At 50.5% G+C, this 56,629-nt stretch carries 60 protein-coding genes and 1 other RNA gene (2 of these 61 only partly in view); 16 read left to right on the top strand and 45 right to left on the bottom strand.

Annotated features, from left to right (window positions below; translation table 11 throughout):
* Window positions 1-1,261, bottom strand: the 5' portion of a protein-coding gene (locus tag A7K91_RS06335) for an ABC transporter substrate-binding protein (protein WP_068680817.1). The gene continues 44 nt to the left of window position 1, outside the view; the window shows 1,261 of its 1,305 coding nt (coding positions 1-1,261); its start codon is at window positions 1,259-1,261; its stop codon lies beyond the left edge, outside the window.
* A 199-nt stretch (window positions 1,262-1,460) separates the two neighbouring features.
* On the opposite strand from A7K91_RS06335, the gene A7K91_RS06330 reads away from it, so the two are divergent.
* The gene (locus tag A7K91_RS06330) at window positions 1,461-1,877 is read left to right on the top strand and encodes a M67 family metallopeptidase (RefSeq protein ID WP_068680816.1); all 417 of its coding nucleotides are present in this window, start codon (window positions 1,461-1,463) and stop codon (window positions 1,875-1,877) included.
* Here the strand turns inward: A7K91_RS06330 and A7K91_RS06325 are convergent.
* The 3 genes from A7K91_RS06325 to A7K91_RS06315 are packed head-to-tail and all read right to left on the bottom strand — an operon-like array spanning window position 1,863 to window position 5,091.
* Entirely contained in the window at window positions 1,863-2,597 is a 735-nt protein-coding gene (locus A7K91_RS06325) for a 3'-5' exonuclease (protein WP_068680814.1), read from the bottom strand. The two genes, A7K91_RS06330 and A7K91_RS06325, sit on opposite strands and share 15 nt — an antisense overlap.
* Before the next feature lie 20 nt (window positions 2,598-2,617).
* A complete protein-coding gene (locus A7K91_RS06320) occupies window positions 2,618-3,685 on the bottom strand; it encodes a DUF294 nucleotidyltransferase-like domain-containing protein (RefSeq protein ID WP_068680812.1) in 1,068 nt (355 codons plus the stop codon).
* A 41-nt stretch (window positions 3,686-3,726) separates the two neighbouring features.
* Window positions 3,727-5,091: an ammonium transporter gene (locus A7K91_RS06315; RefSeq protein WP_068680810.1), complete on the bottom strand. Its 1,365-nt coding sequence runs from the start codon at window positions 5,089-5,091 to the stop codon at window positions 3,727-3,729.
* A gap of 743 nt (window positions 5,092-5,834) precedes the next feature.
* On the opposite strand from A7K91_RS06315, the gene A7K91_RS06310 reads away from it, so the two are divergent.
* Together A7K91_RS06310 and A7K91_RS06305 are read left to right on the top strand one after the other, a co-directional pair.
* Window positions 5,835-6,275, top strand: a complete 441-nt coding sequence (locus A7K91_RS06310) for a MerR family transcriptional regulator (protein ID WP_068680808.1) — start codon at window positions 5,835-5,837, stop codon at window positions 6,273-6,275.
* Between the two features lie 36 nt (window positions 6,276-6,311).
* Window positions 6,312-6,980, top strand: coding sequence for a zinc metallopeptidase (locus tag A7K91_RS06305; RefSeq protein WP_068680806.1), 669 nt, complete (start codon window positions 6,312-6,314; stop codon window positions 6,978-6,980).
* 127 nt (window positions 6,981-7,107) lie between these two features.
* Here A7K91_RS06305 and gltC read toward each other — a convergent pair whose 3' ends face one another.
* Together gltC and A7K91_RS06295 are read right to left on the bottom strand one after the other, a co-directional pair.
* The gene (gene gltC / locus A7K91_RS06300) at window positions 7,108-8,007 is read right to left on the bottom strand and encodes a glutamate biosynthesis transcriptional regulator GltC (RefSeq protein ID WP_068680804.1); all 900 of its coding nucleotides are present in this window, start codon (window positions 8,005-8,007) and stop codon (window positions 7,108-7,110) included.
* Between the two features lie 43 nt (window positions 8,008-8,050).
* Entirely contained in the window at window positions 8,051-8,680 is a 630-nt protein-coding gene (locus A7K91_RS06295) for a rhomboid family intramembrane serine protease (protein WP_068680802.1), read from the bottom strand.
* 111 nt (window positions 8,681-8,791) lie between these two features.
* Between A7K91_RS06295 and tpx the strand changes: the two genes are divergently transcribed.
* Window positions 8,792-9,310, top strand: a complete 519-nt coding sequence (gene tpx, locus A7K91_RS06290; RefSeq protein ID WP_068680800.1) for a thiol peroxidase — start codon at window positions 8,792-8,794, stop codon at window positions 9,308-9,310.
* 88 nt (window positions 9,311-9,398) lie between these two features.
* Here the strand turns inward: tpx and A7K91_RS06285 are convergent, their stop codons facing one another.
* From A7K91_RS06285 to A7K91_RS06275, 3 genes are all read right to left on the bottom strand, one after another.
* Complete coding sequence (locus A7K91_RS06285; RefSeq protein WP_068680798.1) at window positions 9,399-9,788, bottom strand: DUF1499 domain-containing protein; 390 nt, start codon at window positions 9,786-9,788, stop codon at window positions 9,399-9,401.
* A gap of 112 nt (window positions 9,789-9,900) precedes the next feature.
* Window positions 9,901-10,083: non-coding RNA, 6S RNA (ssrS, locus tag A7K91_RS06280), on the bottom strand.
* Window positions 10,084-10,131: 48 nt separating this feature from the next.
* Window positions 10,132-10,932: a YesL family protein gene (locus A7K91_RS06275; RefSeq protein ID WP_068680796.1), complete on the bottom strand. Its 801-nt coding sequence runs from the start codon at window positions 10,930-10,932 to the stop codon at window positions 10,132-10,134.
* A 208-nt stretch (window positions 10,933-11,140) separates the two neighbouring features.
* On the opposite strand from A7K91_RS06275, the gene A7K91_RS25960 reads away from it, so the two are divergent.
* Complete coding sequence (locus A7K91_RS25960) at window positions 11,141-11,257, top strand: sporulation protein YjcZ (protein WP_082967273.1); 117 nt, start codon at window positions 11,141-11,143, stop codon at window positions 11,255-11,257.
* 123 nt (window positions 11,258-11,380) lie between these two features.
* On the opposite strand, the gene cshA is transcribed toward A7K91_RS25960, so the two are convergent.
* Entirely contained in the window at window positions 11,381-12,982 is a 1,602-nt protein-coding gene (gene cshA / locus A7K91_RS06270) for a degradosome RNA helicase CshA (protein WP_068680794.1), read from the bottom strand.
* 208 nt (window positions 12,983-13,190) lie between these two features.
* Between cshA and A7K91_RS06265 the strand changes: the two genes are divergently transcribed.
* The 3 genes from A7K91_RS06265 to A7K91_RS06255 all read left to right on the top strand — a co-directional run bounded on the left by A7K91_RS06265 (window position 13,191) and on the right by A7K91_RS06255 (window position 15,666).
* A complete protein-coding gene (locus A7K91_RS06265) occupies window positions 13,191-13,991 on the top strand; it encodes a YitT family protein (RefSeq protein ID WP_068680841.1) in 801 nt (266 codons plus the stop codon).
* Between the two features lie 174 nt (window positions 13,992-14,165).
* Complete coding sequence (locus A7K91_RS06260; RefSeq protein ID WP_068680840.1) at window positions 14,166-14,354, top strand: hypothetical protein; 189 nt, start codon at window positions 14,166-14,168, stop codon at window positions 14,352-14,354.
* Window positions 14,355-14,463: 109 nt separating this feature from the next.
* Window positions 14,464-15,666: a putative glycoside hydrolase gene (locus A7K91_RS06255; RefSeq protein ID WP_068680792.1), complete on the top strand. Its 1,203-nt coding sequence runs from the start codon at window positions 14,464-14,466 to the stop codon at window positions 15,664-15,666.
* Window positions 15,667-15,911: 245 nt separating this feature from the next.
* Here the strand turns inward: A7K91_RS06255 and pfkA are convergent, their stop codons facing one another.
* Window positions 15,912-16,880 carry a 6-phosphofructokinase gene (pfkA, locus tag A7K91_RS06245; RefSeq protein ID WP_068680788.1) on the bottom strand — a complete coding sequence of 323 codons (969 nt, stop codon included), beginning with the start codon at window positions 16,878-16,880 and terminating at the stop codon, window positions 15,912-15,914.
* Between the two features lie 27 nt (window positions 16,881-16,907).
* A complete protein-coding gene (locus A7K91_RS06240; RefSeq protein ID WP_068680839.1) occupies window positions 16,908-17,936 on the bottom strand; it encodes a tetraprenyl-beta-curcumene synthase family protein in 1,029 nt (342 codons plus the stop codon).
* Window positions 17,937-18,176: 240 nt separating this feature from the next.
* Between A7K91_RS06240 and A7K91_RS06235 the strand changes: the two genes are divergently transcribed.
* From A7K91_RS06235 to A7K91_RS06215, 5 genes are all read left to right on the top strand, one after another.
* Window positions 18,177-19,367, top strand: a complete 1,191-nt coding sequence (locus A7K91_RS06235; protein WP_068680786.1) for an MFS transporter — start codon at window positions 18,177-18,179, stop codon at window positions 19,365-19,367.
* A 200-nt stretch (window positions 19,368-19,567) separates the two neighbouring features.
* A complete protein-coding gene (locus tag A7K91_RS06230; protein ID WP_068680784.1) occupies window positions 19,568-19,801 on the top strand; it encodes a hypothetical protein in 234 nt (77 codons plus the stop codon).
* Between the two features lie 7 nt (window positions 19,802-19,808).
* Entirely contained in the window at window positions 19,809-19,991 is a 183-nt protein-coding gene (locus A7K91_RS06225; protein ID WP_068680782.1) for a hypothetical protein, read from the top strand.
* A 290-nt stretch (window positions 19,992-20,281) separates the two neighbouring features.
* Complete coding sequence (pepF, locus tag A7K91_RS06220; protein WP_068680838.1) at window positions 20,282-22,072, top strand: oligoendopeptidase F; 1,791 nt, start codon at window positions 20,282-20,284, stop codon at window positions 22,070-22,072.
* 224 nt (window positions 22,073-22,296) lie between these two features.
* Window positions 22,297-23,271 (top strand): S-layer homology domain-containing protein, encoded by a 975-nt coding sequence (locus A7K91_RS06215; protein WP_169833381.1) that lies wholly within the window; start codon window positions 22,297-22,299, stop codon window positions 23,269-23,271.
* Between the two features lie 364 nt (window positions 23,272-23,635).
* On the opposite strand, the gene A7K91_RS06210 is transcribed toward A7K91_RS06215, so the two are convergent.
* The 7 genes from A7K91_RS06210 to A7K91_RS06175 form a co-directional block, all read right to left on the bottom strand.
* Window positions 23,636-24,511 (bottom strand): DUF92 domain-containing protein, encoded by an 876-nt coding sequence (locus tag A7K91_RS06210; RefSeq protein WP_068680778.1) that lies wholly within the window; start codon window positions 24,509-24,511, stop codon window positions 23,636-23,638.
* 40 nt (window positions 24,512-24,551) lie between these two features.
* Complete coding sequence (locus A7K91_RS06205) at window positions 24,552-25,322, bottom strand: glycerophosphodiester phosphodiesterase (RefSeq protein ID WP_068680776.1); 771 nt, start codon at window positions 25,320-25,322, stop codon at window positions 24,552-24,554.
* A 3-nt stretch (window positions 25,323-25,325) separates the two neighbouring features.
* The gene (locus A7K91_RS06200) at window positions 25,326-26,774 is read right to left on the bottom strand and encodes a CapA family protein (protein WP_068680774.1); all 1,449 of its coding nucleotides are present in this window, start codon (window positions 26,772-26,774) and stop codon (window positions 25,326-25,328) included.
* Between the two features lie 486 nt (window positions 26,775-27,260).
* Window positions 27,261-28,697 (bottom strand): protoporphyrinogen oxidase, encoded by a 1,437-nt coding sequence (gene hemG, locus A7K91_RS06190; protein ID WP_068680837.1) that lies wholly within the window; start codon window positions 28,695-28,697, stop codon window positions 27,261-27,263.
* A 5-nt stretch (window positions 28,698-28,702) separates the two neighbouring features.
* Window positions 28,703-29,653: a ferrochelatase gene (gene hemH / locus A7K91_RS06185; RefSeq protein WP_068680771.1), complete on the bottom strand. Its 951-nt coding sequence runs from the start codon at window positions 29,651-29,653 to the stop codon at window positions 28,703-28,705.
* A complete protein-coding gene (gene hemE / locus A7K91_RS06180) occupies window positions 29,646-30,716 on the bottom strand; it encodes a uroporphyrinogen decarboxylase (RefSeq protein WP_068680769.1) in 1,071 nt (356 codons plus the stop codon). Before hemE ends, hemH begins: the two co-directional genes overlap by 8 nt.
* 219 nt (window positions 30,717-30,935) lie before the next feature.
* Window positions 30,936-31,595, bottom strand: a complete 660-nt coding sequence (locus A7K91_RS06175; RefSeq protein ID WP_068680767.1) for an O-methyltransferase — start codon at window positions 31,593-31,595, stop codon at window positions 30,936-30,938.
* A gap of 157 nt (window positions 31,596-31,752) precedes the next feature.
* On the opposite strand from A7K91_RS06175, the gene A7K91_RS06170 reads away from it, so the two are divergent.
* Window positions 31,753-32,907, top strand: coding sequence for a THUMP domain-containing class I SAM-dependent RNA methyltransferase (locus A7K91_RS06170; RefSeq protein WP_068680765.1), 1,155 nt, complete (start codon window positions 31,753-31,755; stop codon window positions 32,905-32,907).
* Window positions 32,894-34,939 carry an LTA synthase family protein gene (locus A7K91_RS06165; RefSeq protein WP_068680763.1) on the top strand — a complete coding sequence of 682 codons (2,046 nt, stop codon included), beginning with the start codon at window positions 32,894-32,896 and terminating at the stop codon, window positions 34,937-34,939. The genes A7K91_RS06170 and A7K91_RS06165 overlap by 14 nt, the downstream gene beginning before the upstream one ends.
* Here the strand turns inward: A7K91_RS06165 and A7K91_RS06160 are convergent.
* The 14 genes from A7K91_RS06160 to A7K91_RS06095 all read right to left on the bottom strand — a co-directional run bounded on the left by A7K91_RS06160 (window position 34,920) and on the right by A7K91_RS06095 (window position 44,569).
* Window positions 34,920-36,068, bottom strand: a complete 1,149-nt coding sequence (locus A7K91_RS06160) for a GNAT family N-acetyltransferase (protein WP_068680761.1) — start codon at window positions 36,066-36,068, stop codon at window positions 34,920-34,922. The two genes, A7K91_RS06165 and A7K91_RS06160, sit on opposite strands and share 20 nt — an antisense overlap.
* A 41-nt stretch (window positions 36,069-36,109) precedes the next feature.
* Window positions 36,110-37,489, bottom strand: coding sequence for a PDZ domain-containing protein (locus A7K91_RS06155; protein WP_068680759.1), 1,380 nt, complete (start codon window positions 37,487-37,489; stop codon window positions 36,110-36,112).
* A gap of 103 nt (window positions 37,490-37,592) precedes the next feature.
* Complete coding sequence (locus A7K91_RS06150; protein WP_156739363.1) at window positions 37,593-37,895, bottom strand: hypothetical protein; 303 nt, start codon at window positions 37,893-37,895, stop codon at window positions 37,593-37,595.
* Window positions 37,855-38,469: a DUF3990 domain-containing protein gene (locus A7K91_RS06145; protein ID WP_068680755.1), complete on the bottom strand. Its 615-nt coding sequence runs from the start codon at window positions 38,467-38,469 to the stop codon at window positions 37,855-37,857. The genes A7K91_RS06150 and A7K91_RS06145 overlap by 41 nt, the downstream gene beginning before the upstream one ends.
* Window positions 38,470-38,574: 105 nt before the next feature.
* Window positions 38,575-38,802, bottom strand: coding sequence for a YuzB family protein (locus A7K91_RS06140; protein WP_068680753.1), 228 nt, complete (start codon window positions 38,800-38,802; stop codon window positions 38,575-38,577).
* Between the two features lie 43 nt (window positions 38,803-38,845).
* Window positions 38,846-39,148, bottom strand: coding sequence for a heme biosynthesis protein HemY (locus A7K91_RS06135; RefSeq protein WP_068680751.1), 303 nt, complete (start codon window positions 39,146-39,148; stop codon window positions 38,846-38,848).
* Between the two features lie 48 nt (window positions 39,149-39,196).
* A complete protein-coding gene (locus A7K91_RS06130; protein WP_068680749.1) occupies window positions 39,197-39,430 on the bottom strand; it encodes a hypothetical protein in 234 nt (77 codons plus the stop codon).
* A 187-nt stretch (window positions 39,431-39,617) separates the two neighbouring features.
* On the bottom strand, window positions 39,618-40,505 hold the full coding sequence (locus A7K91_RS06125) for a M14 family metallopeptidase (RefSeq protein WP_068680747.1): 888 nt from the start codon (window positions 40,503-40,505) through the stop codon (window positions 39,618-39,620).
* Between the two features lie 156 nt (window positions 40,506-40,661).
* Window positions 40,662-41,477 (bottom strand): glutamate racemase, encoded by an 816-nt coding sequence (gene racE, locus A7K91_RS06120; protein WP_169833380.1) that lies wholly within the window; start codon window positions 41,475-41,477, stop codon window positions 40,662-40,664.
* A gap of 244 nt (window positions 41,478-41,721) precedes the next feature.
* Entirely contained in the window at window positions 41,722-42,237 is a 516-nt protein-coding gene (locus A7K91_RS06115) for a YtxH domain-containing protein (RefSeq protein ID WP_342671731.1), read from the bottom strand.
* An 87-nt stretch (window positions 42,238-42,324) separates the two neighbouring features.
* Window positions 42,325-42,747, bottom strand: coding sequence for a DUF948 domain-containing protein (locus A7K91_RS06110; RefSeq protein WP_068680741.1), 423 nt, complete (start codon window positions 42,745-42,747; stop codon window positions 42,325-42,327).
* A gap of 213 nt (window positions 42,748-42,960) precedes the next feature.
* Entirely contained in the window at window positions 42,961-43,650 is a 690-nt protein-coding gene (locus tag A7K91_RS06105) for a helix-turn-helix transcriptional regulator (RefSeq protein WP_245697281.1), read from the bottom strand.
* 60 nt (window positions 43,651-43,710) lie between these two features.
* The gene (locus A7K91_RS06100) at window positions 43,711-44,133 is read right to left on the bottom strand and encodes a DUF86 domain-containing protein (RefSeq protein WP_068680739.1); all 423 of its coding nucleotides are present in this window, start codon (window positions 44,131-44,133) and stop codon (window positions 43,711-43,713) included.
* Between the two features lie 148 nt (window positions 44,134-44,281).
* Window positions 44,282-44,569: a Dabb family protein gene (locus A7K91_RS06095; protein WP_068680737.1), complete on the bottom strand. Its 288-nt coding sequence runs from the start codon at window positions 44,567-44,569 to the stop codon at window positions 44,282-44,284.
* 189 nt (window positions 44,570-44,758) lie between these two features.
* Between A7K91_RS06095 and A7K91_RS06090 the strand changes: the two genes are divergently transcribed.
* Window positions 44,759-45,022, top strand: a complete 264-nt coding sequence (locus A7K91_RS06090) for a hypothetical protein (protein ID WP_068680735.1) — start codon at window positions 44,759-44,761, stop codon at window positions 45,020-45,022.
* A gap of 55 nt (window positions 45,023-45,077) precedes the next feature.
* Here A7K91_RS06090 and A7K91_RS06085 read toward each other — a convergent pair whose 3' ends face one another.
* From A7K91_RS06085 to A7K91_RS06030, 12 genes are all read right to left on the bottom strand, one after another.
* Window positions 45,078-45,467, bottom strand: coding sequence for a cupredoxin domain-containing protein (locus A7K91_RS06085; RefSeq protein ID WP_068680733.1), 390 nt, complete (start codon window positions 45,465-45,467; stop codon window positions 45,078-45,080).
* Between the two features lie 150 nt (window positions 45,468-45,617).
* Window positions 45,618-46,070: a YhjD family protein gene (locus A7K91_RS06080; RefSeq protein ID WP_156739361.1), complete on the bottom strand. Its 453-nt coding sequence runs from the start codon at window positions 46,068-46,070 to the stop codon at window positions 45,618-45,620.
* A gap of 77 nt (window positions 46,071-46,147) precedes the next feature.
* Window positions 46,148-46,537: a phage holin family protein gene (locus A7K91_RS06075; RefSeq protein ID WP_068680731.1), complete on the bottom strand. Its 390-nt coding sequence runs from the start codon at window positions 46,535-46,537 to the stop codon at window positions 46,148-46,150.
* Between the two features lie 193 nt (window positions 46,538-46,730).
* Entirely contained in the window at window positions 46,731-48,101 is a 1,371-nt protein-coding gene (locus tag A7K91_RS06070; protein ID WP_068680729.1) for a hypothetical protein, read from the bottom strand.
* Window positions 48,102-48,195: 94 nt separating this feature from the next.
* Window positions 48,196-48,768 carry an SLOG family protein gene (locus A7K91_RS06065; protein WP_068680727.1) on the bottom strand — a complete coding sequence of 191 codons (573 nt, stop codon included), beginning with the start codon at window positions 48,766-48,768 and terminating at the stop codon, window positions 48,196-48,198.
* A gap of 96 nt (window positions 48,769-48,864) precedes the next feature.
* The gene (locus tag A7K91_RS06060; protein WP_245697279.1) at window positions 48,865-50,361 is read right to left on the bottom strand and encodes a phytoene desaturase family protein; all 1,497 of its coding nucleotides are present in this window, start codon (window positions 50,359-50,361) and stop codon (window positions 48,865-48,867) included.
* Entirely contained in the window at window positions 50,358-51,551 is a 1,194-nt protein-coding gene (locus A7K91_RS06055) for a glycosyltransferase family 2 protein (RefSeq protein ID WP_068680725.1), read from the bottom strand. Before A7K91_RS06055 ends, A7K91_RS06060 begins: the two co-directional genes overlap by 4 nt.
* Window positions 51,536-52,288, bottom strand: coding sequence for a lysophospholipid acyltransferase family protein (locus tag A7K91_RS06050; RefSeq protein WP_068680723.1), 753 nt, complete (start codon window positions 52,286-52,288; stop codon window positions 51,536-51,538). Before A7K91_RS06050 ends, A7K91_RS06055 begins: the two co-directional genes overlap by 16 nt.
* A complete protein-coding gene (locus A7K91_RS06045; protein ID WP_068680721.1) occupies window positions 52,257-52,976 on the bottom strand; it encodes a carotenoid biosynthesis protein in 720 nt (239 codons plus the stop codon). The genes A7K91_RS06050 and A7K91_RS06045 overlap by 32 nt, the downstream gene beginning before the upstream one ends.
* Window positions 52,977-52,978: 2 nt before the next feature.
* On the bottom strand, window positions 52,979-53,848 hold the full coding sequence (locus tag A7K91_RS06040) for a phytoene/squalene synthase family protein (RefSeq protein WP_068680719.1): 870 nt from the start codon (window positions 53,846-53,848) through the stop codon (window positions 52,979-52,981).
* Window positions 53,845-55,314: a phytoene desaturase family protein gene (locus tag A7K91_RS06035; protein ID WP_082967267.1), complete on the bottom strand. Its 1,470-nt coding sequence runs from the start codon at window positions 55,312-55,314 to the stop codon at window positions 53,845-53,847. Before A7K91_RS06035 ends, A7K91_RS06040 begins: the two co-directional genes overlap by 4 nt.
* A 33-nt stretch (window positions 55,315-55,347) precedes the next feature.
* Window positions 55,348-56,629, bottom strand: the 3' portion of a protein-coding gene (locus tag A7K91_RS06030; protein ID WP_156739359.1) for a phytoene desaturase family protein. It continues 230 nt past the right edge of the window; only the last 1,282 of its 1,512 coding nucleotides appear in the window; the start codon falls outside the window, past its right edge; the stop codon is at window positions 55,348-55,350.

The raw sequence follows: 56,629 nt of genomic DNA, 5'->3' as shown, positions 1-56,629 counted from the left end.
CCGCTTCGTTTGCCGTCAATTCTCCTTTTTTGAATTGGGCTTCAAGCTTTGTGAAGACCGTCCCCACTCTGCCCGACACTAACGGCGCTGGAGGATCAATGGGGCTCGAACGCTGCTCCACCTTTTCCATATAAACGTATTGCTCTTTTTCTGCTTCCTCCAAAATAGACATCAAATGCTCGCGCACACCAGCAACGGCCGGCACTCCTCTTTCTCCGCGCAGGTCTTCATTAGCGCTTTCATCATTCAGGAAAAAGTCAATAAACAAGGCTGCATTTTCCTGTTTTTCTGAATAGGAGGAGATGGAGAAAAACATGGACGGCTTCACAAAGTTGCCTTCCTTGCCGCCTGTATAAGATGGAAAAGGCAGAAGCTTAAATGGTTTCCCGGCTATATTGGAATAGCCAACAACGTTGTTGCTTGTGATGGAGTGAATTGCTGCAAGATCCTTAACGATCAGCTGTTCCTTGTCGCCCTTGAGGCTGCTTGTCAGCCAATCCGGCGCCATAAGCCCTTCCTGGATAAATTGATTTTGCATAGTCAGAAAATCAACCAGCAATTGGTCATCGCTATACCCTAGACCGGTACCTTCGGGGTTATACATGGAAGCGCCGCGCTGGCGCAAATAATAGCTGAAATCAAACGATGTGGAGCCGATAGGATAAAAATCCGGGTTTCCAGCCGCTTCCTTAAGCTTCCTGCCAATGGAAAGCAGGTCTTCATAGGTATACCCTTCTCCCGGCGCTTCAATATTGTATTTGGCGAACAACGCCGGGTTATATAAGTAGCTTGGCGCATTAACACCTGTAACAATGCCATAAAGCTTGCCGTCGACTGTACCGGACTGGATAGATGAAGCATCCATATCATCCAGCTTGATTCTATCCTCCCGAACCAGCTCGTCCAGCGGCAGCAGGAGTTTACGTTTAACAAATTCATCAATATATTTGTAATCCATTTGGATCACATCTGCCATATCCTGATCCGCTGTTTTCATGGCGATCTTGATCCAGTAAGCGGAATTGGAAGCATCCTCCCACTCTACTTTAATGTGGGGATATTTTTCTTCAAATTTTGCAATTGCTTTTAACGTTCGCTCCTGTCTTCCTTCATTCCCCCACCAAAATACTTTCAATACTTCCTTTCCATCCTCTGTTTCTTCTGTTGTCTCATTGCTTTCGCTGTTGCTGCTGCATGCTGCTGCCCATATGGACACAAGCATCAATACAGCAAGCACCCCCAAAACACGCTTCAATTTCATTCCTGTCACCTCATGCTGTTTTTAGTCTCGTTTTCCTGTATCTCTAAATACATATACTTTATCGGGAAAAAGAACCAAATATTTGATATGTATTTGCATACTTGTATGGATTTTATTAAGAGGAAGGATTAAAATACGATGGAGAGCCGCCGTGTGGATGTTATTTTCTCACCGACTTTCGAGAGGAGGAGCAATTATAATGACGGAGAGCCAAATATATGAATCCGCTTACAAAAAACTGATAACACTTTGTTCTGAAGCACATCCGCAAGAGGCTTGCGGTATTTTAGGCGCTTCCGAAGGATCATCAATAATAGATACGGTTATTCCGATAGCTAACGCATCACCGAAACCAGAGGACTCCTTTTATTTTGATCCCGAGGAATGGACGGCAGCTTTTTTTCGCATGCAAAAAAACCGGCAACGAATTGCCGGCTTGTATCATTCCCATCCCGCCTCCCAAGGCATTCCTTCCTACCGGGACCGTAAAGGCTTCCTTCCATCACCAGGTCTATCCTATTGGATCGTTGCGGAAGACGACTCCGGAATGGTGAGTGCCACCCCCTACCGCTTCCTGGATGGCCGCTTTGAGAAGCTGAGCTTAGTGCTTGCTTAAATAGGCGTACAAATCGCCTAGCGTTACAATGTTTTTGTTATAAATGGCTTGCAGATAATGGCACCACAGGTTGGCCGTCATAATGGAGTCCTCAAGCGCGTGATGTCTGACGGTAATCGGTATGCAGCAGCGCTGGAGTACATCGTCAAGACCATATCGCTCTTGGCCGGGGTCCAGCCACTTGGCAATCATCATCGTATCCAGCACGCGATGATTCAGGCTGACCTTGGACGTTCGCCATAATGCGGCATTCAAAAACTGCTTGTCATGTCCGGAAGCATGTGCAATAAGCAGCCTCCTGCCCACAAACGCCATGAAGTCGTGCAGCACCGACATCAAATCCGGCGCATCGTTCACCATTTCATTGGTAATGCCGGTCAAATCAATGATCGCTTTTGGAACCGGTCGTTTGGGGTTAACAAGGCTATAAAAGCTTTCCTCCGGAACCGGTACGCCGCCTCTAACGACGATTGCGCCAAAGGAGATAATTTCATCGCCATTATTGGGATTAAACCCGGTTGTCTCCAGGTCAAAAACGACACACTCCAATTCCTTAAGCGGCGTGTCCAAAAGCGATTGCTTGCGCTGCTCCCGGTTTGCATTACGTATAAAAGCCATTTGCTGTGCATTTTGCGATCCCAGCATCGAAGCAATGGCAGGAGTTACCCCTCCCATCTTGTAAAGGCTCCACATGCGGCCTACGCCTTTTTGCTCCTTCAAACCGTCCCACCGCCTTACCGCTACATAAGCCTGCCCATCGTTTGCTTATAGACGGCCTTTTGCAGTCTTTTGCCCTGCTTCAGGCTTTTTTTAAGCTCATCTGCCATTTCCTTGGTCAGCTTGCTGCTATGAATTTTTCCATTTCCTGCATACAACTGATCCTCATTTTGTTCCGTTGTCAGCAATCTCAGATGCAAAATACAGATAAATGCCTGCTCATATGCATCGCCGTCTTCCCGTGAAAGCTTTCCTGACTCAACAAGCATCTTTATTCTCTCCAGCGTTGAGGTCGAAGCAATATTGGACTGGATGGCAAGCAACCGTATGGAATTGACCATTGGAATATAAGCTCCGTATTTGATATCCAGGCTGCCGGCGTCTTCACCGTATCTTTCTTTTAACAGCTGGCCGAATACGTTAACTAATACTTTATGCCGCATTGTATTTTCTATCATTCTTTTTAGAATGACGGGATGATTCAACATATCGGAAAAAAACATGCTTTTTAAGCTGTCAGCCAGCCCCGTATCCCCATACACGCAGCGCCCGTCCGCGATAATGAGCAAATATCTGACCGCTTCCCATTCCGGCTCCCGGAACCATCTCCCCAGCCGTTCTCTCCACTCCTGAAGAGACTGGCACCAGTCCGGGTTTTCACTCAGCACGTTCCCTTCGCAGGGCGGATAACCAGCCGCCACAAGATTGCCGACAATATGCTTGCTCAACTCCAAAAAATAAAGCTTGGTTTCTTCCTCGCGCCCCGGCAAGTCTCTATAAATCAATCCGCTATCCTGATCGCTGGATAATGTTTGCTCCCTCCGACCGCCGCTGCCGAACAATAGATAAGAGTATGGCACGGGGGGAGGACCTTTCCCCATCCGTGCCATTTCTTCCTCTGCGAGCATGATAGCCCTGATGATCAGGGCATCATGCGTCTCATTCAATTGTTCGTTAAATTCTTCGACAGGCTGAGTCGGGAGAAGGGCATACATCTCTTCGTGAAGCTGATCTCGCAACCACCGCAGCCGTTCTACGTTGTCAGCAGAGCTGATCTGTTGTAAGCGGTGCGGCCGCATCGGATCAATCATGCGCCGCTCTCTCCCCTCGGTCAGCACTTATACCGGCTGGATTAGCCTTGTACGCTTTGACCTGGTTTTTTCAATTGCTCAGGATAACCATATACCCCGTGCTCGCTCAGGTCAAGACCTACAATTTCTTGCTCCTCTGTAACGCGGAAGCCCATTATTTTCTTCATAGCGCCCAATACGATGAAGGAAGCTACCAATACGAAAGCGCCAGCTACAACAACTGATTGAATTTGTACCCACAGCTGTGCAAAGCTGCCTGTATCGATCAGACCGCCTTGGCCTACGCCAACCTTATCGGCCAGCTCCTGAGTAGCGAAGATGCCATTAGCCAGCGTCCCCCAGATACCTGCCATGCCATGAACGGAAAGGGCATAAATCGGATCATCAACCTTCAGTTTTTCGAACATTTTAACACTGTAGAACACCAGAACGCCTGCAAGCAGACCAATAACAACAGCAGCCCATGGCTCAACGAATGCGCAGGATGCCGTAATCGCAACCAGACCGGCAAGCGTGCCGTTCAGCATATGTGTAATGTCGGATTTTCCAGTAACAGCCCAGGAGATCAGAAGTGCAGCCACACCGCCAGCGCCAGCCGCCAGCATGGTTGTAAAGGCAACATAAGTGAAGAAGCCGTCGCCAATCGCAACTGTGGAACCAGCGTTAAAGCCGAACCAACCTACCCACAGAATCAACACGGATAGCGCCGTAAAGACCTGGTTGTGACCCAAAATTTCATTAGCGGAACCGTCTTTATTGAACTTGCCGATACGAGGCTTCAGAAGCACCGTGGCTACAAATGCCGCAACCGCGCCAGACAAGTGAACCACCGTTGATCCGGCAAAGTCTTGCGCGCCGTGATCGGCCAGCCAGCCGCCGCCCCAAATCCAGTGCGCAACGATAGGATAAATGAGACCTACATAGAACAAGGTAAATACAACATACGATGCGAGCTTTGCCCGTTCAGCAAATCCGCCCCAAGCGATTGTCAGGGAGATTGCTGCAAATGCCAGCTGGAACAGGAAGAATACGCCGCTAGGGTAAGAATCTCCCTCAGCCGCAGCCGTTGGAGCGTTGTAGAAGAAATCTCCCCAGCCGATAAACTTGCTCAAGGCGCTTTCGCCGCCAAAAGCGATGCCGTAACCAAAAGCCCAATAAATCAGTGCCGCAAGTCCTACTGTAAAGATCGTTTTGCCGGCAACGTGACCAGCGTTTTTCATTCGAGTGGAGCCTGCTTCAAGAAGAATAAATCCGCCCTGCATCAAAAGTACCAGAATAAATGCCAGCATAACCCACAACGAGTTAAGTCCCATGTCCAATGTTGCGCCAGATGGGTCAGCCGCGAACGCGACCACAGGGAACAGGATTGTCATCAATCCCAATGCGAGAAAAGTCTTCTTAATCAATACGACCACTCCTTTAATGTTATGTTTATTAACATGTGACGAAAGACTTAATGTCATTATAGTCAGTGGAGATCAATTTGACAATACGTTTTTTGCCTTTTTACGAAAAAAATCTAACGTTCGGCATAAAACATGACACGAACGTTAGGATTTGACTCCTTTTTGATTAATTACTGCATCAATCTTGATTATTTTCATCGCATTTCCATCCATTCCCTGAAACGGAAGTTTCGGCTGAAAGCCATATTCGCCGCCGGCCATGACGCCAGTCATGTCCCGTAATGGGAAGCGGACTTTTTGAACGACCCCTACAATGAAGGTTCAAAAAGTTCGCTTTCCAGTACCAAGAAGATGGCTTGAAGCTAGAAATCGAGAACCGGAGCGTAGTTAAGGCTACGTGAGGATCGGAGATTTCGGCTGAATGCCATATTCGCCGCCGGCCATGACGCCAGTCATGTCCCGTAATGGGAAGCGGACTTTTTGAACGACCCCTACAATGAAGGTTCAAAAAGTTCGCTTTCCAGTACCAAGAAGATGGCTTGAAGCTAGAAACTGAGTAGCGGAGCTTAGTGGAAGCTAAGTGAGCAACGGAAGTTTCGGCTGAATGCCATATTCGCCGCCGGCCATGACGCCAGTCATGACCCGTAATGGGAGGCGGACTTTTTGAACTACCTCTTACAAAAGTAATACGTTTGACTGTATGGTTGCTTTCCTATTATCATTAAGGAAAAGGTGGTGAGGGGATGGAGGAAGAGAAACTATACAGAATAGGGGAATTGTCCAAGCTGGCGCAGATCAGTCCGCGAACGATCGACTACTACACATCATTAGGCCTCATTGAACCGGCCAAGCGATCGCTTAAAAACTACAGGCTGTACCACTTTGAAACCTTGCAGGAGCTTGAACGTATTGAAGAATTAAAAAAGGATAAATATACGTTGGATGAGATCAAAGAAAAGCTGGATACCTGGAGAAAGGTTACGCCGGAGGCGCAAATATCGCTGAAGCTGACCGAAATCCAGCAGCATCTCTCCCAGCTGGAGCGGGAAGTCAAGGAGCTTGAGCCGGTTATCAAACAGCTAAAGCCCAAGCAAGCAAGCCGGTTATATACCCGGCTTATGCCGCAGACGGCAGCGTGTATCGAAGCTTTGATGCTTCTAATGAACAAAAGCTCGCTAATGTAACCATTAGCAAACTCACATTGCAGGAGGAATGTCACTATGTTTTACATCCTGATTATAGCTGCTTTTGGTCTCACCATATGGGCGCAGTTCCGGGTTAAGGGCACGTTCAATAAATGGACAAAGGTGCAAGCCAGCAGCGGACTTACCGGCTACCAAGCAGCAAGGCGGATGCTGGACAACAACGGCCTGCACGATGTTCCTATCGAACCCGTGCCAGGCGCTCTGACGGATCATTACGACCCCATAAACCGCGTAGTGCGCTTGTCCGAACCCGTCTATTACGAAAACTCGATTTCCGCCATATCAGTTGCTTGCCATGAAGTTGGCCATGCCATTCAGCATTCCGTCAGCTATCCGTTTCTGGTGGCGCGTCATCGTATCTTCCCGATTGTAAACTTTGCTTCCGGCATCGCGCCGTTCCTGCTAATTGGCGGTATTTTGTTCCAAGCCTTTGGACTCATCGGCCTTGGAATCGTCTTTTTTTCCATTGCAGTTGCGTTCCAGCTCATTACGCTGCCGGTTGAGTTCAATGCCAGCAATCGCGCTCGCGAGCTGATGGTATCGGAAGGATTTATTTCAGGCAACGAGGAGCACGGCGTCGCCAAAGTGCTTAACGCTGCAGCCCTTACTTACGTAGCTGCAGCCCTTCTTTCTTTGCTTGAGCTGATTCGATACATTTTGATCTTTACTCAAAACAGAGATTAAACCATATTAAAGCAAAAACAAGCGGTTCAGGAGAATAACCTGGCCGCTTGTTTTTATTATTCTAAAGATAAGGCTCAACCTAATAATCAGGCTTGACAGAAAACAGTTCATTGAAGGATATATGGAATTATCCATTTTCCTTGGAATGGAAATAACGTAGCAAAAAGCTGTAAAACACTTTAGCAACCAGCGGCAAACGCTCATTGCTTCTTCGAATGATGCCAATCGTTCGCGTTACGTTTGGATGTGTAATTCTAACCTTGGCCGGCTGCAGCGGGCCTGTATGATATAGCGCAAGCTCGGGCAGCAGACTAACTCCCATGCCAGCCGCAACCAATCCCCTAATCGTATCGGTTTCTTCACCTTCAAAACCTATTTTCGGGGAAAAGCCGGCCCGTTCGCATGCATCCCATACAATAGGCCGCAAGGAATAACCCTCGCTAAATAATACAAAGTCCTCTTCAGCTAATTGGTTTAACGAAATATGTTCAGCCTCTGATAATGAATGTCCAGGCGGCAAAATGGCATAAAGCTCCTCCGTAAGCAACACTTCTCCGCTTACTTGATCATGCTCGCTCGGCATTGGCGAAATAAAGGCAAGATCAATATCCCCCTTGACCAGATCACGAATGAGGGAATTATATTTGCCTTGATTAAATCGAAACTTGACGTTAGGATGCTGCTTGCGGAAAGCCGCCACGACCTGCGGTATAAGCGAATTGCCCAAGCTATGAGGAAAGCCAAGACGGATTTCCCCTTTTTCGGGATCAAGAAATTCATGAATTTCAGTAACCGCTTTCTCCAGATCCTGCAAAATCGCTTCCGCACGTTTGAGAAAAAGGCCGCCTACAGGCGTAAGCTGAAGATTACGGCCTTTCTGGACAAACAGCTTAACGCCGAGCTCCTCCTCCAATTGATGAATCTGGCGGCTGACCGCCGATTGGGCCACATGCAGCTCCTCGGCCGCTTGCGTTACATGTTCCTTCCTTGCCACCCTAACAAAATAATAAAGCTGTCGAAGTTCCATACTGCCCAATATCTCTCCTGTTTTATTGCCGTATTTGTATTGCTTAGCCAGTTGCGCTTTGACGGCGCTTTTTGATGGTATCCATCGCAGAGTATAGCAGATAACCGCTAACCGCGCCTCCGATATGGCCCCATAAATCAATTCCGCTCACGAGCATCGAATGGACGACGCCAAACACCAATATGAGATAAACGGTTTTGCGGGATGCAATATCAAGCATATGCCTGCGCTGCAGCGCTATAAACAGAAAAGCGCCGTATACGCCGTAGATGGCCCCTGAAGCCCCAAGAGCAAGATGATAGCCGCTATCCCCCGCCAAATACATTAATGCCGATACAAGATTGCCCCCAATGCCGCACAGAAGGTAAAAGGGCACATACCGTTTCCATTTCAGCAAATATTCCAGCGGCGGGGCAAAAATGATCAAGCCCAGCATATTGGAAAACAAATGGGCAAAATCGGCATGCATAAAGACGGATGTTAAATATCTCCACGGCTCCCTGAGCCCTAACGGATCAAGCACGGTGTCTGTAACAAAGACCCCATAGCCATAAGCCAGATTGCCAAATATTAAAGTGATAATAAACACAACCAAATTAATAAAAACAATAGCCGCCGTTGCAGGGTAATTTTTTAAATAGTCACGAAAGCTTTCATATCTTAAAAAAATCATGTCCGTGCTGCCTCCTTCTCCATTCTGCCAATCATTGGACAACGATGTTTCAATATGATTATAATGAATAGCGTAACCTATAAACAACTATTCCAAGGAGGAATTACAATTATGGCGCAAGAACGTACAGGCGTTGCTACACTTAAAGGCAATCCCATTACATTGATTGGTCCCGAGCTTAAGGCCGGCGACAAAGCACCAGCTTTTACATTGAACAAATCATTAACAGAAGCCGCTACATTGTCCGATTTTGCAGGCAAGGTGAAATTGATCAGCGTTGTGCCATCCATTGATACAGGCGTTTGCGATGCGCAAACCCGAAAATTTAACGAAGCAGCAGCAGCTTTAGGCGATAATGTTGTTGTTCTGACCGTCAGCGTTGATACGCCCTTTGCTCAAGCTCGCTGGTGTGCCGCTGCCGATATCGACCGCGTCGTAATGCTGTCCGATTATAAGGAAAACAGCTTCGGCGAAGCTTATGGCGTATTGATTAAAGAATTTGCATTGGACATGCGCGCCATCTTTGTTTTAGACGCTAACGATACTATTCAATATGTTGAATATTTGTCCGAAATGGCTGAGCATCCCAACTATGAAAACGCCATTCAAGCTGCAAAGGCGCTGGTATAATCATACGAACGGGGAGTCAATACGTTTCAAACCCCCATATACTGCAAACAAAGCGAGAGAAGGATTTCCTTCCTCGCTTTGTTATGTATTAGCTATTTACTTTAAACGCCCCAAGCTTCTTGTCCAATACGCGATAGATATCAAGAATAACCCGGTAATTGGAGCCAAGATCACCCATCGATCCACGTGAGGCCGAATAAATATCGACTGCCGAGGTTAAAGGATTAACACTAATAACCGAAACCGTAATATCCATCGTTCTGCCCAGCGCCGTACGTTTCTCCAATACTATTTCTCCAACGGATTGCACTTCATGCAGTACCTTATAGCCCTGCATTTTTTTTAGAGTGGATATCACTTCTTCCCAGGCTTTCTCCTTGGAAAGCTTATAGAAGTGCGATTTCAGCAATGGATCCTTAGCTCTGTCACCTGTCAGCTCATGACTGCGCAGCAGCCCGATTAAGGTCCGCTTTAACAACAAAAATCTCCCCCTCTGGCATCTATCTACATTATCTAATGATAACATGTTTTCACATATGAAAAAAGAGCTTTTGTCCGAATTCACGGAACAATCGCTCTTTCGCAACATTTAGGAACCCGCTTATGCCGTCCGACCCGCATGTTTCTGAACCCGCTCTCGCAGGTGGGTGTCCGCAACCACGCTTTTGAGGTCCCCTTTAGAGGGCATGTCAGCCGCTTGGCAATGTTGGTCTCCCGTGAAACAGCCATTGGTTCAAAACAACGAAGGACCGAAACGAACATCGCAGGATGTATTGCTATTATAGACCGAATACAATCAAAAGTAAACCGCAGCCGATTTGTTATTTATTGGAGTCCTTAAAATCGTCTTTCACCAGATCCTCGCGGTCCATCTCGGCTGCTTCCTCCGCTTCCTCTTCCAGCGATTGGCGCTGCCTTTCAACCTGCTCCTGCAGCTTCACATAGATAATGTTAAAGTTCCAATAAGCAAGGAAAGCGATGATGCTGCCCATAAAAAACGGAATCAGGAAAGTAAAGTGAAACAAGCTGATATATACAACCAACCCGCACATTACCGCGGTAGACAAGGATCGGAACGGCTTGCCAATCGTAATCAAAACCGCGTTTTTAAGCAGTTGAAACGTTTTCATATGATAGTGAACAAGCATGGAAAAAAAGTTGAACAAGGAAACGCCCAACAACGCTAAAAACGCAATAAAAATGTAGGACAGAACATTGAGCTGTTCTCTGTATACAATAAAATCGACAATCATGACTGCAATCAGGATCGTATAAATGATCCCGCCGATCATGCTTTGTTTATAATTTTCTTTATAACCGCGGAAAAACGTTTTGAACAACGGCACGTCCACCTCGCCCGTTACCCACTTCCTTGCAACGGCGAACATAGCCGTTGTCGCAGGAAAAATGGTAAACGGTGCTAGCGCAGCCATCAATATAAGCGAAGTATATACCGCGCTCAGCATCTCTTCTTCCGAAACCGTCCCGCTTGCTACAAACAAGGTTGCCCCCACAAAAATAAATGGAATCGAGCATGCAATCCAAAGCAGATTTATGACTGAAAATCTCATAATCCACTCCGAAATACGGTAAAAACCTCCCATTAGCCCTCTAGGTTCCATCTGATTCCCTCCACCAGCTTCATTTGACTGTCCCAACATCTTATATGCACACTGCTTATATAGCACTGAGCTTTTTAGAGGCGCATGGCCGGAGTACAAACGTCCGCCCATTTTTGACCTTATAGGCCTCTGTCTAAGCGATAGCGGCTTTGCTGCATAGGATATATTGTGTTCACCCACTACGATGATTAAAAGGAGGTTGCTGCTAATGAGCAACGTAGGTCCCGGTTATGGTTACGGGTACGGTCACGGCTTCAATTCTGTAGGTGCCATTCTCGTATTGTTTATCCTTCTGGTCATCATCACAAAAACAATCCTGTATTAATAAACCAGCCAATAGCTGTCGCCCGTATGACTTGATCGCCTAGCCGCCAACGGCGCGGCGTACACAAAAAAACCGAGGGAGTCCGGATGCCCGCAAGGCAAACGGACGTCCCCGGTTTTTTTCTTAGCTATTTGTAAAATCGTCCGAAGGTCTTGGTCTACGGTTTTCGCTGCTTCGGCCTTCGCTGCTGCTGCGTTTGCTATAACCGCCGCTTCCGCGATTTTCGTAGCTGCCGCCGCTGCTATTGTTGCCGCGGTATCCGCCTCCACCGCTGCTGCGACGATCATCGCGTCCGCGATAGCCGCCACCGCCGCCGCTTCCGCCGGAACGATTGCCGCCATATGAAGAGCTGCTGCGGTTAAACGGACGACCGTTGGAACGAATATCCGGTCTGCGCTTTTTGGCGCGCAGCGGCTCTTCAGGCGTAAGCTCGATGTCTACGTCTTTTTTCTCGCCGGTCAACAGCTTGATCGTTGCAGCAAGAAGATGAACGGAATCGTATTGCTCAAGCAATTGAATTGCAATCGCTTTGTATTCCGAAAACTCCTCGTTTTGAACAACTTCAAGCACCCGCTCCGCAGTTACGCGTTGCTTGCCTTCAATCGCCTCGGCCAAGCTAGGCAGAGGTTTGCGGTTCATACGCTGGCGCGTAATACGCTCGATGAAGTGAAGATGGTCAATCTCACGCGGCGTAACAAAGCTCCATGCCGTTCCTTCTTTGCCCGCACGGCCGGTACGGCCGATCCGGTGCACATAACTCTCTGGATCCTGCGGCAAATCGAAGTTTATGACATGCGTCACACCCGAAACATCCAAGCCGCGAGCCGCGACGTCCGTAGCAACCAGAACATCGATGCTTCCATCGCGGAATTTGCGCATAACGTTGTCCCGCTGGTTCTGCGAAAGGTCGCCATGCAGTCCGTCAGCGGAATAGCCGCGTTTCTGCAACGCTTCGCTGAGCTCGTCAACCCGGCGTTTTGTCCGGCCGAAAATAATCGCCAGCTCTGGAGATTCCATATCCAGCAAACGGCTAAGCGCTTCGAACTTTTGACGCTCATGCACTTCAATATACGCCTGTTCAATGGATGGTGCGGTAACTTGCTTAGGAATAACAGACACATGCTCAGGGTCTTTCAAGAACTGCTGGGCAAGCTTCTGGATATTAAGCGGCATTGTTGCGGAGAACAGCATAGTTTGGCGCTCTTCGGGCACCAATTTGAGAATGGACTGGATATCTTCCATAAAGCCCATATCCAACATTTCGTCTGCTTCATCCAGAACGACGGTTTGCACATCGTCCAAACGAATGGTTTTCCGGTTAATATGATCCAACAGCCGGCCAGGGGTTCCGATAATGATTTGCGGACGTTTCTTCAGCGCGCGAATCTGACGTCCGATTTCTTGTCCGCCATATATAGGAAGCGAACGAAGTCCTTTATAACGAGTCAGCTTGCCGATTTCATCAGCAACCTGAATAGCAAGCTCGCGGGTTGGCGTCATGATCAGTGCAACAATGCGATCCTCGCTAGTCGGAATTTTGTTAATGAGCGGAATTCCGAATGCCGCCGTCTTGCCAGTACCTGTCTGTGCTTGTCCAATCAGATCGCGTCCCGTCATTGCAACGGGAATGGATTTGTCCTGAATGGGGGTCGATTCCTCAAAACCCAACTCCGTAATTGCCTGCAACACTTTTGGTTCCAGACCAAATTCAGCAAATGTTTTCAAACGATTCTCAAACTCCTTCTATCTGCAGCCTTCTTAAAATATTCAAATCATTATAGCACAGTTTTCATTATGAATACCAGCTTACATAAAAAGTCCATACTAAAACAAATGTAACAGCGGGTATGAAAAGGCCGCATTTCACTACCTTGCGCGTGAGGTGAATTCGTTGAAGGCAAAACTCTCCCGGGATTTAACGGCTATTCCGGTTATGACGCTGGGCTCGCTGCTTGTAGCCTCAGGGTTCAACTTTTTTCTAATTCCTCATCAGCTGCTGAGCGGCGGTCTTTCCGGCATATCCATGATGATTGGCTATCTAACGGGCGGAAATATCGGCTGGCTGTATCTTTTGCTCAATTTGCCTGTGCTGTTATGGGGCTGGTTCAAGCTGGGAAAACGTTTTGTCGCATTCAGCCTCTATTCCGTGCTGGCCGCAACTCTATTTTTACAGGTAATTCCAGTGGTCCAGACGGCGGGCGACATTTTGCTGTCGGCTGTTTTCGGGGGTATTATTGTCGGTTTTGGCAGCGGGCTGGCCATGCGCCGGGGCGGCTCCTCCGGCGGGTTCGACGTTGTTGCCTCCATCATTACGCAAAGGCGCGACTTGCCGTTAGGCATGATCCTGTTTTTATTAAACGCCGCAGTTATCGGCTTGCTGGTCGTTTTTACACGGAATTGGGATCTTGCGCTTTATTCGCTGGTTGCTATCTTTTCTTCAGGCAAAACGGTTGATTTGGTTCATGTAAGGCATATTAAAGTAACGGCTTTTATTGTTACAACCAAAACCGAGGAGCTTCTGGACAAGCTGCTTCCCCATCCCCGGGGCATTACGATCATCAAAACGAAAGGAGCCTATTCATCCACCGACAAGGACATGCTGATGACCGTGCGCACCCGTTATGAGCTGAATGAATTGTGCAAGGAGGTGCGAGCCGTCGATCCCCATGCCTTTATTAACGTTGTAGAAACGGTTGGCGTTATTGGCGATTTCAAACGGCAAAGCCCTGCGTAAAAGAGGTTGTTTCCATCCACAGGAATGGATTTTGGCGTCGTCAGCTTTGATTTTGGCTCCAATCCTGTTATACTATTGGTATCGTCCCGCAGCTGTTGCAACTGGCTTTCCGGTTTACCCTGCTTACCTCTATTTCGTTCCACATTCGAATGAAAGGGTGATGCTTGAGTGGATATGGAATCGGTCAAATTATCTCAAATCGTCGAAAGGCTTGCGCCTGAGCTTGGTTTGTTTCTTACAAGCAAGGAATTGGAGCTCCGCATCGTCCTTCGCGACGGCATTGAGCTGCTGGAGCCCTCCGATGTGATGGAAATCGTGCAGCATAGCATTTGCAATGGTCAGAAAACAGCATTGCTTCATTGACAGTTCGGGAGTAATAAGCATAACGCCTAAGCCAGTCGAACTATCGGCTGGCTTTTTGTTTCCAGGAGCACATAGCTTTTGGTCAAAACGGACGATGGGAGAGGACATAATGGATATTGTTTTGACTGCTTTAATGCTGCTGTATACGTTAATTACCGGAAATGGCGAACAAAGCGCCGATGCCAAGCAATTGGCGATTTCTTATCTGAACGCCGCGGCTGGCGAAACCGTCATTCAGCCGGAAACGCCGATAGATGGAGGACAGCTTCCGGACGCGGGGTCGCCGCAGACGCCTATTCTCAAAGAGGACCCTCAGCCGGATGCTCCTGCTATCAAAGGTATTTACGTGACAGCTCACAGTGCGGGCGGAGCCCGTATGAAATCGCTGCTTTCATTGCTTGACGAAAGCAATCTCAACAGCATGGTTATTGATATTAAGGATGATAACGGCTATATTACCTACCCTACAACAACTCCGGAGCTGCTGGAAATCGGCACCGCCAAAAAGTTTATTCCCAATATCGAGCAGCTAATGACGGACCTGAAAAATCATGACATCTACCCCATTGCCCGAATCGTCGTTTTTAAAGACACCGTCCTTGCAGTAAAAAAACCCGAATTTTCCTTCCTCCAGGCTGACGGGACGATCTGGAAAAACGGCCGCGGCGAAAGCTTTGTCAATCCGTACCGCCAGGAAGTTTGGGATTATAATATTGCAATCGCCAAGGAAGCGGCGAGGCTTGGATTTAAGGAAATCCAGTTTGACTACGTCAGGTTTCCCGAAGGATTTGATACAAGAGCCGATTCGCTTGTGTTCAACAAATCCGATCTTAGCCGCGTAGATGCTGTATCCGGCTTTGTTCAATATGCGAGAAAGCAGCTGGAGCCGCTTGGCGTCCGGGTTTCCATTGATATTTTTGGCTATGCGGCTTCCGTGCCGGTTGCGGAAGGGATTGGCCAGGATTTTGTGAAAATTTCCAATGAAGTGCACGTCATTTCGCCTATGATTTATCCCAGCCACTATAGCACGGGCTGGTTTAATCAGAAAACGCCGGATATCAGGCCTTATGAAACAATTAAAGGAGCTATGTCGGATACACATGCCAAGCTGGAGGAGACAGGCAGCCTGAAGCCAATTGTCCGACCATGGATACAGGACTTTACTGCAAGCTGGCTAGGCCGGGGCAATTACAAAAAGTATGGAAAAGAAGAAGTGGAAGCCCAGATCAGGGCGTTGAAGGAAGCCGGCGTCGATGAATATTTGCTCTGGAATGCAGGGAACAAATATACGCCGGATGTAGATTACAAATAAGAAGCCTCTAACAAAAACGGGCATTGGCCAGTCCTACAAAGGACGCGCCGATGCCCGTTTTTTAATGTCAATACATCTAGGTCGTGTCTGAAAACCCGCTTGAGGTCATCTTGCACCGCCTTTTCGCCCCCTTCTGCGTCAGTTTTGCTTGACTTACCCCCGGTAAGCCTGCTCAAAACTTCCTTGTAGGGAACGAAAATTCGGCACAACCTGTTCCTCTCGGAGTATTCAGACACGCCCTAATTTTATTGAGATAAACGAAGAGCCAAGTTGTACATATCCATGTCAAACGGCTTTTTCGTATTAACGACAGTATCTATATCCGTCATTACCAGCTCGCCTTTAATAACGCCGCAGGATTTGCCGGATTCTCCAGCGATCAGCTGCCGTACAGCGAAGTCTCCCAATTTGCTTGCCAGAATCCGGTCAGCTGCTGTTGGCGTGCCTCCGCGCTGGATATGGCCCAATACGGTAACGCGCGCATCAATGCCGCTAAGCTCGGTAATTTTCTGGGAAACATCCTCGCCTCTTGCCGCGCCTTCCGCAACCACGATGATACTATGGCGTTTGCCATTGGCAAAATTCGTTTTCATCCGTTCCGCTACTTCGTTCAAATCAAACGAAACCTCTGGAACCAGAATGGTTTCCGCGCCGCTGGCAAGACCAGCATGCAGGGCAATATCACCGCAATGGCGTCCCATTACTTCAACGATCGAAGAACGCTCGTGCGAAGACATGGTATCCCGAATTTTGTTAATGGCGTCCACAACAATGCTGACGGCTGTATCAAAACCAATCGTGAAGTCTGTAAAAGGAATATCGTTGTCGATCGTTCCCGGCAGTCCCATCGTCTTGATGCCTAGTTTGCTCAGCTTGTTTGCGCCGTGATAAGAGCCGTCGCCGCCAATAACGACCAGGCCGTCAATGCCGCGGGAACGCAAAATCTCAGCCCCGCGCTGCTGGCCTTCCGCAGTCGTAAACTCTTTGCAGCGCGCCGTTTGCAGAATGGTGCCTCCACGCTGGATGATATCGCCTACGCTGCGCAGGTCCATTTCGCGCAAATCGTCGTTCAACAAGCCTTGATAACCTCTTTGCACGCCATAAACCTTAATACCATGAAAAAGTGCGCTGCGCACTACTGCGCGTACCGCGGCGTTCATGCCTTGGGAATCTCCACCACTGGTCAATACTGCGATCGATTTAACTGCCGACATACTAATTCCTCCACACCTTATAGAATATTAAGCCTGCTGTTTTCTAATCCAGTTGCTGTTGATCAGAAAAAACAAGCGGGTAAGCGGACTATTTTTCATCAGCTCGCGCGACACCTCGCGCACATCGTTTTGACTGCGCACCTTGGGATCGGACAAATAAAGGGCAAGCAGCCCTTCGATTATGAGCCGGTGAAAACGGGACCCCGGCAGATGTTTGACATCCTCCCGAGCCCGGTTGACGATCAGGCTGATACGTTCCACCAGCAATCTTTTGCTTTCGTAATAATTGCAAAAGTTCAGATCGCCGCCTGCCTGGTCCTCCTCCTGATCAATCAGGTAATCAAGCAAAATATGCAAGCCGCACACATGGGGAAAATAAATTTGACGGATCGCTCCCGCGTCCTTCAAGGACAAGTTTTCCTCGCTTGCCGCTAGAAACAGCATAAACATGCCTAGCGTAGAGCCGGTTGCCGCGGCAAATTCATTCCATTGCAGGCCCGGATAGTTGTTCCGATGCTTCTCCCACCAGGACAAAAGCTGGGGCTCGCGCATATCATGCTTGATATGCTTGTACACTTGCAGGTCGCCATACAGGGCAACCAGTTCCTTCACATCTTCTTTTACGTTGTCATAGGAAGGCAGCAGAGCTACATTTTTCTGGCATGTTGTGACCAGATGATGCAAATAGCCGCCGTCATCGCTTTCATCCCGAAGCGCATAATAGTCCTTCAGCCCAGCCGTTGGCTCCACCGCATCCAGCATGGACTGGTGCAGCAGCCGAAAGTCATCGGGGTCAAGAGACGTGCTGCGATCGCACAAATTATCCAAATAATCGCTGATGGTCTGAAGCGCGACAATGAGCGGAATCAACACATGACGATAGTCCAGGTTGGCCGCAGCATAAACGCCGCCGCCCTGACAATGGAATTTTTTGTCGTTCATGCTGTTGATAGCCTGCGTTCTAAGCTCGGGATCGGGTATGCCTTCCGCCAGCGTTCTAAGCTTGGCAAGCTCCGCCTCCACCTCAGGCAGCACATACCGGTATACGCGGTGCATCAGCTTGATTGGCCCTTTCGGAACACCGCGTCCTGATAAAGTCGTTAATCTCACACATGCACCTCCCGCGGAGGTTGTCTCCAATCCTCCACTCAATAATGTACCATTTCAAAACGCAATAATCCAGCCACAATTCCATGTCATGCATGTTATACTTATTGATAAATTGTAAATACGCCCAAAATAGCCGTAAAAACGAGCCATCTTCGTTTTGACAGAATGTGAGTGAACCCAAGACCCATGAATCAGCATGAATCATCGCCCAGAACCGCAGCCTCTTCGGCCAATATCAAAAGGGAAGTTTTCGCGCTCAGGGCTTACAGCTTTTCGGCCTACTCCATACAAGCGCTGCTCGTTTCCTTTATTCCGCTTTATTTCCTGTCCAGGGGCATTAGCGAGCAAGGGATCGGACTCATTTATTCCACGGGACTGTTTGTTTCCATCTTTGCCAATCTGCTGACGGGACTGGCAAGCGACAAGCTTAGAACCATCCGCAAAATATTGTCGGCGCTGCTGCTTGGCCAGCTGCTTGCGATGGGTGCTTTATTTTCACTGGAAAACTTCTCTTTCATTTGCGCAACGATGGCCCTGTTCTATTTTTGCCAGACGCCAATGAACCCGCTTAGCGACAGCCTTATTCTTCTATCCAGCCAGCATACTGGCACGCCCTACGCTCTTATTCGGATATTCGGATCACTCGGCTTTGCTGTCAGCGCGTTTGGCTTTGGACTTCTTTTGAAGGAGATTGGCTCGGAATGGACGATACTGGTCGCCATCTGCACTATTTCCATCTCCCTTTTGTTAAGCCTGTTTCTCAAGGACTATCAAGGCAAGGCGTCCAGCATTCAGTTTTCCGGCTTTTTCAAGCTGCTCCGGCAAAAGAGCGTTATTATCTTTTTTGGCCTGGTCTTGCTGGTATCCATCTCGCACCGGATGTACGAAAGCTTCCTCGCCGTTACGCTAAGACATATCGGAGCCAGCGATTCCCAAATCGGCCTCGCCTTGCTGGTATCCGCCGTCAGCGAAATTCCCGTGTTGTTCCTGCTTGGCAAATACGGTCACAAGCTCCGGGAATTGCCGCTGCTCGTCTTTGCTTCCCTCATGTATGCGCTGAGGCTATGGCTGCTAAGCGAGATTGAAGATCCCCGCTGGCTCGTATTGACTCAAGCCATGCACAGCATATCCTTCGGCATCTATTTTGCCACCGCTTTGCGTTATATTTCGGGTTTGATTCCCGATGAGTTTCGGGCATCGGGACAAGCCGTATATACGATCATTTGGACGGGAGTGGCGGGCATCATCAGCGGGGTGCTGGGCGGAATGATCTATGAGCAGCTGGGAAAAGCCGTGTTCTATCAAACGGCAACCGGAATTGCCCTTCTGGCGGCAATCGGCTTTTTTCTTTATTCCATAAGGCGAAACCGGCAATAGATTGCTTAGGTCATATGGTAAGAAACCTTAGCCGAAGCTGCAGTGAGAAGCGTCACATCAATAACGGCTGCGATTACGGCAGAAAAAACATCAGAACGTTCGGTTTGCTGCACCAGCTCCATATCTATTGATTACGGAAGCCAATATAGCTATGATGGTAACAATACCCTATATCAATCACGCAAAAGGTGGCATGGCCCATGTTTAAAAAGCATCAAATTTACAAAACAGACAAATACAACATGTTAACCGTTGAGGTTAAAGGAAAAACGCTTGTCCTGACGGAAATTTCCGACCAGTGGGGCGAGGAATCCCATATCTTTGTAAGCCGGCAGGAAATGCTGCATTGGGCGAGAAATCGCTTCCGCGCCGAAGACTACGTTGGCCGGGAACAAGAGCTTGAGGACATCATGGCTGCTTTCAAGGAGGTTTAATTCCATTATGAATGAAGCAACCTCCTCCGTTATTTTTATTATTTTGGCTTTTTCGCTGGGGGCCATCCTCGTTATGAAGCGTGACACGCTTCCCCCGCGTTTGAAGCGCGGGCTTGCTCTGTCAGCTATCGTCATGATCGCCTTTGCCTTCTTTATTATCGTTTACTCCTTCTACAGAATGGGGAGTTAAACAAACGGCTAAGCCATGGCTTTCAGCTTCAAGCCCGTACATAAATCCCGCTTTGCCTGGACACAGTACCAACAAAACCGTGTTCAGGGGGAAAAAGGATGAAATGGATTTCCATGCTGCTTGCTGTTGTTATGCTGCCGGGATCATCCTGGAGCGCATGGCTTCATAACGACATCAAGCAACCGATCAATCAAGACGCTTCCCGGCCATTCGCCATAACAGCAGCCAGCGCAACGACGCAACAGTCGAATGAACGGCAACAGCACCATTTTAAAAGGAGGAATACTGGAATGAGCCAAGTACCTAAACGTTCCGAAATAGCGGCCGAGCACCGCTGGAAGCTGGAGGATCTGTTTTCAAGCCAAAGTCATTGGGACAAGGAATACGCTGCTGCAAAAGCCTTGAACAAGGAAATCGCGGGATTTCAGGGCAAGCTGAACGATCCCGCACAAATCAAAGCTTGCTTCGAGATGGAGGATGAACTCTCTCTGCATGTCGAGCGGCTTTACGTTTACGCCAACATGCGGCATCACGAGGATACTGCGGAGCCGGAATTCCAGGCCTTGTCCGACAAAGCCAAAAAGCTGAGCGTAGAAACAGGCGAAGCCACCTCCTTCATTATGCCCGAGGTGCTTGCTCTTCCGGTGGAAACGCTTGACGCTTACATCAACGATCCTTCGCTTTCCCTCTACCGCCATACGCTGGAAGAAATGAAACGCCAGAAGGCCCATATCCTATCCAAAAACGAAGAAGCTCTGCTGGCGCAGGTCGGCAATGTTAGCTCCGCTCCCGGCACGATTTTTGGCATGTTAAATAATGCGGACCTCAAATTTCCGAAGGTAAAAAATGAAGAAGGCGAAGAGATAGAGCTTTCGCAAGGCCGTTACATTCAGTTTATGGAGAGCAAAAACCGCGATGTGCGCAAGGGCGCTTTTACCGCTATGTACGATACATACGGCAAGCTGAAAAATACGCTTGCTGCAACATTGAATGCCAACATCACCAAAAATATTTTTTACGCCAAAGCCCGCAAATACGATTCCGCGCTTGGCATGTCGCTGTACGGCGACAACATTCCAACCGAGGTCTACACCAACTTGATCAGCACCATACACGAGCATTTGCCTCTGATGCACCGCTATATGGAGCTTCGCAAAAAGCTGCTTGGCGTTGATGAGCTGCATATGTATGATCTGTTTGCGCCGCTTGTTGAGGAATTCGACATGGAGATCAGCTACGAGCAGGCGAAGGACATTATCAGCGAAAGCCTGAAGCCGCTGGGCGAGGACTATCTCAAGGTGCTGCAGGACGGCTTTAACAACAGCTGGATCGACGTTTATGAAAATGAAGGCAAACGAAGCGGAGCCTATAGCTGGGGCGCATTCGGCACACATCCCTATGTGCTGCTGAACCATAAGGACAATCTGAACAGCATGTTTACCCTGACGCATGAGATGGGCCATGCGCTTCATTCCTATTATTCCGACACGAACCAGCCTTATCGCGATGCGCAATATACCATTTTCCTGGCGGAGGTTGCCTCCACGCTGAACGAAGCGCTGCTCATGGATTATTTGCTGAACAAATCAACTGACCCTAAGGAAAAAATGTATCTGTTGACGTATTACGCCGATCAATTCCGCACCACGGTGTTCCGTCAAACGATGTTTGCGGAATTTGAAAAAATCGTACACGAGCGCGCCGAAGCGGGCGAATCGCTGACACCGCAGGAATTGAGCAAAATCTACTATGACCTGAACGTCAAATATTACGGTCCCGGCATGGTTGTTGACAAGGATATTGAAATGGAGTGGGCTCGAATCCCCCATTTCTACACCAGCTTCTATGTGTATAAATATGCAACCGGCTTTTCGGCGGCAACCAGCTTCTCCAAGCAAATTTTGGAGGAAGGCGCACCAGCCGTGGAGCGTTACCTTGGCTTCCTGAAAAGCGGGGGCAACGACTTTTCCATCAATATTCTGAAAAAAGCCGGCGTAGATATGAGCTCGCCGGAGCCGATCCGCCAAGCAATGAGCGTGTTTGAAGACTTGATCCAGCAAATGGAGCAAATCGCGAAATAACAAAGCTAATTTTATAGCAACAAAGCAACACCTCCTGCGGACCGCAAGTACAGTCCACCCGCAGGAGGTTTTTTGTTGCAGCATTGATCATCTGCAAAAAAAGCTCTTCCAATTCTAAACATCACAATAGAGAAATAATGTATATCTTGTGCAACTTTTCCTCGTTTGGTGCGTTTAAAACTATGTTCAAGCTTTTTCAAAAAACAGAAAATGTGGAGGGTTTTATGAAACGATCACTTTTGGGCATCATCCTTGTTTGTTTATTTTTGGCGCCTAGCCAAATATTTGCGAATTCGCCCCAGTTTACCGATGTAAAAGCAAATCAATGGCATGCTTCACCCATTGCCTGGGCAGTTGAAAACAAAATTGTTGTAGGCTTTCCCGATGGTTCCTTCAAACCCGATGCCCCGGTGACCGAGGAGCAATTTCTAATTATGCTGTCACGGGCGGCTAAATCCGGACTTGAGCCTTACGAGGATGCCAAACAACGGAATATGCCGATTTATTATAAGCTGAATCTCCCGCTGGACCGAAACGAAACAGCCGTTTATCTTGCTGCTAACCTGGGCTTCAAGCACGAGAAGGATTTGGTTTCCGAATCAGTGGCATTTTTGTACGAGCATAATATTGCACGGGGATTAAGCAATTCTGGACAAGCTGATTTATCGCAATACGGCGGAACAAAGCAGCTGACAAGAGCAGAAGCGGTCACGCTGCTTCAGCGAGCAACGGAAGCCTCCCTTTCATTTGGCGCCAAGCTTGAGGAGCAGCCGCAGGTGCAATATCCCGAATCCGTTATTTTTAACGCAAAAGCGCCAAAACAATTTATAAATGCCATTTCCAATTTGCCGGCTTTTGAGGGCCTCCGTTTGGAAGCAGACCACTACGACGCAACCTTTGCAGTGGTTGCCATCCTTGAAGATCCGGAATCCCGGCTGGACTCCGCTTCGTTTATTCTGTCAACTTCACAAAAACCGTATTTAACTGTATTTCTCCGCCAGGTAAACGATGTTACGATCGCAGCGGCAACTAATGTGCTGGCGCAATATATCAGCGAGTCGGAGGCTGAATTGCTATTGCAGAAGCATTTGGAAGTCAGAGATTTGAATGGTGAAACAAAATCAATGGAGTTTAAAACAAGCTCCGGGTATGACATCCGTTATTCAAACAGCGATATTAAGATTTCTCCCCGCAGTTAGGGCTTCTAGTGCAAAAGAACCTTCAAAACCGCTCGCTAAAGCGGTTTTGAAGGTTCTTTTTTCTGGCTTTTTTGAAGCTCGGGCTGCACAGATGGAGCATGACTCAGTAGTTATTCGCATACGGACATTGTTGACCTTTAGCGGCTTCTATTTACGGAATATCAGTTTCTAACGGACATTTCCGGCTGTAAAAACCGATTTTCCACTGAATATACGCCATTTTGGGCAGCTAAAGGACACGGGTGACCGTAAGCCTTGGCAAACCTGGCTTTTCCAGACGCTGACGGTCGCCGGTGGCCATTAGGAGAAAGCACGTGGTGCCACCCATAGATTATTAGGTAGGGGACCCCGCAGCTTAATGCCGCTACAGCAGCCATACGCCCAGCAGCCAGGCAAGAGCGCCTGCAAACATAGACGACAGGAGGTTTACTCTGTCGTTAGTCAACGCGGCAAAGCCGCGTACATGGCGCGCCGCCGTGCCGCAATGCTCGGCGCGTTCGATTTCGCTGCCGCATACGGCGCAGCGATACATGGCCTGGCTGGTTGCGCCGAGCCATGAGTCGGCGAATGCGCCAGCCAGGCCGGCCGCGGCGGCCACGGCGATGAGCAAAGCCGCCGAGGGATACGCGGCCCCGCCCGCGCCTGCAGCGGCGAAGCCTAGCGCTGCAGGCAGCGGGTCCAGCAGCAGCGCCGCCGCAACGCCGATGCAAGCGGCTCCGCAAAGCGCGGCCGCGGTGCCCAGCGGCGATACTCCGCCGCTGGTGCCCGGGGTTACAACTTTGCCGCTCACTATGGAACGCGGAGCGGAGCGGCTAAGCGCTCCAATTTCAGTCGCCCAGGTATCGCTGGTGACAGCAGCCATTACACCGATGTAGGCCATCAGCCAGCCTTCATGAGGCCAAATCGCATGCAGCGCGCACAGCAGCAGTCCAATGCCTCCATTAGCCCATACCTGTCCGGCATCGCGCCTTCCCGTTTTAGCATAACCCGCTTCCGCCTTTGCTTTTGCTCTCGTTTTTTTCTTCCATTTCGACCAGAGCGACGAGGTAACAAAAAAAACAATCAGCAAGCCAAACCAAACCGGCTTGCCAAGCGTTACAAAGCCTGCGCCCATTATAGCCGCCGACCATGCTCCCGAAGGAGATAACGATCTTAGCTTGTAAGCGGCAAAAGCAATGCCTCCGCCCCCAAGCAGTCCCAACAGCAGCCGAATCCACCATTCATCTACAATGCCTACCATTTTTCTCTCACCGGCCTCTGTCTCCATTGCATGATTGTATTCATCTGAACGGCATGCCCAGCCAGCCCGTAAGCTTACGAGGCTGCTTAGTCAAGGCTTCCCGCCAGCGCTCAGGGTAATTCGTACAAAGCATCAAGCCGGAATCCATCGCCATAAGCCTGGCAAGGCTGCGCTTGTCGTTGACGGTCCATGCCATGCACTTAATCCCTGCCGCATTCAATAATTCCATCCTCATCCGGTTTAAACGGGAATAGCCGATGGACAAAAAGTCAGCCCCCAGCGATCTTAGCTCTTCTATCAGCGAGGGGCGCCATGCATCCAGAATGAGACCGGTGCGAACCCCGGCATTCAGCTTGCGGGCTTTAAATAATGTTCCTGCATGAAAGGAGGTCAATACAACCTGATCCTCCATGCCAAAAGCCCGGATTCTATCCAGCACCTTTTCTTCCAGCGCGGGGTAGCGGACGCCATCCGTTTTCAGCTCCACATTCAACATGCACTTTCCTTTGGCGGCCCGCAATACCTCATCCAGTCTTGGAATAGGCTCTCCTTTAAATGCGGATGAAAACCATGAGCCCGCATCCAGCGACGATAACTCGGAAGCGCTCCAGCTTTTGACCTCTCCCCTTCCATTCGTTGTCCTGCGGAGATTATAGTCATGGATCACCACAGGTACGCCGTCTTTGGATAACTGGACATCGATTTCGATCCATTTGATATCATCAGCGTCAATCGCCAGCTTGATGGCCGCCATTGTATTTTCCGGCGCGCGGCCGGACCAGCCCCGATGCGCAACACAGGGGTTTTTCATGCCTTAATCATCCTCTCCCTGCCTGTTGTGCGCGCTAATTTTCCCACTACTGTCCAGAGAAGCGCCATAAGAAATCGAGGTTAGACGCTGAAGCAGCGTTTTGGCGTCCTCCTCCTGCATCGGAGTTGGCTGGCCCGCAACAACCTTCATGGGATTAAAGGTCAAGCTGCATTCGCCGTTCTTGCTGCACAAAGCGTCCAATACGCCCGTTTCAGCCAATGCTTCCTTGGGATAAGCAGTAAAAACAAAATTGCCCAGGCTATAAGCGATCCATTTGCCCTTATACTTCTCAAAGCCCTGAAGGACATGGGGATGGCTTCCAACCACAAGATCAGCCCCCGCATCAATATAAGCCTTAGCGAGACTTTTTTGAATGTCGTTGGGCTTATCTTTTCCGTCTTCTCCCCAATGAACCATAACAACGACGATATCCGCTTCGTCCTTGGCGCTTTTAATCGCCGCCGCCGCTCTCGTAGTATCATAGGTTTCCGCGATTCCCGGCGTATTGCGATCCGCCTTGAGGGACAACATTGGAATAACGCGGCTTAAGCCGATATATGCAACCTTGATCCCCTTGGTTTCTATAATATGGGGGACAAATGCCTCTTTATCGTTGTTTCCAGTGCCCATATGCCCTAAACCGGCCTCATTCATATACTTGATTGTATCCTCCAGACCTTCAATGCCTTGATCCATCGCATGATTGGTCGCCAGGCTCAAAACATCAAAGCCCGCATCTCGCAAGGCTGGCAGCGCATCCGGGGAGCCCTTGTAGACATAAGGCTGTTTTTCGATCGGCGTTCCTCTTTTTGTTATGGGCATCTCCAGATTCCCAGCCATAATATCAGGCTCGCTAAGGTACAGCAATGCCTGCCGGTAAGGGTAGTCGTAACCTTGCTGCTCCATAAGAGCAGTCAAATATTCGCCGGGCAGCACGTCGCCAACGAAGGATAAGCTAACGGCAGAGCCAGGGTCGACCGACGGTTGGCCGGAACCCGGCTCATTCCCTGAATCATCAGGCGTAGAATTTCCTTGGCCGTCGCCGGAACCGGATTCGGCGCCTGCGCCATCCGGCCCCGCTCCCTCGCCCTCTCCATTTTCGCTAGCGGAAGCACCTGCATTATCTTCGCCGCCATTGCCATTGTCTGTCCCCTCGCCCGATGCTTGTCCCTCCTCGCTAGTGTCATCCGGCTCTGCTCCTTCTTCGCCGGTCATCCCGCCGGAAGGTGAGCTGGCGGTGCTCGAAGGGCCGCCGTCAACTGTAACAGAGGGCTTTGATTGGCCGCCAAAGGACAGCAGTCCATTCAGTTTTCCGCCGCTAAGCGCAATGCCTGCGCCAAGCAAAACAATAAGAGCTCCGCCTGTGATAAGGCCTAAGCTAATCCTTTTTTGAAGTTTCCTTTTTCGCTTCCTTTTCTCCTGCTGCAAGCTATCTGATCGGGATAATGTCATGAAGGACTCCTTTAAGAATATGACCTTTTTAAACACGCATCTATATAAGTTGAACAAAAGAGTTTCAGCGGTGTAGGCCGGCGTGTGAAAAGTTCTTCCGATCGCAGTTGTTCCCAGATTTCCCTGAATGATAGGTTCAAATGGTAAAATCCGGGAACACAAGCGACCGCTTAAAACGTTCTGGAAGAACGTTACTTCGTAAGCATATGCTTTTCTCCAGAACCCCTCACACTCTGGCCTGTCGCTACTTTTCTTTTGTTCAACTTATATAGGCTGGTATTTTGAACGTTATCTATTATTATATCGTCTAATAGATCCCGTTGCGAGACTGCTATTTTTTTCACAAAATATACCGTTCGCCCCGTCAGCGTCAAACAAAAAAATCCTCCCCCCCTTATTTGGAGAGAAGGATGTGTCTTGTAGCCTATTCCCTGAAGCATGTAGAAGGGATGATTGTATCGGCTTAGCATTAGTAGCACATATTCTTTATGCCGTGCCGTCATTCAAAATAGCCGCAGCGGCCTCCTTGCCTTGCCGGATGCAATCCGGCAATCCGACTCCGTCAAACGCCGCACCTGTTATCCAGACGCCGGGCAGCTCGCGGGAAAGCCTTTCCCGCAGCGCCTTCTGATTCTGGACATGCCCGACGGGATATTGCGGCATAGAATGATCAAGCCGCGTAATTTCCGTAAACTGCGGCTTGGCGGTGATGCCCATCGTTGTTTTAATGTCCCTGCGCACGGCGGCGATCAGCTCGTCATCGGGCAGCTTGACCGTTTCCTGATCCTCGGAATGCCCGACATAGCAGCGCAGCAGCACCTTGTCAGCGGGGCTGGAATGAAGCCATTTGCTGGACGTCCACGTACAAGCCGTAATGCTGAGCCCTTCGGAACGCGGCGTAACAAATCCGGAGCCGTCAAACTCTAAACCGAAAGTAGCTTTGTCAAACGCCATGACCACGTTGGCGACTGATACATAACGGATGCTTCTTAGCTCGCTGACATCAACCAGCGGCTCCAGCAAATCGGCGGCGGCAAATGCCTGCGTTGTTACAACCACGTAATCCGCAGCCAGCTTTTCGCCATCTGCAAGCTCGACACTATAAGGAGCCTCCGGCTGCTCGCGATTTTGCTTGATAGCGGCCACATTGACGCCAAGACGGCGCTCCACCTCCGGCATCGCGGAATCCAGCGCCTCCACCATAGCGGACAAGCCGCCCTTGAAGGTAAGGAAGGTGCTGGCTTTAGCTTTGCCCTTCGCCGCCGCGGCCGTTGCTTTCCGGTTGCTGACCATGCCTCTGATCAAGCTCCCATATTTGCGTTCCGACTGTGCAAACTGCGGAAAAGTAGCCTGTAGGCTTAATTTTTTCAAATCGCCGGCATAAATGCCCGCAAGAAGCGGCTCTGCGATTCGGCGCATGACTTCGGTGCCGACGCGGCGCTCCAGAAATCCGCCTAATGATTCATCCTCAGGGGCTGGGCGTGCCGGCAATACCAGATCCATTAAGGCTCTGAGTTTGCCCCCCCATGAAATTAACGACGAACGTACAAACGGCGCAATTTCAGTAGGAACGCCCAGCACCAGGCCCGGCGGCATGGCATGCAGCTTTTTTTGATGCAGGATGTAGGTTTTTCCCGCTGCGGGGTTGGTTGCCGTAAGCTGCTGCTCTATCCCCAGCTCCTCCGCCAAATCGATGATAGGCTGTTTGCGCGCAAGAAAGGAATCCGGCCCTTTTTCAATAACAAAGCCATCCCTCTTCAACGTATTGATCTTCCCTCCAAGCGCTGGGGCTCCCTCCACTATCGTCACCCTGATCTGCCGGTTTTGCCTTTGCGCTTCCCGCTGCAAATAAAAAGCGGAGCTCAGTCCGCTGATCCCCCCGCCAATAATGACAATTCGATCAATGACATCCCCACTCCGCATAACCGTCATTCCTCTCTTTTAGGCGCCAAAACGTCCACAATGCTTTCTGCCAATGTTTCCATGTATAGCGGATCACGATTCAGCATAGCAATACGCTCCAGATGGATGCCGCGTTTGGCTGCTTCCGCTTTGGCCTCGATATCCAGATCGTACAGCACCTCCAGATGGTCCGAGACAAAACCGATCGGGGCCGCCAGCACGGCCTTAACGCCCTGACTCTGCAGCTCCGCGAGCGTCTCCAGAATATCCGGCCCAAGCCATGGCTCGCGCGTCCGCCCGGCGCTTTGCCAGGTGAACTGCCAGTCGGTAACGTTTGCGGCCTTTGCAACCGCATCCGATGTTTCCAGCAGCTGCTTTTCGTAAGGGTCGCCCATTTCACGAATACGCTCCGGCAAGCTATGAGCGCTAAACAGTACTTTAACGGGTTCGCTTCCCGCCTCTCCGCGCGCCAGGACGGAAAGCCCGTCCTCAACCCGCTGCCTCAGCGCTTCCACCAGCTTGGGATGAAGGTGGTAGTTCTCGACAAAATCCATATCGATACCAAGCTCGGCTGCTTTTTCCTTCGCCCGTTTAATATAGGTTCCAACGCTCATAACAGAGTAATGCGGCGCCAGAACAATGCCTACCGCTTTTGTAATGCCGTCCCTTGCCATAGCCTCAACGCCGTCTTCAATATACGGACGGGCATGCTTGAGGCCTTGATAACAGGCATAGCTTCCGGGGTAAAGCGTTTCCAGCTTATCCTGAAGCCCGGCTACCTGGCCATTTGTATTTTCGCGCAGCGGAAACACGCCGCCAACGATAGCAACATATCGATCCTTCAGCTCCTGAAGCTGCTCCGGCGCTGGGGGATTCCCGCGGCGAATATGCGTGTAATACGCCTCCACGTCATCCATGGATTCCGGGGTGCCGTAGGACATGACGAGCACTCCGATTTTACCCTTGCTGTTAGACATAACCCGCTTCCTCCTTGCTTTTGGCGGCAATCGCCTTTGCCGAATAGGAATGAATAAAGGCGGTCAGCTCGGCGAGCTTGGACAGCGACGCCTCCGGGAACAGCCCGTGTCCCAGGTTAAAAATAAAGCCCGGCTCTTGTAAGCCCTGGTCGATAATTTCCGCCGCACGATTTTCGATTACAGACATTGGAGCCGTAAGCACAGTTGGATCCAGATTGCCTTGCACCGCTTTGCCTCCGCCCAGCCGGCGTCTGCCCTCCTGAATGGAAACGCGCCAATCCAGGCCGATTACGTCAGCCTGCAAATCGCCAAGCAGCGGCAGCAGCTCTCCGGAGCTTACGCCGGGAAAATAAATTTTGGGCTGCGGCAAATCGCCAAGCTCCGCAAAAATCCGCTCCACGGTCGGCTGTACAAACGTGCGAAAATCCGCAGGGGACAATGCGCCCGCCCAGCTGTCGAATAACTGAAACGCTTTCCCGCCGCTCCGGATATGGGCGCGCAAATAAGTAATAGCCATGTCGCCAAGCTTGGCCATTAATTGATGCCAAACATCCGGCTGGCTATACATCAGCTCTTTTGTTTTAAGATAGTTGCGTGAAGGCTTGCCTTCAATCAAATAGCTGGCGATCGTAAACGGAGCGCCTGCAAACGTGATTAGCGGTACCTGAAGCTCGCGGTCCAATATGGCTATCGTCTCCAGAACATGGCCCAAATCACCCTCAACGTCGATCGGCTTCAGACGCTCTACATCCGCCGCGCATGTAATGGGATTATGAATAACGGGGCCAATGCCTGCCACTATATCAAAATCGATGCCGATTGAAGCAACCGGATTCATAATATCCGAATACAAAATAGCCGCGTCGACACCCAGCTTTTTAACCGGCATCATCGTAACTTCCGCCGCAAGCTCCGGTTGCTTGCATATGTCCAGCAGCGAATATTTTTCTTTTATTTTGCGATAGTCCGGATCATAACGTCCTGCCTGGCGCATGTACCATACCGGCACCGCGTCTACTTGCTCCTTCCGGGTTGCCCGTATGAAACGGTCGTTATAAGACATGGCCGTTCCCCATTTCTATGTATTTTTATCTGCTTACCATTATGCCCTTTTTCAGAGCGGCTAACAACTGCCGGGGCTCCGATTCCTATGACAATAGTATGACAAGTCGCATTCCCCGTCATGAAGAAGGGATGAAAAACGTCAAGGAGGAACGTCAGCAACGCCTAAAGACCTTCTGCTAGAGCCCTTCTGGAAGAGTGCTTGACTTGGGCGCTTCCTCTATTTCTTTCTGACGATTGCGATAGCCAATCCGTCATAGCCGGGAAGCACGGTACTTTCCAGCCGGGGATCATTTGCGATACTTTTATTAAAAGACCTTACCGCCTGCACGGCGGGACCTTGTCTGGCCTCATCAATGGTTCTGCCGCGCAGCAAAATATTGTCGGCTACAATAACCGCGCCAGGCTCAGCCAATTCGATGGCTCGCTCCAAATAGAACGGATACCCCTCCTTATCAGCATCAATAAAGAAAAACTGAAAGGTTGCTCCTTCCTCCTTCAGCCGTTCCAGACTTTGGCGGGCGTCGCCCACCCGGTATTCCACGGCTTGTCCAAACCCGGCTTCCTCCATATGCTTTTTGGCAGCATCCGCGTAGGATTGATGCAGCTCCAGCGAAACCAGCCGCCCTCCCTCTTCCATACCGCGTGCAAGGCAAACCCCGCTATAACCGCCTAACGCGCCAATTTCCAGCACCCGCCGGGCTCCCGTCATGCGCACAAGCATGCTGAGCAAACGGCCATATCCCTCTGCTATCCAGATAGAAGGCATACCTGACGCTGCGGTTCCTTCCTTTACTCTCTCCAATATACCGTCCCGCCCGTATAACCCTTCAACGTATTGCTCGTCCAGATTCACTCGTTCTCCCCCATCCTGCTTCATCATCTCGTTATCGAAAGCGTCTATCACATGGCGGCCCTGATCGCTGAAAATATTTTTTTGAGCTTATATAATATAATCTCATGTGGAAATCCTATGAACATATGGCCTATACTTAATTGTACCAAACCTATACCGAAAAACGAAATGAGTGTAATGAATGAATCAACTTAATCTGATTGCGACCGCCCCAATGGGACTGGAGGCGGTTGTTGCGCGCGAGCTCAAGGAGCTGGGCTACAACGATTTGAAAACGGAAAACGGAAGAGTCAATTTTACCGGGACGCCGGGCGATATTTGCCGCACCAACCTGTGGCTTCGTTCCGCAGGGCGCATATTGGTTAACATGGGCCAATTCAGAGCTTCCACTTTTGAGGAGCTGTTTGAAGGCACAAAAGCATTGGACTGGCCGGAATGGATTCCGCAGGATGGCGAGTTCCCGGTAAACGGAAGATCGCAGAAATCGCAGCTGACCAGCGTGCCCGCTTGCCAAAGCGTCGTCAAAAAAGCCGTCGTAGAAAAAATGAAAGAGCGTTACGGCACGGAATGGTTTCCCGAGGATGGCGGCAAATACGTAATTGAAGTAACTCTAATGAATGATGAAGCTTTGCTGACGCTGGATACAACCGGCTGGGGCCTGCACAGACGCGGCTATCGGCTGGCTTCGACGGAAGCTCCGCTGCGCGAAACAATGGCGGCAGCGTTGATTCAGCTTAGCCGCTGGCAGCCTGAGCGTCCCCTCTACGATCCCTTTTGCGGCTCCGGCACCATTCTTATCGAAGCTGCAATGATTGCGTGGAATATCGCTCCGGGCTTGCGCCGCACCTTCGACAGCCAAGGCTGGCCGCTCGTGCCCGAGAGCCTTTGGGAGGCTGCTCGCGAAGAAGCCTACGATTCTGTAAAGGATGATATCCCTTTGCACATTTCAGGCTCCGACATAGACCCGGAGGCTATAGCCATAGCGGAAGCCGCTATCAAAAAAGCCGGTTTCGCCAAGGATATTTCCGTCCAAACGCTTCCGGTCGCTAAAGTCAAGCTGCAGGGCGACTACGGCGTTATTATTACCAATCCTCCCTACGGAGAGAGATTAGGCGACGATCATTCCGTTGAAAAGGCGTTGCGCCAATTCGGCTTGACCATGCTTCATTATCCGACCTGGTCGACTTTTGCGATAACCCCGTCGCCATCCATCGAGCATTACATGGGCAAAAAGGCCGATAAAAAACGAAAGCTGTACAATGGCCGCATCCAAACTGACTTTTTCCAGTTTTTCGGACCTCTTCCTCCTAGAGATCGAAGCAATGTCAAGCTATAAGACCAGAGGAAATCAGTTGATAGGGCGTATCCAGAGCAGCCTTGAACGGTTAATTGTTCTGGATACGCTTCTGTTCGCCGGGTTGATGCTGCTCAAGCTGTATTGGTTCAACCGGCTGCTGTCCGTGCTCTATATGGATATGACCCGCAAGGACCTGATGATTGAAGCCGGCGCCGTTTTACTTGTGTCCTTCTGGTGTCTCTGGCTGCCGGTGCGCGCGCGAAACCTCGCTCTTGTGCTGCTTAACCTGGCGCTTTCTTTGCTCCTGTATGCGGATGTTATCTATTATCGTTATTTTCAGGACCTGATCACCGTGCCCGTTCTTCTGCAGGCAGGCCAGGTGGATTCACTGGGAGACAGCATCGGGGAGCTGCTGCGCTTTCGCGATTTTTGGCTATTTGCCGATTTGCCCTTCCTGCTCGCCTTTGCCGCGGCCTTGTTATGGAAGGGCAATAGCAAAAAGACAGCAAGGTCGCAGCTGCCCGGAAAACGCCGGCTGCTTCAGCGCGGCGCTGCCGGCATAGCGGCTTTGAGTCTTGGCGCTGGTTTGTTTTTTGGCGGCGTTCATCATGCTACGGAAACATGGGCAAAGGGGCTGTTCCAGAAAAACTGGTGGAATTTGTCCATTTACAATGTAACGGGGGGCTTGGGGTTTCACGGCTATGACGTATACCGCTATGCAAAGCTGAACTGGTTTGGAGCGGAAACCGTAACGGCCGAGCAACGCTCCGATACGGAGCAATGGCTGGCGGAGCTCGATGCCGAAAAGGAGCTTCTGCATCAAGACAGCTTGTTTGGCGCTTATGCCCAAAGCAATATTGTGCTGGTACAGGTAGAGGCGCTGCAAAGCTATGTGTTAGGCCAATCTATAGGCGGCAAGGAAATAACGCCTCATTTGAATGAGTTGATGAAAAGCAGCCCCTACTGGACCAGCTTTTATCATCAGACTGCTCAGGGGCGTACCTCCGACGCCGATTTTAGCGCCAATTGCTCCTTGATGCCTCTTCAGAGCGGTTCTGTTTTTATCCAATACGCCTCCCATCAATATCACTGTTTGCCGGAGCAGCTTAAAGAGCAAGGATATTCCACCAGCGTATTCCATGCTTACCAAGGCGGCTTTTGGAACCGGAATATGATGTACGCCAATATGAAATATGACGCATTTTACAGCCTGAAGCATTTCAAGCTGGATGAACCGCTGGGCTGGGCGCTTGGAGACAAATCCTTTTACAGGCAATCCATGGAGGTTATTTCCAAGCTGGAGCAGCCGTTTCACGCTTTTATGATTTCGCTCTCCAGTCATCATCCCTACAAGCTTCCACAGGCTATTCGCGAGCTGGATACCGAGGAGCTGGACGGCACGATTATGGGGGATTATTTGCAAAGCATCCATTATGCCGATGCCGCCTTGGGAGAATTGATTGAACAGCTTAAAAACAACGGCTTGTGGGAAAATACAATATTTGCTCTGTATGGCGATCATGATAACTCCATTACCGACTGGGGATTATACAGCCGCTTTATGGCAGACCCGCAAAGCAAGCTGGAGCAGGAGCAAATGGCAAAGGATGTGCCTTTTATACTCCATCTTCCCGATAACAGCCATGCAGGGCCACGCGAAGCGGCAGGAGGCCAGCTTGATATAGCGCCGACTATGCTGCATTTGCTTGGTATTTCCGCACAGGAAAAAGGCATGCTGGGCATGCCTTTGCTTACTGATATGGAAGCCGGTACCGATCATATTATCGTACAACGCAACGGTTCCGGGACGGATGGAGAGCATTACTATCTGCCTCCGGAAGACGGAATAACCGGCGAAGGCTCGTGCTACAGCGTGCAAAATGGCAAGCTTGCCGAAAACGCATTATGCCAGTCCATCAAGCAAAAGGCGGAGATGCAGCTTATCATATCGGACCGTATCGTCATCGGCGATTTGCTTCGTTACCTGTATAACGGCAGAACCTTAGAAGCCATGGGCAAAATAAGCGACTCCGGCAATACCGGCAATTCCGCTAGACATAGTTCAAGGTAGCGGAATAAGGAAGGGGAACAGGCAGCAGCCTGCCTGCCCATACAAGCTGTTCCTCCGACATGGACGGTATGTGCGGTTCCGGATCAAACAGCAAAGCCGTCAGCTCGTCGCGGCTGAGCCGGACCGCTTCTCCGCGCATATGAAGCGTAGCCGCCCAAGCTTGATCGTCCTCCGACGGGGCATTTTCCAGCAGCATGCCGGAAAATGCCTCTTCGTCGCGTTCAAGCAGATAAGGAGCGAGCTGCTTCCACAGCTGGCGAGGATTGCGAATCCGCACGGTCCCTTCATTTTTCCCGTCCTCGCGCTTAATGCCAGTCAATATGCCATGGAGCTCCGCATCCTGCCAAGGAACGGCGATGGAAAGGCTCTCCAGCGAAAATTGATCCAGGCTCCCTTTTAGCAATGCAAAAATGGCAGCTGCATCTCCCCCATATTCCACAACAAACGGTTTATGAGAAGAGGCCTGAGTTCCCGGCAGCGCCAATACTCCGTAGGCAGCGACTTCGCCGTCCAGCTCCGCAACAACCAGGCTTTGCCGCAGCTTGTAAATGGTTGCCAGCGCTTGAGCCTTCAGCAGCACGCCCGTTTCGTAAATGCTGCGCCTATAACGGACAACGCCGGCTTCATAAATGCTCTGAACAGCAAGCAAATCCGCTGCGGATGCTTCCCTGATCTTGTATGGAGGAGTTTCGCCAGGCTGACTTTTTACATCATCAGGCTGCAGCGTATAGGTTGAGACATCCCCAAAATACCGGCATCCGTTCCGCATGTACAGCTGCCTGTCGCCGGATACATAGAGCAAGCTGACGCCGGCTTCATCCATATGGCTAAAAGCTTCCTGCAGCAGCAGGCTGGCAGTGCCTTTGCCTCGGTGCTCCTCTGCCGTACAAACCGAACCCAGCGACATTAAAGGCAGCTTTGCTGGTCCAATCGCAATATGCTGGGGCACCAGACCCATAAATGAAATCAGTTCATTTTCTTCATAACAGCCCAGCGAGCAACCAAAAGCTCCTGAAAAAATGCTCGGAAAAGCATCAGCCATTGAGGATTGATCCTTGTCTCGAAAGGTTCTGTCCGAAAGCTGGGCAGCTGCCTTTAATTGCTCGCTGTCCATTCCTTTAATGATCATGCTTTCACTCCCTTTGCAGGCTTTTTTCATAATCTTCCACACTAGGGGCGTTTATGTTTGTTAAGCCAGTCCAAAACCTCATCAATATGGCTGACAGCCACTACATTTAATGTCGGCGCGGCTTTGGCCGCCGCTTCCGCAGCTTCTGCCGGAACAAAAAACACATCCGCCTCGGTCCTGCTTACGGCATACGCCTTCTGAGGAATGCCCCCCACCATCCCGATTGAGCCGTCCATTTCGATGGTGCCCGTACCTGCAACGTGATGACCGTTCGTAACTCCACCAGGCGTCAGTTGATCAATAAATGCAAGCGTCAGCATCGCTCCGTGTGAAGGTCCTCCAGCATGCGCGGTATATTTGGTGAAATATACCTTGCGGGGATTGTCCAGCTTAACCTTGTTTTGTACAGAAACGCCCATGACGGCACGCGTTGCGTCATCCTCGGCCGCTTTTGTCTTCACGTCGAGCTTCAGCACAGCATTATTCCGGCGGACCTCCGCCGTCACCTGATCGCCAGGTTCGACCTTTGTGTTCATGTATTCCAGCAAATCCTCCACTTTTGTTAACGGAGCTCCATTCATGCTGTCAATAATATCGCCAGCCTCCAATACCCCTTGAGCAGGGCTGCCGTTCACGATGCCTGCAACCAAAACGCCGTCATAAAGTACGCCTTTACCAAGCCCAACCTTCTGTAAAGCAATAGCGGACGCAATTTCGTTAGCATCGTTTTTCATTTCGACGGCTTCCGCATAGATTTGCGTTAACGGCGGCTGATTCTGTGGCTTGGGCTGGAACACGTATTGCGGAAATAAACGTCCGTACAGAGAATCCGCAAGGACAGCAGGCCTGTCAAAAACGAGGACGCCGTCTATCCATCCCCCTGATTCGCCGCCATCCATGTGGGCGTAGCGATTTAAATTCAGCGTCATCGCAGGGTACGTCACCATTTTGCCGGTTGGCCACAATGTGAGGGCAAGCAGGGCTGCGAAAACGGCTAAGATAATACCCGATTGCCAAGGCAGCGTTCTGCGGCTTATGTATTCCATAATCAGCAAGTCCGCAAACAATAGCAAAGCGGCTGCGGCGATGCTGCCGATCAGCCATGCAAGCATCTCCTGAAGTCCTAATGCAATTGCCGCAGCGGCAAGGAGCCCGGAAACGGCAACCCCCCATCTGATGAGGTGCAGCATAGTCCCCCCGCCCCCATGTCTGAGGCGTTTAATGGCCCCTGCAACCCAGAGGAGAGGGACCGCCGCAACGCTATACTGAAGCCAATTAATTATATCAATCCATTCAAAGCCCCCGCTTCCTACAATGGGAGCAGGAAGCCAGATCAGCTCGGCGCCAATTAATGCGATGACAAAAAGCAGAGCGCCCGCGTAATAATAAGCTTGTCCGACGGTGTGAGTTCGCAAAAACAACCCTTCTCTCCTTAATCAGGAAAGACGACTCTTGGAAAGCGGCGCTATTGCTAGCTCCCTTGTACCGGAGTCGTCCCTGTCCATAACCTATGGTATAAATGCATTATTTGCTTTGCAGGTCGTGCTGCAGCTCCTCCCTGATTCCCCGGTCTCTGGCTTCGCCTTGTTCCACGTCGGCGATTATGCCGAGCCAGCGCTCGGGGCTGCAGCCCTCGCTATAAGCGCGGTGAATAAGATCGGCATAATGGCCGCTTTGCTCATATCCGCCGATTTTGCGCAAAACATCAATATAATCACTTACCAGACTACGGGCAAAGCTGTGCTCATACCCATGCCTGCTGACCAGAGCATCAAGTATGCTGCGTTCATACATGCTGAGTCTGATTGTACGAGCGGGCGTCCTCATAGATCCACCTTCCTCCCGTATAGATATGGCAGCCTACAAATACAAGAGCGGGCTCCCAAATTTCAGAACAAAACACCACCTGATTGCCTAACTGGAGCGAATCAAGCTTCCTCCCTTTGCGGGATGTTGTAATTTGCTCGTAGAACCAATCTTCATCCTTGTTTAATTGTATCCCCTTCTGTACGATTTTGCCAGTGTCATTGTCCGCCATGGGACCAATAATAATTTCGGGATGGGCGGCGCAGGGATCATGTCCCTTGACGCTTGCTTTACGGTGCTGGTAAACAAATCCTGCCCAGCCATGAGAATCAGAAAGGAACAGAAGCGGCGTAATGCCTGGCGGAACGCTTTTGAGCTCGACGACCAAAACGCACGGCTTGCTTCCATCCCAGCTTTCCTTGGCGCCTTTATGCGCCCATTTTCGAGCCTGGGCAATGGAGATGGTGGTGTAGAAGCCTTCTCCGAAATCTTTGCCGGGTTTCCAATATTGACTGTCCAAAAGCTTGCTTCGAAAAGAATCCACCGTGCCGCTGGTTGTGCCGTGATAGAGCAATTGCGGAGTAATTATATCCATTTTATTCTCCTTTCCGGCTTAAAAAAAAGTCCTGCATGTTATACTCATGCTGGACTCTTTGGGCGGGCTTTCTATTCAGCTATTCTTCCAATGATTGGAATTCAATTATTTCTTCAAATAATTCATTGCCTTTTCAATCGCCTCGTCTTCGGTAGCGCCTTTAATATAACGTCCGTTAATAAAGACAAAGGCATAACGTGCGCATGGCCCGCAATAGGACTTGCAGCCAACGCGCACTTCGGCATCCGGAGCCAATTTCTGGATCTTGGCTACGGTAGATTTCATTGCCATATGCTTGCATTTATCACAAACTCTTATGTCGTTAGTTGCCATGTGACATCATCCATTCCCCGGCAGCCAAAGCAGGCTGGAAACTTCAGTGGTCTCCGTGATTGCCTTTGGACGGATTTGTAATTTCAAACCCTTCCTCCGGAACATAGAAATAATCGATGCGAATACCGTCCAGAAAATCATTATCTTTCTCCAAAATGACGTCGATACCCTTATCCGTTGAAACAACCTCATCCTTTTCGCCAGGCACGTCAACCCCCATGCCGTAATGGGCGTGGTCGCCATGGGCATGCGTAACAAAGACGCGCAGCAGCTTGCCTTCATTCTCAGGCTTGTCCAGCTCCAGCTTTATCATTTTTGCCGCGTTGCGGGATATTTTGCACTTCACTCTGCTTCAGCTCCTTCTTGAATACTCTCACTTATTGCCTTGATGGCGTTAAAGTATATTATACTTCTTCCCCATCCTAACAGCAAACCATTCCGCGACAATCATCGTAAATGCAATATCGTCGATAGGGAGCATCGGCATCACATCGGGAAGCACCCAATAAAGAAACACCGGCACAACAAACAGCAGTTTATCCCATATAGAAACGTCACGGGATTTCAACAGCCGGAAAATAAGAGCAAATGTGTGCCTCCAATGCCTTAAGGATAACAGCTTGCGCATATGACATCCCGCCTTTTTATTTTTTGAAATCAGTATAGCATAGTGCCCGTCATCCCCCACTGACCCTCAGTCCAAAAAAAGAGACCGCCGATGCAGGACCACGGTCCAGCCTCAAGCCAGACCTTTGGCCCTTCTTGCGGCAATACCGGCATCGAATAGTACAAGCTGAAGAAAAAAACCTCTTCCGTTACAGCAGCATGGCTTCAAGCAACAGCGGCTTTAGTTCCGTATATAGGCCGTCAAAGGTTTCGGCGGGAAGCGGATTTTCACCCAAGCCAACCTCCACTGTAAAACCAGGCTTTCGATATTGCGAGATAAACCAATCCTTATAACCCGCATCGCTTCCGCTAAGCTTTATCGGCTTATACCCGCTTGCGTAGCCCAGCTTCTCGGCCAGCTTTTCCGCGTGCGGCGGCTCATAATCACGATAATTCCAATAAATTTCCCTGCCTTGCGTATGCAGCGCCACTACAGCGTCAAAACGCAAACTTTCTGTCAACCTCTCCATAGAAACTGCCTCCGGCTCGCTTAACGGAAAGGGGCCGGGATAATCGCGCGGAGAAGGGCCGGCAACACCTCTGCGCTTGCACTCCTCCTCCCAATAAGCCGGGAACTGATCATTAAGATCGACTCCCCTTATGTTGGCCTTCCATGCGCTAAAGTCATTCCTTCCTTCGTTCCAGGCAAGCAACTTGTCTCTCCATAGCGGATGAACGGAGTCCAACCCCCGCTGGACAAGCTCGGCGCCATCGGGATTAACCATTGGCACAGCCCATAGGGTAGTGGTTTGGCAAAATTCCCTCATTAGGCCTTCACTTTCGCCGCCTTCCCTCTTATACTCCTCTGCAAGCTCCGCCACAAACCTCATCAGCAATGCCGATGTAATCCATTCATTGGCATGAAATGCCGCATTAATTCCAATATGACGGGGACCGCAGCCACAGCGAAGAAGGATTAGCTCTCTGCCCAAAACACTGCGGCCGATAGAGTATACCGATAAAGCTGAATGACCGCTCCCTAGCCGCCAGCTGTCCTGAATCATTTTTTCATACAAATAGGTTCCGTTATCAAGCATGGTTGTCCTCCCCGATTTCGATCATTAAACCCGGACTAAACAAATAAATCAGCTAAGCCGGTTATTACATACTATGTAAGCTTGGGGATGTCCTATCCATGCAAAAAGCCGCCTTTCAGCGAAAGACGGCTGTTCTATCATTTATAAATAAAAGCATCAGCTAATATGAGGAACCTGCCAAACAACCGGCGTCAATTGAATATGCTCGCCTAACCATTGTTGGGCAATCTCCCGAAAAATGACGGGATCGCCGCTGCAGAAAAACTGATGCACGGGAAATTCGTCGCCTCGCGCAAGCTTGCGTTTGTCTTGCAGAATCGTACTGACTTCCCTTGCCGTTTCATCCGCCGAGCTGATGAGATTTACTCCGCTGCCCATCACCTCTGATATCGTTTCCGTCAAAAAGGGATAATGGGTACAACCAAGGATCAAACAATCTATCGGATATGTCCGCATATGAGCAATAGAGTCATATACGACATCAAACGTTTCGGAGGATCGAAAATTCCCCTGCTCAACCAGGGTGACAAAACGCGGGCATGCTTCGCTAACGACCTGTACATGTGGCGAAAGCTCGCGCAGCGCGTTTTCGTAAGCGCCGCTTCTTATCGTTCCTTCCGTCCCGATAACGCCGATACAGCCCGTTGCGGTTCTGCCAATTGCAGCCCTAGCTCCAGGATTAATTACACCTACAACCGGAATCGCCACTCTGGAGCGGATGTCTGTTAATGCAACAGCCGTTGCCGTATTGCATGCAATCACTATCATTTTGGGCTTATATTGAATCAGGTAATCTACAATTTCACGAGTGAAATCCAATACTTCATCTGCGGAGCGCGGACCATAAGGCGTTCGGGCCGTATCTCCAAAATAAATGATTTTCTCCCGCGGCAACTGGCGCATCACTTCTTTGACCACCGTCAGGCCGCCTACGCCGGAATCTAATATTGCAATCGGTTGCTGCACAAACACACCGCTTTCTTGGAGTAGGTATACATCATAGGAGCAATTACAACACAGCATATGTCTGCGTGCTCAAAAACGTACCTACATCTTATCGCATATCCGGGCAAGCTTCAAGGAGAAACGCGGGTCACGCAGCGCCTCAGCCATTAGCCCGAATGAACGCTAATTGCGGGTGCCTGTAACCAGGAAGGATGGGGGATGCAGGGCGCTTCACACACTCCCTGATCCCCACGCCGCACCAAAAGTAAGATTATCCGCTAATGTCTTCATCGGAGAATTCTCTGGATGCTTCGCTTTCCTGCTCGGTTAAACGGCTGTTGCCGCCGCCGATATCGCCCAATACAGCCTCTCCCGCTTCGGCAAATGCCTCCCGCTTTTCGCCGGTATCGGTAAGCTCGCCTAGTTCATTGCTTGCTTCTACGGCAAGCGATGAAATACTTGCGATTGAGCCCTCGTCATGCCCCGTTTCACCATCCTTGGCACCTTTGAATGCATGTACGGCGCTTCCTGCGGCATCCTTGGTGCGGTCAAACAGCCTGGCTGCGCCATTACCGATTTCTTTGGCAAAACGGCCGGTTGCATCGGTTGCGCGAGTTGCTGCCGAACGCGTCGATTCTCCTACCTTGTGAGCTCCGCTTGCAATGTCTCCGCGAAGCTCCTTCCCGCTTTTGGGGGCAAACAGCAATGCCGTAATGGAGCCCAGCAAACCTCCAGCCAATGCTCCAAGCAAAAAGCCTGTGTTACTTTTTCGTTTTTGCATCATCATTGTCTCCTTTCAAACTTAGCGTTCCCTTTCGCCTGCATCGTTGATGCATGAGAGTTATGGGATGTATGGCCGGATTGGGCAGATTGCTCATCCATTGCGCCCTGTTCGCCATAGCTGCCAGGCCGTCAAACCCAGCTCCGCCCATTGAACAGCTTGCTCCGCCTCTCGCGTTTGCGACAGGCGCTCCGCATGTCTAACCGCAGATTGACTAAGTATGTGCGCAGCTTTTTCTGCCGCTGTCGTTGTTTTGGCAACGATGCTTCCCGCATCCTCCATGGCTTGAAACCAGCATTTGGCAGCCTCCAGTCCCTCCTGCAGGTTGCGCGCAGCTTCCTCCGCTGGAACCATAACAGCGCGGGCTTGCTCCGACAAGCGGGTGATTTCCGCTTGGGCCTCCAGCGCCGACTTCTGCAGAGCGTTCAAGCGCAGGACCAACGCATGCAGCGCAATCAAAATGCCAATGGCCAACATGGCAAAAACGGCTGTCGCAATCGCTGCAATCCATTCCATAACCGCCAGCTCCTTTGCATCATCCAGTCAGTTCGTGCAGGGGCAAATGCCCATAACGTATTGACAGTATAATCAGCATGGGCTTGTTTTGACACAAAATGATGCTGATAAATTTAGGCGCTAGCTCATGACATCAAAAAAAAGCCCGTCAGGATATATTTTCCCGACAGGCTTAGTTCATTGATTATATATTCGATTATAAGATCAGCTTTTTTATTGACGGGAATTCTTGATCTCGTAGCTGCAGCGCCCTCCGCCTTTGGCGAGACACTCTGTTCGATCCACTTCCGCATCCAGCAATGAAGCAAACAAAGCAAGCTCGCAGCTGCAGGCCTGCTGATATTGATCCGCTACGTCTTTGATCGGGCAATTATATTCGTGAAGCACATAGCCGCCACCTGACCGCTCCTCGACTTCAGCCATATAACCGCCTGCATTCTGGATGACCGCCAGCTCGGTCACGCGCTGCTCCAAATTTTTACCGTCCATTCTGGGCGCGTACCTCTCCAATAACCGCTTTTTTCTTCCCAAAAACATTTTGTCGATAAGAGCAACCGTTTCTTCGTCGCTCTCCAGCTCTGCCAACAAATCAATCGTTAAAGAATGATAATTTTTAGGAAAATATTGCTCTGCCTGCTGCGTCAGCTGGAAAGCATGCAGGGGTCTGCCCATAGCTTGGCGAACGGTAATAATTTGCACGGCCCCTTCTTTTTCCAGCTCATGCATATGGCGTCTGATCGCCATTTCCGTAAGTCCCAGAACATGTGCAAGCTCGCTTGCATGCATTCTTCCCTTAACTCGCAAATAATGCAATATATTTTTACGGGTAGCGCCTCCGATTCTGGGCCCGGCTCCCAAAATAGGCTCCTTATCATCACAATGCTCTCTATGACCTTGCGCCACGGTTACCACCTCCATGCCCCGGATTGTTGTATCCGCAGGCCCGTTGGCCTCCTTTTTGTTTTAAGCCAGCTCCCGGATTAAATAATGTTCGACTGCAGTTTTATAGTCCTCCAGCCAATCACTCAGCTGCCCCGTCAGATGATGCAGCTCTGCTCTTGGCCAGCTATAATAATCCTGCACGATAGGTTTGCGGAGCTTCACCAATTGAATCAAGTTATCTCGCAGCTGCTCCGAAAAAACGCCTTCAGCTCCAGTAATGTCTATAATATCCTCGTAGCTGCTTGCGTCTCGCATAATAAAGCCGTCAATCAGATAGCTCCCTACATCCGTCACGATTTCAATCGCCAAATGAAGGCAGCGCTCCTGCGCCAAACCTTCCAGCGCCGTTCCCCTCCAGTTACCGTACAACTCTCTAAGAGCTTCCGATATTTGAGGAATTTCCGCCAGCCTGGCGGATATTTGCTCTTGATTTACGTAATACATAAAGGCTTCCCTGCTTTCGGGTTTACTTCCTGCGCTTCGCTCTCCGCTTCAGCCAGGCCACCATAATGATGCTGCTGAAAATAATAACCAGCAGATAGGTCAACATCTCGTATACGTCTCTCATTTCCGCCATGGATGGTTTGACCTCTTAGCTTTCGTAATCGACGCTAACGGAGGATTCCCTCACCTGCGACATATGCTCAATCACTTTTTTATGCTCGGGATGCACCTGATAGGCGTCAAGATCGGCAAGGGAGTCAAACCGGGTCACCAGTGCGATATCATACGAACGTTCCGAATGCAGCACGTCCGTCCCTACCTCGATATACCTCAAAACGTCGATTTTCCCTTCCAAATTGCGGAGAACCGCTGCCGTCGCGTCAACGCTTGCTTTGCTTCTGTCCTTCAGCTTAAAAAAAACAATATGGGTAATCATAACGATTTACCTCCTGAATGTGAATTAGCCCCGCCGCGTTTCGGCGGATAGCATGATTAATATCCTTTTGTCACATAATAACCTATAGGCTTGTACAACGGCAATCTTTTGCAAAAAGGTTATTCAAAAAGGTACTGAGAACCAAGCTTTTTGAATGATAATTATGCAATTAAAGGAGAGACAAACGCCATGCGATACAAAGCAACAGTCATCGCGGCCATTATCGGTTTAGGCATCTGTGCTTTTAATTACACGGGCTACGATCCCCACAATATGGTCTTTTTTATGCTGAGCGTGCCAGCCTGGATTGCCGATCTGTTTATCGACATCCATGAAGTCAGCGTGCTTATGATGTATAGCCTGACGATTTTGACATGGGCGCTGGTTGGTTTCTTTGTTGATGTGCTGATCGCGCGAGAACGCCGCAAAACGGCAAGTGGCGCTAAGCCTTAACAATGCCGGCTCTATACAAAAAGGAGCCCTTCGGCTCCTTTCCATTCCTTCTTTACTATGCGGCTTCAACAATCAGCTTGGCCTGCATGGTTTGATGGCCCGGTCCACATGCGATCGAGCAATAAATGATATATTCTCCCGGCTCCGTGAATTCAAGCTCTGTCTCTTTGTTGTTATTGTCGAGCGAAACCTGAAGCTCGTCAATTTTGAGACCATGGACGCCGCTTTTGTTCTCCAGTCTCATAATAACCTTGTCTCCGACCTTGGCGGTAAATACATCCTGGTTAAAGGTAAAATCATTGGATGCCACAACCTTCATAAGCGTTACGCCATCCGGCATCAAAGCGGCTTCATCCACTGGCTTCTCCGGCAATTTGAAGGTTAACAAAAACACTCCCAGTAATGACGCAGCAATGAAAACGGTAAACATAATCCATTTGTGCATGGTGACAGGCTCCCCTTTGCAATCTAGTCGTGCATGTTTGCACAGCTTCTACTATCTACTTCCTATATTACAAAGGTAGTTTGCTGATCACAATAATAAACTTGGGAAAGCGAAAACTTTTTTCACACTTTTGACAAAACTATGAACATTTTATGACTTTCTCTGGCAAAAGTCTTTGATGATGACCTCGCATTCCTGACGAACGGCACCCCACAACATCGTAAATTGATGCTGATATCCCCGGCACATATAGACGCCCTTCAAGCCGGCCTGCTCCCGCTTCTCCTCATGCACGGATATGCCCCTTGCCCGAAACTTCAATCCCAGACCCGCCTTGTCCAAAAGCACGCGGTCCTGCACTCCCCTCAGGAACGAAATATAAGACCTCCTGAATTTGGCGTCCGACGCGGACATAATCCCGATATCATGCTCAAGGGCGGAAATAAGAATGCCCAATACCATATAACGCTGAACCAGCTGAAGCTCCACCATGCTTTGCACAGGCCTGGTCCAAACCTTCCTCTCCCGATTGACGGCGGTTTTGTTGATTGAAGCCTTCGCTTCCATAGCCATCCCTCCAATTAAGTCAGCCAAAGTAGTCATACTGACTCTCCATAATAAGAACATTTGTTCCCATTATAATAGAAGAGAAGACCAAAACGCAACCGCCAGCTTGGAAATTATTTGTTTTTGAGGACCTCAATCATTTTTTTAACTCTTTCCGGCAAAGGGAAGCCCATTCGGCCATAATTTTCGGTAACGGATATCAATTCATTGGCAATATAAAAATAGACTGCTGCGGCCATCGTTACATTATCCGTTTCCAGCAAAATATCAATCCGATGCGCAAGCAGCACAACAAGCAGGGTCAAGCCCTTTTTTGCCAATCCCCAGGAGCCAAACGCGCTGTTCAGTCCCCGGCCTTCCTTCAGCGAAGCGGATACACCCGTGATATAATCCACACCCATTGTCACCAGCAGCAAGGTTAATGATTCCGTCCAGTGTCCGAACGCAAACGTAACTAAAGAACCCAACACGCCAATCATAGAACAAACCCATACAAGCGACATCGCCGCCACCTCTTCTCACAAATAACTTGGATTCCATATTATATATGCGAGGCAGCTCAAGGTTGTCCGTCAACTTGTCTCTGTCCAAAGGGAATTCCACCGTCATCCCGCAAAAAAAGAAACCGCCGCCGTCAAAAGTCAAACGGAGCGATTTCTTTTATGCAAGCTTTTTCTAGCTATTCTTTAAAAAGCTTTACAACGCTTCTCCATGCAAATAATTAAAGAATGGCACGTCTACCCAGAACTGATACGGCGTAATAACCGCATCGGGATCAATCGCTTTTAAACCTTCAATAACCTTTTCCGAGTTTTCATTCAAGGAAAAAGGATGAACGGTATAAGGGCTGTCGGGATCAGTGATCAGGTTGTTTGTAATGATTTCATAACCGTCAATCGCTGTAGGCGAAAAATAAAGCGGCTGCCACCAGGAGCCTGCGATCAGGCCGGTCTGGTCGGCTTCATTCTTTTTGGCATAAGCCAAAATAACATCCTGGAACTTCGTCTTGTCCTTGGCATTGGCGAATTCAAACACCAGATCGTATTCCTTGGCATAAGCGATAAAGTTGCCATTTTTAATCTGAACAACATTTGGACCTGGGTCGCCCCATTCCTTCAAATGGAGGAAGGCCGATGTTTTAGGCTCGAATTGAACCTTGGCATTAAGCCCTTCGCTGCGAAGCAAGCCGATTAATTGGACCGCATGCTTCAAGTTAGAGTGACCGTAAGTCAGCTTGAGGGAATCAATAAAACGGGAATCAAAGCGGGTATCCTTCAAATTATATCCCGTAATAAGCTCCTGCTCCAGCGCTTCATTGACCAAACCTTGCAGCTTGGGAGCGTCGATGATATCAGAGGTTGCATATGCGGCATGAAGCTTAGTTGCGATATCCGCGTCATACACATATCCAATGTATTGCTTGTACAGTCCTTTGCTTTCCAGCACTTTGCCCAGCAGCACATTGGCAAGCTCTCTGTCAACGGCTCCCTTTGGATTAAAGCCGGCATATTCCGATGCCGGAAGCAGGCCCGTATCAACGGCGGCCGCCAATTCCTGAGCCACATGCGCACCGAGACCTTTGCCTGTAATGCCAAGCGGCGAAAGCGAACGCTCAACCTTGTCAGCCGGATAGGTGTAGGCAAGCTCCTTCAAATCAGCGGCGCGAAGCGCAATAGATACCGCTACCGCATTGGTGAGGGGCTGGTCTCCGCCTACCGCCGGCCCCTTCAATACGCCTAGTTCAAATAATGCGGAAGCAGGGCCATACCATTTGTCGCCAGCCTTCAAATCGCTGAATTCAGCAGTGCCGTCAGCGCCCTCATAGCCTAAAATGGCCGCAGCCGCTTCAATAAAATCGCCTTTAGCAGGCTTTTCCGGCAACGCTACCCCGTATTTCTCCTGCAGGAACAGACCGTATTCGGCGCCGCCAATTTCCTGAGCGTGAACAGCGGAAGCTGCCGATACCGTCGCGGCCCCGACATGGGACGCAGGCTGGGCCAGCAGCAAGGCTGCCGCTCCAAAAAGCGCAATCAGCCATTTGCCGCTTAAACCTTTGATTGCTTTCATTATGTATGACCTCCTGAAAATAATAATTCCCATTAACTAAATCGGAATTAATGGTTTTCAGAATTATAGCAACCATTCTTTTAAATTGTCAATGTTAAAAATCCCCATCCTGAATGTCGACGGATGACGATTCTTCGTCGGCGATGCTCTGAATATCCTCCGATGTAATCGTCAGAATTGGATAGCCGTCCCGCTCCGACCGCTTGCGGGCTTTTTCCTTCAAGAACCGCGGGCTTCCCGCTGCTGCGTCCTCGTCGTAAAGCAGAACAAGCGCATCGCTTTTGCGAAGCAAAAGCTCGTCTCTCGCCTGAAATTGCCAAGGCCCCTCATAAGGGGCTTTGCTTACCGGAGCATAATAATCGACCTCCGCCAGCAGATTCCGGTAATAGGACTGCTTGTCTTCCTTCCAGTCCGCTTCCTGATTGGCAAACGCCGTAATAACCGAAACCTTAAGATTCGGGTAACGATCCTTCAGGCCGATAGCCGCTTCGCACGCCCATAGATCAACCCCGTATTGCCCGGGCGTGATGATCCACTCCAGCCCTTCCTCAAGCAATGGAACAAGCTTGTTTTCAATCGCCTTTTTAATATAGGGAATCCCTTTATGCTTTTGGCTGAAAATGCCTAGCTCATGCGCCCGGTACCCGGTCACCATAACCGTCTTCATATCGCTCTCCCGCTGGGTTCGTCATGTCATTGGATCATTGGAGCTTTTTTCCGTTCAAAACATCTCTATTCACTCTAAGAACAGAAGCCGTTTTTGTCAACTGGACGACGCGGCGTTTTTCAGAATCCGGTCCGCCACAAGCATGCCGGAGAGCGTAACCATAGGCGTGCCCCCTCCGGGATGAGTGGTTCCCCCAACAAACCACAGGCCTTCCACGTTGCTTTTATTGGAAGGGCGGTTAAAGGTTTGGCGCGGCGTATTGGAGGAAATGCCGTAGATGGCGCCGCGATATGCGGACGTATCGGCCTGCAGGTCCAGAGGGCTGTAGGTCTCAGCAAACTCCGTACTGGAGACCAGCCCGCACAGTCCGCGCTCCTCCAGCTTGGTCAGCAAAAAGGCGGCATACTCCTCTCTCTGCTTCTCCCAGTCCCATCGCTCAGACAAATACGGTGCATTGGCCAAAATAAACAAATTGCTGCCTCCCGGCGGCGCCATGCCCGCTTCCGAATAGCCGGAGTGGCAAATATATATCGCAGGATCGGTCGGAGCTGTCAAACGTTGAAAAATATCGCTAAATTCTCCTCCGTATATGGAGGGATAAAAAACAGTGTGATGCCGGAGCCCGCTATATACTCGCCGTACGCCCGCCATCATGGCAAAACCAGACAAGGAGGGTTCATAACCCCCGATACGGGCGTTGCTCATGGAAGGCCGGGCATTGGCTGGAATCAGCTCCCGGTTAACCGACAATACATCCCCGCCCGCAACGACCAGCTCGGCCCCATAATCTCCTTTGGCAGTAGAAACCCCCGTTACTTTGCCTCTTTTCACGACAATATGAAGCACTTTCTCTGACGTGACAATTTCCGCGCCAAGCTCTTTGGCAAGCTTGCTGAATGCTTCAGCAATTTCGTAATTGCCGCCTTTTGCCGCATAGACGCCAAGCTCAAGCTCGACATGAGCCAGCATGCCGAAGATAGCCGGCGCTTTCGCGGGGTCGGAGCCTACATAAGTCGCATATCTGCCAAACATCGCCAGCGTATGGGGATGGGAAAAATAACGGCGGAGCAAGCCGTTAAGGGAGGTAAAAGGCTTCGCCTTGAGAAAGCCTCCCACCAGGCCGGGCCGGAGCTTGTCGCTCCAGCCCGCCAGCAGCCTGTTTAAAAACTGCTCCTCCGCAAGCCGGTACAGGGCTGCCGATTCCTCCATAAAGCTGCGGTAATTGGCGGCATCGCGAGGGCTGAATGCAGCCAGCTGCTCAATCATCGCCTCCTGGTCAGAGGTTCCGTCCACGATAGAACCATCATGAAACAGATTTCGGGAAGCGGAGTCGAGCCGATACAAGGTCACATAGTCCTCAAGCGATCTGCCTACCGACTTGAACAGGGACTCAAAAATATGGCGCATCGTAATCGTGCTTGGACCCCGGTCAAACAGATAACCGTCCCTTTGAACACGCTGAAGCTTGCCGCCCACCGTCGCCTGCTGCTCCAGAACGGTTACTCTGTAGCCGGCATGAGCCAACTTAATTGCAGCGGCAAGACCGCCCAGTCCCGCCCCGATTACGATTGCCTTTTTCATAGATGTGTTCATAGATACCGCCTTCCTTTCCAGCTGTAGCCTATTCCTGTTACAGAGCCGTACCATGAGGCGGCGGCGATTGCCAGCAGGGCGGCAATGCCCGGCGCAAGCAGCACAGCATCCCGAAGCGGCCGGCGGTGATGCCGGTCAACGGTCAGCTTTATTCCGAAGCCCAGCAAACAGCACACTATCGCCAGCAGCATTGCCGTTGCCGGCAGCAAGCCCGCAATGGCGCAGACAAGCGCCGCCGGGGGAAGAAGATAAAGCAAGCTATAGGAAAGCATGATCCATAAAAGCAGTAAATGGCTGCGTCCTAGTCCCGCAAACAGATTTTTGCGGTAACCGTTCCAAACCTCGCCGGCATCCCTATACATCCGCATGTAGACATGGCTGCATATATTGGCCAGCGTCATAGGGCAGCCTGAGGACTTGATTCTGCGCGCCAGCTCCATGTCGTCCAGCAGATGCTCGCCTAACGCAGCGTGCCCGCCGCTGGCTTCATAAGAGGCGGAATGAACCAGCATAAATGCGCCATGGGCGGCGACGAATGCCGGATTGGACGATTTGCGAACCATAACAATCGGCAAATGGCAGGCGATGACAAAGGACATCAGCGGCACGACAAGCCGCTCCATAAGGCTTCCCGTCACCTGACGCGGAAAGCCGGTAATCAACCCGCTTCCCTGCTGCTCCGCCATCGCCATCGCGGCATCCAATGCGCGTTCTCCCAGCTCTGCGTCGCTGTCCAGAAACAGAAGCCATTGTCCCGAGGCCTCGCGTGCAAGCTGCATGCAGGCATGGGATTTTCCCGTTATGCCGGGCGGCAGCGGCGCTCCGTCGATCAAGCGAAGAACAGTGTCTCCAGCGCGGCAGGATGATGCCTGAAATGCCGCCAACGCCTCCTCCCGCGTGCCATCCTCGGAACGGTCGTCCAGCACCAGCAGCTCCAGCCCCGGCCAGTTCTGCGCCAGCACGGACGCAATGCAGCGGCCAATCTTCCCTTCTTCATTGCGTGCGGGAATCAGGACCGAAAGACGGACGCTGCCAGACAGCTCATTCCGCCGGGTGGAAAACGAGGTTTGGCCCTCCTTGGACTCATCCATAGAGGGCGTCTTCAGTTGCGGCATTTGGCGCAAATTCCATAATACATACAGCCATTGGAACCCCAGAACAGCCGCTATACATTCTAATAACGCTTCCATTGCCGCAGCTTCTCCCTCCAGTTGTCGAATTTTTCGCTCGTGGAGCTGTGCCGGAGGAACAGGGAGTTAAACCATTCATTGTCCGCCATCCCGGCTTCACCCGCCTCAACGGCGATTGCTTTGTGCCGGTCAAGCTGGGTTTCCAGCACGTTTTGCAGCATATCGGTTATCGCCTTTCGCTCCCATTCATCCCAATTTTTGCGGATAGCGCCGCCAAACCACATAGACGCCTCCGGCTTTTGTCCGCAAATACTGTAATGAATACTGACGGGAACAACGGCAGCTTGCGGACAAGCGCGGAGCACATAACCGGCGCCGCCCCCAAAAACGAGAGGCCGCTCCTCCTGGTGGGTTATTTTACCTTGGGGAAAAAGCCAGACATGTCCGTCTTGCCGCAGCAGCGAAACGGTATGATCCAGCGCGGCCAAAATGCCGCGCCTGCTGCTGCGGTCGACAGGATAAGCCCCCAGCTTGCGGAAAAAACGGTATTTGTCCAGCTGAACACTGTCCATCATAAGACGGGTTGGCTTGTGGGACACATATTTTGCCGCATGCCGCAGAAGAAGGCCGTCCCACCATGAGCTATGATTGACGATAAACAGGACGGGACCTGTCAGCTCATCAGGCATGGAACCAACCCTTAACGACAAAGCCCGAAAATGCCGCCGCAGCAAATAATATTCGTTATACCGGTCAAAAATCGCTTTAAATACGGGATGTTCGTTTGAAGCTTCCATGACGAAGCCCCCTTTCCAGCAAGGCCGACGCCGCCACCGCAATCAGAATGGGCAGGTATTGCCGCTCGGGAAGGCCCAGCACCCCGAACATAAGAAGCATCATCTGCGACAGGCGAACGGCTTTCCTGCGAATAGGGAACGGTGTCTTGCGAATCGGAAACAGAAACGACAGCGCAAACGAAATGATAAACCAGCTGGCAAAGTTGGTAAACGGAATGCCGTAATACCCTCCCTCGCCCTCCCAGGACCAGAACCCGCGAGCGTAGGCAACGGGGTCCAGCACCAGGTCGAATATAACCGTGCATAAGCCCGCCCATAAAGCCCTGATCCACTTGCTTCCCGAGTCCGATAGCAGAACCGCAGTTACGATAACGCCCACCCAGGCAAACGCAATGGTTAACGGAACGCCGCCTAACGAAAATCCAAGCACATCAGTGTAATGATAAGAGCCAAACGGCCAGCCGGTTGCAACGCCCAGCCACTCTACCGAAAAAGTGAGCAGCCCTGCCGCAAAAGCCCGGCTCCAGCGAATAACCCGTTTTTCTCCAAGCTGACGTTCTATATCCAGCGCGCAGCATGCAAAAAAAACAAGGAACAGGCCGTTTGAAAAAGCCAGCCAATCCGGCACGCCTACCGTAAGCATCAGCAACAGGCCAACCACATACCAAAAAACAAATAGTTTGCCCATACTCAGCTCACCGCAGTTTCCGTCCCGTTTTGACGCGGCTTGCCGTATTTCCGTTTGACCGAAGCGTAAATGACGCCTTTTTCCAGGGAGCCCACGATGGAGCGTTTTGTAAACACCTCATAACGGTTATCCTTCACCTTGTTCAAAATGGCGCTATAATAACCTGCCGCCAATTCGACCGCGATGGCGCTTTGCACAGGATAACTTCCGATGTTCTCCAGCCCGATTCGGAACCAGGACCTGGAAAGCTCCGTCAGCTCGTCAACGAGATGGCGAAACGCCTCGTTCACCTCTCCCCGGTCAAACTGCTCCTCCGTATAGCCGTGGCGCTTCATTAATTCCAGCGGCAAATACCTGCGTCCCCGCTCGCGATCCTCGCCCACATCGCGGATAATATTAACAATTTGCATGGCTTTGCCCAAATAGATGCCGGATTTGGTTACGGCTTCGCCTGGCGCGTCATGCAAAACGGGCAGCAGCATTTCCCCTACCGTTCCCGCTACCAGATAGCAATAGCTCTCCAACTGCTCCATCGTCTCGTAATGGGTGACGACCAAATCTCTGCGTTGTCCTTCCATCTGACGGAAAAAAGGCTCCTTGCTCAGCTTGAAATGACGGAACAGCCAGCGCAGCGAATCCCATATAAAATGGCCGTCCGCATGCTCCAGGTCCTTAAATCCTTGCTCCAGCTCATCAATACTAAAAAGCGGCTGCTCCTCGTCTATCGCATCGTCAATAAGGCGGCAGAAGGCGTAAATGACAAAAACAGCTTCTCTTCGAGGACTGTCCAGCAAGCGGAAGGCATGGTAAAAGCTAGTTGAACCTTTGGCGATCATGGCTTCGCATTGAGCCAGGTTGTCTTGTACGTTCATGGGAAGACCTCCTCAATAAGATGATGGGCAAGCAGCTTTGCTCCTTGCATAACAATGGGAATGCCCCCGCCGGGATGAATGGATGCTCCCACGGCGTAAAGCCCTTCTATTTTGCCGTGCTTGAACTGAGGCCGGAAAGCTGCGGATTGCAGGAGCAGCGGCGCAAGGCCAAAGCTGCCCCCCTGAAACAAGCCGTCCCTCTTGGCGTCCCGGGGCGTCCGCACGCTCTTCCAAACGATCGAAGCCCTCAAACCGGGAAACCCTCTTCGCTCGGCCTCCTCCAGCACGTTGTCTACTAAAGCGGCCGTTTCACGCTCCCAATCCACAAAAGGCTCCGGCGGACAAGGAATCAAAAAGTAAAGCGCGCTATGGCCCGCAGGAGCAGCGTCTTTATCTATCGCGGAAGGGTTAAACACATAAAAGGACGGATTCCTTGGCAATGTCTTTTTGACAAAAATATCTTTTAAGCTATCATTCAGCGACGGCGGCAAAAAGAATTGATGGGTTGCCGCATTAGGCCATGTTTTGTTTGTTCCGGCATACACCAGCACACACCCGGAGGAAGGCACATATTTATCGCTTCGCTCCTCCTTTTCGAGTGCTTCTTCTGCCTCATTTAGCACGGGCAGCCTATGGGGCAAATCTCCGTTATAAACGACGGCGTCTCCCCTGTACGCCTTGCCGCCCGCAATAAAGCCCCTGCATATGCCGTTCTCCAGCAGCAGCTCGCTTACTTCCATGCCGGTGTGAATATCCACCCCGCGCGACCGGAGCTCCTTCTCCAGCAGCGGCACCAGCGAGGCGTAACCGCCCTTGACATACCAGACGCCATATTCATGCTCCGCATAGGGCAGCAAGGTATAGAGGCCCGGCGCTTGAAACGGCGCTCCCCCGATATACAGCGTCTGCAGCGAAAAAGCGTCTACCAGCCGTTCATCCCGAAAATATCGGGCGGCAAGCGCCCGCGTGCTTCTATATGCCCGCAATCGGGCCAGCAGCCTCAAATTGGATACGGTAAACAAATGGCTTTTTCGGAAAAAGGGACGATCCAAAAATGCGGCCTTGCCAAGCTTAAAGCCCTCTCTCATATGATCCATATACCGAAGAAAACCGTTTGAGCTTCCCGGCGCCAGCCGCTCCAGCTCCTCCATTTGTTTGTCTGTATCCCGCCATTTTGTCAGCCTGGTGCCGTCGGCATAGTGAATGACATGCATAGGTGAGCATTCCTGAAGCGGGATGGATGCGCGCGGGATACCGGCCTCCTCCAGAATATCAAGCAGCATTTCCGGCAACAGCACAATCGTTGGACCTTGATCAATACGGAAGCCATCCCCCTCCTGAAAAGCGAGCCGTCCTCCCAGCTTGTCATTTTTCTCGAACAGTCCGACATCGGCGCCTTGCTTGCTTAGAAGCAAGGCGGCTATCATTCCCCCGATGCCGCCGCCCGCTATTATTATTCGCGGCAAGTCCGCCACCTCCTCCTATGCCTTGGCTGGACTCTAGATAAAGTTCGCAGCCGAGCTTTTTTTACCATAATCCTGCTCCAAAATAAGTCTGGCGCTAATACGTGCGGATTCAAAAATGGTAGGCAAGCCGCTGCCGGGATGAGTGCCCCCTCCGACAAGCCAGCAATTGCCCATTTCCTGAAAGCGATTATGAGGCCGCAGCATCAGCATCTGGTCCAAAGAATGGGCAAGGTTGAAGGTTGCGCCTTGATAAACGTCATGGCGGTCACGCCAGCCCAGCGGCGTTAGGCTTGCTGACACCTCGATGGAATCCCCCAGCTTGCCGATGCCAGGCTCCTGCTGTAGCCGGTTCAGCACATATTGTTTAACCGCCTCTTCCTCGTTTTCCCAATCAATGCTGCCCGTCAGATTAGGCACCGGCATAAGAACGTACAATGCCGTTTTTCCCGGCGGAGCCAGCGTCGGGTCGTTAACGCAAGGATTATGCACATATATGGAGGCGTCCTTGGACAACACCTTGCTGCGAGTCAATTCATCCGCATTGCGGCGATAATCCTTGGCAAACAAAATAGTGTGATGAGGCATGTCGATTTCCCGGTTTATCCCCAAATACAGCATATAAGCGGAACAGGAATATTTTTTGGCGGCAAGCTTTACGGGTGAATATTTCTTGAGCTGTCCGGGCTCGAACAGTCGGTTCATCGCCGTTGCAAAGTCCCCGTTAATCACGACATGATCCGCATATACGTTTTCCCCGTCGTCCAATTGCACGCCAATCGCCTTTCCGCCTTGCGAAAGCACCTTGCCAACGCCTTTGTTCAGATGAATGGCGCCGCCATATTCGCTTATAACGTCCGCCATTGCCTGGCAAATCCGGTTTACGCCCCCAATGGGATGAAACAAGCCGTATTGATGCTCCAGATACGACAGGATCGTAAACGTACCCGGGCAGCTCCAGGGCGACATGCCTAAATATTTGGCCTGAAAGGTAAAAGCGCTTATCAGCCGCTCGTCATTGAAATATCGTGAAAGTCGATTATAGACATTATCTGTGGCATGAAGCTTGGGCAAAGCGGCAAACACATCGGCGGAGAACAAATCGCTCACCTTGCTGAAAGGGCGCTGCAGCAGCGGCTTAATAACCTTGAACTTTTCGCTTTCCTCCCGCATAAAGCGCAAATAGCCTTCTCCATTGCCGGGAAAATGCCGCTCAATTTCCGCCACCATTCGCTCACGGTCACGCGTAGCTTCAAAGGCAATGTCGCCGAATTGAAGCCGGTACAAGGGATCCAGCTCAATCATTTTTACATAATCC

The sequence above is a fragment of the Paenibacillus oryzae genome (assembly GCF_001675045.1).
Taxonomy (GTDB): domain Bacteria; phylum Bacillota; class Bacilli; order Paenibacillales; family Paenibacillaceae; genus Pristimantibacillus; species Pristimantibacillus oryzae.
The sequence above is the reverse complement of the archived record's forward strand: the minus strand, read 5'-3'. Positions and strand labels throughout refer to the sequence as shown.

Bases quoted from the DNA above. Each gene is read 5' to 3' on its own strand.
- A7K91_RS06330 (WP_068680816.1), top strand. From the start codon at position 1,461: ATGACGGAGAGCCAAATATATGAATCCGCTTACAAAAAACTGATAACA.
- A7K91_RS06320 (WP_068680812.1), bottom strand. From the start codon at position 3,685: ATGATTGATCCGATGCGGCCGCACCGCTTACAACAGATCAGCTCTGCT.
- A7K91_RS06310 (WP_068680808.1), top strand. From the start codon at position 5,835: ATGGAGGAAGAGAAACTATACAGAATAGGGGAATTGTCCAAGCTGGCG.
- A7K91_RS06305 (WP_068680806.1), top strand. From the start codon at position 6,312: ATGTTTTACATCCTGATTATAGCTGCTTTTGGTCTCACCATATGGGCG.
- gltC (WP_068680804.1), bottom strand. From the start codon at position 8,007: ATGGAACTTCGACAGCTTTATTATTTTGTTAGGGTGGCAAGGAAGGAA.
- A7K91_RS06295 (WP_068680802.1), bottom strand. From the start codon at position 8,680: ATGATTTTTTTAAGATATGAAAGCTTTCGTGACTATTTAAAAAATTAC.
- tpx (WP_068680800.1), top strand. From the start codon at position 8,792: ATGGCGCAAGAACGTACAGGCGTTGCTACACTTAAAGGCAATCCCATT.
- A7K91_RS06275 (WP_068680796.1), bottom strand. From the start codon at position 10,932: ATGGAACCTAGAGGGCTAATGGGAGGTTTTTACCGTATTTCGGAGTGG.
- A7K91_RS25960 (WP_082967273.1), top strand. From the start codon at position 11,141: ATGAGCAACGTAGGTCCCGGTTATGGTTACGGGTACGGTCACGGCTTC.
- A7K91_RS06265 (WP_068680841.1), top strand. From the start codon at position 13,191: ATGACGCTGGGCTCGCTGCTTGTAGCCTCAGGGTTCAACTTTTTTCTA.
- A7K91_RS06260 (WP_068680840.1), top strand. From the start codon at position 14,166: ATGGAATCGGTCAAATTATCTCAAATCGTCGAAAGGCTTGCGCCTGAG.
- A7K91_RS06255 (WP_068680792.1), top strand. From the start codon at position 14,464: ATGGATATTGTTTTGACTGCTTTAATGCTGCTGTATACGTTAATTACC.
- pfkA (WP_068680788.1), bottom strand. From the start codon at position 16,880: ATGTCGGCAGTTAAATCGATCGCAGTATTGACCAGTGGTGGAGATTCC.
- A7K91_RS06240 (WP_068680839.1), bottom strand. From the start codon at position 17,936: ATGCACCGCGTATACCGGTATGTGCTGCCTGAGGTGGAGGCGGAGCTT.
- A7K91_RS06235 (WP_068680786.1), top strand. From the start codon at position 18,177: ATGAATCAGCATGAATCATCGCCCAGAACCGCAGCCTCTTCGGCCAAT.
- A7K91_RS06230 (WP_068680784.1), top strand. From the start codon at position 19,568: ATGTTTAAAAAGCATCAAATTTACAAAACAGACAAATACAACATGTTA.
- A7K91_RS06225 (WP_068680782.1), top strand. From the start codon at position 19,809: ATGAATGAAGCAACCTCCTCCGTTATTTTTATTATTTTGGCTTTTTCG.
- pepF (WP_068680838.1), top strand. From the start codon at position 20,282: ATGAGCCAAGTACCTAAACGTTCCGAAATAGCGGCCGAGCACCGCTGG.
- A7K91_RS06215 (WP_169833381.1), top strand. From the start codon at position 22,297: ATGAAACGATCACTTTTGGGCATCATCCTTGTTTGTTTATTTTTGGCG.
- A7K91_RS06210 (WP_068680778.1), bottom strand. From the start codon at position 24,511: ATGGTAGGCATTGTAGATGAATGGTGGATTCGGCTGCTGTTGGGACTG.
- A7K91_RS06205 (WP_068680776.1), bottom strand. From the start codon at position 25,322: ATGAAAAACCCCTGTGTTGCGCATCGGGGCTGGTCCGGCCGCGCGCCG.
- A7K91_RS06200 (WP_068680774.1), bottom strand. From the start codon at position 26,774: ATGACATTATCCCGATCAGATAGCTTGCAGCAGGAGAAAAGGAAGCGA.
- hemG (WP_068680837.1), bottom strand. From the start codon at position 28,697: ATGCGGAGTGGGGATGTCATTGATCGAATTGTCATTATTGGCGGGGGG.
- hemH (WP_068680771.1), bottom strand. From the start codon at position 29,653: ATGTCTAACAGCAAGGGTAAAATCGGAGTGCTCGTCATGTCCTACGGC.
- hemE (WP_068680769.1), bottom strand. From the start codon at position 30,716: ATGTCTTATAACGACCGTTTCATACGGGCAACCCGGAAGGAGCAAGTA.
- A7K91_RS06175 (WP_068680767.1), bottom strand. From the start codon at position 31,595: ATGAAGCAGGATGGGGGAGAACGAGTGAATCTGGACGAGCAATACGTT.
- A7K91_RS06170 (WP_068680765.1), top strand. From the start codon at position 31,753: ATGAATCAACTTAATCTGATTGCGACCGCCCCAATGGGACTGGAGGCG.
- A7K91_RS06165 (WP_068680763.1), top strand. From the start codon at position 32,894: ATGTCAAGCTATAAGACCAGAGGAAATCAGTTGATAGGGCGTATCCAG.
- A7K91_RS06160 (WP_068680761.1), bottom strand. From the start codon at position 36,068: ATGATCATTAAAGGAATGGACAGCGAGCAATTAAAGGCAGCTGCCCAG.
- A7K91_RS06150 (WP_156739363.1), bottom strand. From the start codon at position 37,895: ATGAGGACGCCCGCTCGTACAATCAGACTCAGCATGTATGAACGCAGC.
- A7K91_RS06145 (WP_068680755.1), bottom strand. From the start codon at position 38,469: ATGGATATAATTACTCCGCAATTGCTCTATCACGGCACAACCAGCGGC.
- A7K91_RS06140 (WP_068680753.1), bottom strand. From the start codon at position 38,802: ATGGCAACTAACGACATAAGAGTTTGTGATAAATGCAAGCATATGGCA.
- A7K91_RS06130 (WP_068680749.1), bottom strand. From the start codon at position 39,430: ATGCGCAAGCTGTTATCCTTAAGGCATTGGAGGCACACATTTGCTCTT.
- A7K91_RS06125 (WP_068680747.1), bottom strand. From the start codon at position 40,505: ATGCTTGATAACGGAACCTATTTGTATGAAAAAATGATTCAGGACAGC.
- A7K91_RS06115 (WP_342671731.1), bottom strand. From the start codon at position 42,237: ATGATGATGCAAAAACGAAAAAGTAACACAGGCTTTTTGCTTGGAGCA.
- A7K91_RS06110 (WP_068680741.1), bottom strand. From the start codon at position 42,747: ATGGAATGGATTGCAGCGATTGCGACAGCCGTTTTTGCCATGTTGGCC.
- A7K91_RS06100 (WP_068680739.1), bottom strand. From the start codon at position 44,133: ATGTATTACGTAAATCAAGAGCAAATATCCGCCAGGCTGGCGGAAATT.
- A7K91_RS06095 (WP_068680737.1), bottom strand. From the start codon at position 44,569: ATGATTACCCATATTGTTTTTTTTAAGCTGAAGGACAGAAGCAAAGCA.
- A7K91_RS06090 (WP_068680735.1), top strand. From the start codon at position 44,759: ATGCGATACAAAGCAACAGTCATCGCGGCCATTATCGGTTTAGGCATC.
- A7K91_RS06085 (WP_068680733.1), bottom strand. From the start codon at position 45,467: ATGCACAAATGGATTATGTTTACCGTTTTCATTGCTGCGTCATTACTG.
- A7K91_RS06080 (WP_156739361.1), bottom strand. From the start codon at position 46,070: ATGACTACTTTGGCTGACTTAATTGGAGGGATGGCTATGGAAGCGAAG.
- A7K91_RS06075 (WP_068680731.1), bottom strand. From the start codon at position 46,537: ATGTCGCTTGTATGGGTTTGTTCTATGATTGGCGTGTTGGGTTCTTTA.
- A7K91_RS06070 (WP_068680729.1), bottom strand. From the start codon at position 48,101: ATGAAAGCAATCAAAGGTTTAAGCGGCAAATGGCTGATTGCGCTTTTT.
- A7K91_RS06065 (WP_068680727.1), bottom strand. From the start codon at position 48,768: ATGAAGACGGTTATGGTGACCGGGTACCGGGCGCATGAGCTAGGCATT.
- A7K91_RS06060 (WP_245697279.1), bottom strand. From the start codon at position 50,361: ATGAACACATCTATGAAAAAGGCAATCGTAATCGGGGCGGGACTGGGC.
- A7K91_RS06055 (WP_068680725.1), bottom strand. From the start codon at position 51,551: ATGGAAGCGTTATTAGAATGTATAGCGGCTGTTCTGGGGTTCCAATGG.
- A7K91_RS06050 (WP_068680723.1), bottom strand. From the start codon at position 52,288: ATGGAAGCTTCAAACGAACATCCCGTATTTAAAGCGATTTTTGACCGG.
- A7K91_RS06045 (WP_068680721.1), bottom strand. From the start codon at position 52,976: ATGGGCAAACTATTTGTTTTTTGGTATGTGGTTGGCCTGTTGCTGATG.
- A7K91_RS06040 (WP_068680719.1), bottom strand. From the start codon at position 53,848: ATGAACGTACAAGACAACCTGGCTCAATGCGAAGCCATGATCGCCAAA.